The organism is Caballeronia sp. LjRoot29 (assembly GCF_964252755.1).
GTDB lineage: Bacteria > Pseudomonadota > Gammaproteobacteria > Burkholderiales > Burkholderiaceae > Caballeronia.
Window position 1 is genome coordinate 1 of the sequence record NZ_CAXUPU020000039.1, and the last position, 57671, is coordinate 57671.

Genomic DNA, 57671 nt, shown 5'->3' on the forward strand with positions numbered 1-57671 from the left:
AGACCGGCAGCAGCGAATTCCCCCGCAGGACGACGTCACGCCGCCATCATCTCCACAATCATTTACTTCTCATCGGTCGAACTACACGCTCGCGGACTATCAACAACCGTTGACGGACTTCCAATTGACTTAGTGGACAAGAGTCAAAGCGTGGTTCGGCCTTGCGTAGTCCGTCAGGGAAAAGGTCTTGCTGCGTTCGTAGCCTTTCGCGGTGAGGGACGGCACGACCACCTTAGCGGATGAAGAATTTATGAAAGGATGCGACGCGGGCCCTAACTCAGCACTGGAAATTCGATATTCGCCAAGACCTGTATCCGGATCCGGTCTGGTACGCAGCCAAACAAAAAGCCGCTACTTCTTTCGAAGCAGCGGCTTTCTTTACAACTTGGTGGCGAATCAGGGATTCGAACCCCGGACCTGCGGATTATGATTCCGTCGCTCTAACCGGCTGAGCTAATTCGCCAAGAGATCGAGATTATGAAGAGGGTTGCGAAACCTGTCAACCCCTTCCAGGCTCATTCCAAGAGACAAGATAGCTCGGAAAACGACCCCCGAAAATCAATCCGAGTCATAAACCGCCGTCCCCCTTGTCTCCTTCACAAACAGCATCCCGATCACGAACGCCGCCAGCGCGATCACAATCGGATACCACAGCCCCGAGAAAATATTCCCCTTCGCGGCCACGATAGCAAACGCCGTCGCCGGCAAGAACCCGCCGAACCAGCCATTACCAATGTGATAAGGCAGCGACATCGACGTGTACCGGATCCGCGCCGGGAACATCTCGACGAGCATCGCGGCAATCGGCCCATAAACCATCGTCACGTAGATCATCATGATGGTCAGGACGACAATCGCCATCGGCCAGTTGATCAGCGCCGGATCAGCCTTCGCCGGATAACCCGCCGACTTCAGCGTGCCAGCCAGCGTCTTGTCGAACGCAGCGCCCTGGACCTTCGCATCAGCGGCCTTGCCGTCATACGTATTGACCACGGTGTCGCCCACCTTGATCTGCGCGATCGTCCCGGCTGGCGCTGCCACGTTCTCGTAGTTCAAACCGGCCTTCGACAACGCGCCCTTGGCAATATCGCAGGAGGTAGTGAATTTCGATGTCCCCACCGGGTTGAACTGGAACGAACACTCCTCCGGGTTGGCAATCACGCTAATCGGCGCCTTGACCGTCGCGGCTTCCAGCGTCGGATTCGTGTAGTGAGCCAGCGCGTGAAAGAGCGGGAAGTACGTTAGGGCGGCAATCAGGCACCCGGCCATGATGATCGGCTTGCGCCCGATCTTATCGGACAGCGACCCGAAGAACAGGAAGAACGGCGTGCCGATCAGCAACGCCACCGCCACCATGATGTTGGCGCTCGTGCCGTCAACCTTCAGCGTCTGCGTCAGGAAAAACAGCGTGTAGAACTGGCCCGTGTACCAAACCACGGCCTGTCCCATCGTCAGCCCGAACAGCGCGAGCAGCACGATCTTGAGGTTCTTCCATTGGCCGAACGCTTCGGTCAGCGGCGCTTTCGACGTCTTGCCTTCCGCCTTGATGCGCTCGAACACCGGCGATTCGTGCAGCTTCAACCGGATCCAGACAGACACAGCGAGAAGCAGGATCGACACCAGGAACGGAATACGCCAAGCCCACGCACCGAACGTTTCCTCACCAACCGAACTCCGCACCAGCAAGATCACGATCAGCGAGATGAACAGCCCAAGCGTAGCCGTCGTCTGGATCCACGCCGTCCACGCGCCGCGCTTGTTGGAAGGCGCATGTTCCGCGACGTAAGTCGCCGCGCCGCCGTATTCCCCGCCGAGCGCGAGCCCTTGCAGCAGCCGCATCGCGATGAAGAGCACAGGCGCCGCAATCCCGATCGTGCCGTATCCAGGCAACAGCCCGACCACGAACGTCGACAGACCCATGATCACGATGGTCACGAGGAAGGTGTACTTGCGCCCGACCATATCGCCGAGACGCCCGAACACAATCGCGCCGAACGGCCGCACGGCAAAACCCGCCGCAAAGCCGAGCAAGGTGAAGATGAAGGCGGCCGTCGGATTGACGCCGGAGAAGAACGTCCTGCTTATATAGATGGCAAGCGAGCCCGCCAGATAAAAGTCATACCACTCGAACACCGTGCCTAGCGATGACGCGAAAATCACGCGCCGTTCTTCGCTCGTCATCGGTGCGTGGGAAATGCGCCCCTCGACCGTTGCCATGAAGTCGTCTCCTGTATTGATCTTTGAATGGCCTCCGCGGATAGCAGCGCCGTGCAACGATTATTGGAGGGAAAACTTACGGCGTTCTGACGAGGAAGGGGTGGGCGTTGAGACGCTTTCTTGTCTTCCTATTGCTCTAAATTCAGCAAATATGTCATCTTCTACGTCAATAAGTTGGCTAACATCCGTTTAAATCGGTTTCTGACAATATGAGGGGCCAGCCTCGATCAGGGTTTGTCCCGGGCAGGATAAACCCGCTTTAAGCCCACTCGTACAAGCGTTCCTGCTTGTCGCGGTGCTTCGCTGTACACGTGATCGTCTATATCGAGGGTGCCGCCGTGCATCGTCACGATCTCCCGGACGATTGCCAGACCCAGTCCGCTGCCATCGCCTTCGCGACCGAGAATGCGATAGAACCGTTCCACCACGCGCCCCCGTTCCGCTTCAGGAATGCCCAAACCCGTGTCTTCCACTTCGAGAAAGACGTGCCGCGTATCGGACTCGTCGGTGCGAACACGGACCGTGATTCGGCCGCCCGGTGGCGTGTAGCGAATGGCGTTATCGATAAGATTCGACAGCATTTCGCGCAACATCACCGCATTGCCTTCAACCTCGACCGGATTCGGCGGTTCCTCATAGCCAATGTCCATCCGTTTGGCCAACGCGGCCTGCACCCAGTCGCGCACGGCGAGCCGCGCGAGATCGGTCAACTCCACGCGCGAGAAAATCTGCCCCGACATCCGGTTCTCCGCCCGAGCGAGCGCAAGCAGTTGCGTCACCAGCCGCGCCGCGTGCTCGGAACTCGTCGCTATCTGTTCAAGCGAACGCTGCACTTCCGCCGATACATCCTGCCGCAACGCCAGCTCCGCCTGCGTCCTCAAACCCGCGAGCGGCGTCTTCATCTGATGCGCGGCGTCGGCTATGAACCGCTTCTGCAACTGCATGTTCTGCTCGAGCCGGTTGAGCAGATCGTTGAACGACGCCACCAACGGCGCGATTTCCGGCGGCGCGCGGCTTGCTTCTAGCGGTGAAAGATCATCGGGACGACGGGCGCGAATATTCGCTTGCAGAGCATGCAGCGGCGCGAGTCCGCGCGACAACCCGAACCAGACCAGCACGATAGCCAGCGGCAAGATCACGAACTGCGGCAGGATCACGCCCTTGATGATGTCGTTGGCCAACTGGCTACGTTTATCGAGCGTCTCGGCCACCTGGACCAGCACCGGGTGAGAGAGCGTCGGTGCTTCCACCGTCGTATAAGCGACGCGGATATCGTTGCCGCGCAGCACATCGTCACGGAACTCCACGATGCCGGGTTGCGGCCGGTCATCGTCGTGAGGCAAGGGCATATCGGCGTCGCCACCTACGAGTTCGCCGCGCGTACCCAGCACCTGGAAAAACACGCTGTCCACGTTGTCCGCGCGCAGGAAGTCGCGCGTGGCGTTCGGCAGCCGCAACTCCGCGACGCCGTTCACCGGCGCGATCTGCCGCGCGAGCACGTACGCATCCGTCTCCAGCGCGCGGTCGAATGGCCCGTTGGCAATCGACTTGGCGACGAGATACGTGACCGCAATGCTCATGGGCCACAGGAGCAGCAGCGGCGCGAGCATCCAGTCCAGGATCTCGCCGAATAGCGAACGCGGTGCGGGCTCGCCGTCGGGCTCGAGCTCGTCGGGCGGCGCGAACGGATTCGCATAACGCGCGTCGCGGGATGCGTCGGGATCGGCTTCCGGCAAATCCGGCGGAGCACGTGACAGCTCGCGCAACGCCGGAGCGGCGCGCTCGGGGGATGCTGGCGAGCCCATGGCGTGATTACTCGTGGTTACGTGTTACTTGTGCTGCGGGCTGGGCGAGACAGGCTCGTCGGCGTTTACCGGGGAGGGCGGTACAGAGGCGGCCACCGCGGCAACGGCTTTTTCAAGGCTATAGCCTAACCCGCGAACGGTTATGATCCGCGCCCCGCCGGGCTCGATTTTTTTTCTTAGCCGATGGACATAGACTTCGATCGCGTTATTGCTGACTTCCTCGCCCCACTCGCAAAGGTGGTTGACGAGCTGTTCCTTCGAGACCAGCCGGCCAACCCGTTGCAACAGGACTTCAAGCACACCGAGTTCACGTGCCGATAACTCGATGACCTGGTCGTTGATCGACGCAATCCGCCCGACTTGATCGAACGCGAGCGCGCCATGTTTGACAACAGTCGGACCGCCGCCCGCGCCGCGCCGCGTAAGGGCGCGCACGCGGGCTTCGAGCTCGTTCAGCGCGAACGGTTTGGCCATGTAATCGTCGGCGCCGAGATCGAGGCCCTTGACGCGTTCGTCGACACTGTCGGCGGCTGTCAGGATAAGCACGGGCATCTGGGAATTGCGGGCTCTGAGGCGTCGCAGGACCTCCAGGCCGGACATCATCGGCAAGCCTAGATCAAGGATCAAAAGGTCGAAAGTCTGGAGCGAAAGTGCGTTGTCGGCGTCCACGCCGTGCCGCACGTGATCCACGGCATAGCCCGATTGGCGGAGTGATCGAATGAGACCATCCGCGAGTATGCTGTCGTCTTCGGCAATGAGGATTCGCATCGTAGTGTGCGCAAAAAGCATTGCCGGCACCGCAATTCGCCCGGCGCGGCGGTCTCCAGGTGTAGTGGTGTTTCGCATGGGTCGAACGTGGCGCTGAAACTACGCGCTTCGATCGGACTTGCAAAAACACCTGTTTTTTTATACAGTGTCTGCAGCAGTGCGCCCAGCAGGAAAAAACTCCCAAGGGCATGCGCCAGACGCCGTTCATCATAGCAAAGGACGATTCATGGAAGATAGCAAGAAAGGCCCGGGCGGGATGTCTGCAGAGAAGAGCAAGGCGCTTGCCGTCGCGCTCGCGCAGATCGAGAAGCAATTCGGCAAGGGGTCGATCATGCGACTCGGCGCTGGCGAAGCCATTGAAGACATTCAAGTGGTGTCGACCGGTTCGCTCGGACTGGATATTGCATTGGGCGTTGGGGGCTTGCCGCGTGGACGCGTAGTGGAAATCTACGGTCCGGAATCGTCGGGCAAGACCACGCTGGCCCTGCAAGTGATTGCGGAAATGCAGAAGGTCGGTGGCACGGCAGCGTTTATTGACGCGGAACACGCGCTTGACATCGGTTACGCGCAAAAGCTCGGCGTGAGTCCGTCGGACCTGCTGATCTCGCAGCCGGACACGGGCGAACAGGCGCTGGAAATCTGCGATGCACTCGTGCGCTCAGGTTCCATCGACATGATCGTGATCGACTCGGTCGCGGCGCTGGTGCCGAAGGCTGAAATCGAAGGCGAAATGGGCGACTCGTTGCCTGGTTTGCAAGCACGTTTGATGTCGCAGGCGCTGCGCAAGTTGACCGGCACGATCAAGCGCACAAACTGCCTGGTGATCTTCATCAACCAGATCCGCATGAAGATTGGCGTGATGTTCGGCAATCCGGAAACCACCACGGGTGGTAATGCGTTGAAGTTTTATGCATCGGTGCGTCTGGACATTCGCCGTATCGGTTCGATCAAGAAGAACGACGAAGTGATCGGCAACGAAACGCGCGTGAAGGTGGTGAAGAACAAGGTTGCGCCGCCGTTCCGCGAAGCCATCTTCGACATCCTCTACGGTGAAGGTATCTCGCGTCAGGGTGAAATCATCGACTTGGGCGTGCAAGCCAAGCTGGTGGATAAAGCCGGCGCCTGGTACAGCTACAACGGCGAGCGGATTGGCCAAGGTAAGGACAACGCACGTGAATTCCTGCGTGAGAATCCTGAAATGGCGCGCGAAATCGAAAATCGGATTCGCGAGTCTCTGGGCGTCAATGCAATGGCCGACGCACTGGCACCGGGCGTTGCCGAAGTGGCGGATGAAGAAGAATGAGTTTTAGGCGGTAAAGATGATGCGCAGCAAGAGCCGGTTCGGATCAAAAACTGGTCGCGATTCAAATCGTGACGCGGAGCAGGACGTAAAGGAAGATCCGGACGGCTCGAAGTCCATCAGTGACGAAGACGAAAGTCTCGGCGCCGAGGAAGGGGTTGCTCGCTATGAGAGAAGTAGCGATCGATTCCGCGCAGCAGCAAGCGAACGCGCCGGTGCGGAGGGATCTGCGCCGGCGCGTCGTTCGTTTGGAAACAGCTTCTCGAAGAGCGGCGGGGTTTCTGGCGAGAAGAGCGTAAGCACTGGATTTAGTAAGGGCGGTGGGTTTTCAAGCGGCAAGAGTGCTGGCAGCAGCAGTGGTAACAGTAGCTTTGCCAGGAAAAGCAGCTTTGGGCGCGTAGGCGATTCAAGCCTGTCGTCTCGCACTAGCAAAGCTGAGGCAATTGCCGCGAGTTTAAAAGAGGCTGACGGAGCAACGACGGAGGACAGCGAGCCGGTGTATGAACGGTCGAGTGATCGTGCATATCCGAAGCGCGGATCGTTCGGCGGTGGTGGGGCGTCGGCGCGGGCATCTGCGAAGAGTGCATCGGCAGATGCGCCCGCTGAATACGAGCGATCGAGTGACCGAAGCAAATTTGGACGCGGCGGGTTGTCTGGACGCAAAGCGGCTGGTCCGGCCTCCAGTAGCAAATCGTCACCTCAGCCTGCTGACGGTGAAGACGTTTTCGAGCGATCGACCGATCGGAACACCAGCCGTCGCAAAACATCGAAGTCTGCAAAACCCGCGGACGAGCAAATCCCCGAAAGCGCTGAAAGCGTAGCGGCGCCGCGTATTGACGAGCATCGAAGTGAATCCGCGCCGCCTGATTCGGCCGCTGAATTCGAAGTGATCGATGCCGAGGAGCGCCTAAGGCGCGCTCGAGCGGTGCTGGAACAGGCTCTTGTTCAATCACAGGCCCTGCCTGCAAAAGCTGCGCGGAAATCGCAATCGAAAACGCCGGTCATTTCTCCGGGCATCGAGCGAGACATCGGCATCGGTGTGGGCGTAGCTGATCCATTCGAGCCTTTCGAACAATGCGCGCCATTAGCGGCGGACACGGTCAGCGAAAGCCAAAACGCCGAATCGGTCTATTCGCGCGGATCCACCGGACGTGGCAAAGCTTCCGCAACCAGCGATTCCAAGCGCAAGGGGCCGCAATTATCCTTACGTGGCCGAGCGCTGGGTTACTTATCGCGTCGAGAACATAGTCGCGCCGAGCTGTCCCGCAAGCTGACGCCGCATCTCGACGAAGGCGATTCCCTCGATACCTTGCTCGACGCGCTCGAGCAAGAAGGGTGGTTATCGAATGAGCGATTTGTCGAGAGCGTAGTTCATCGGCGGGGCACTCGGCTTGGCACAAACCGGATCGTTCATGAGTTGAAGCGCAACGGTATCGACGAAACGCTGATTCAGGACGCGGGCGCCGAACTGAACAAAACCGAGCTCGCCCGCGCTCGCGACGTCTGGAGCAAGAAGTTCGGCGAACTGCCAACCACGCCGGCCGAACGCGCAAAACAAGCGCGTTTTCTCGCGACGCGTGGATTCAACGGCGGGACGATCGTGAAAGTGCTGAAAGCGGGCGAAGACGAATTTATCGACGAATAGGCGTGGGCGTTATTTTGACCCTACGATGCGAACCCCATTGTTGAGCGGAATTCCCCGCCGCTCGCGGCCATATCGAAACAAACCTTTGCTCAAGCCTCCTCATTGCCCTTCAAGCTTCCCTGCGGCAACCCGGTTCGGCTGAGAATGCTCAGTATGGTAAAATTTCGGCGTTTTCTCATTACGGCCTTCCTCTGCACATGCCGCTTTCTCCGCCCGTTTCCCGACAGTTGCGCCATCGCCGCGCGATTCGAATGGAAGCGTTTGAGCGTGAAGATGGCTTGTGGGATATCGAAGCCTGTCTAACCGATGAAAAGCCGCGCGACGTCAAACTCGCGGCGGGCGTCCGGCCTAAAGGCCTGCCGATCCATGAACTCTGGGTGCGTATCACCATCGACCGCACGTTCACTATCGTCGACGCCGAAGCGGCGTCCGAGTGGGCTCCCTATGCCGGTCTTTGCGCAGCATCGAACCCTGCTTATCGCGCGCTCATCGGCCTCAATCTTGTGCAAAATTTCCGTCGTGAATCCAGCCGTTTGCTCGCTGGAACGACCGGTTGCACGCACATCACCGAACTCTGCGCCGTGTTGCCCACAGCCGCTATCCAGGCGTTCGCCGGCGAAGTGTGGAACACCGAAAAAGGCGGCGCGCCGGGCAAATCAGCGGAAAATTCAGCAAGCAACAACGCAGCAGACAGCGCATCAAACAACGCAGCAGAAACCGACAAACCCCCATTCCAGCTTGGACGTTGCAACGCATTGCGTTTCGACGGCGAAGCTGTTCGGCAATATTATCCGCGCTGGTTTGGCCACGCGCCTCGTGGCGCGGCAGACCGGATAGCGGATCAGGACAACTCCAAAAAGGCCGGAAGCGAAGTGGAGCCGGCTCAGCGAAATTAATCGGGATTAGTCGACCCTAAGCGAATTTAGCGAGAGCAGGTTCCGAGAACTGGCCGACCAGGAAACATCAGCGTGACTTCGGACGTGTGGTCTTTTCACGCGGGAAGCGACGCTGAACGTAATTCAGGTATTCCAAGTAAATCGAGCAAGTAATTCAGGCAACTCATTAATCCACGTAATCGAAGTTCAATCCAACTCTCAGACTGAAGGAATCACGCATGAAGATTCACGAGTACCAGGGAAAGGAAATCCTGCGGAAGTTCGGCGTCGCGGTCCCGCGCGGCAAGCCCGTGTTCTCGGTGGACGATGCGGTCAAGGCCGCAGAAGAGCTGGGCGGCCCGGTATGGGTCGTCAAGGCTCAGATTCACGCTGGCGGTCGCGGTAAGGGCGGCGGCGTGAAGGTTGCAAAGACGCTGGAACAGGTTCGCGAATATTCGAACCAGATCCTCGGTATGCAGCTCGTCACGCACCAGACCGGCCCTGAAGGCCAAAAGGTGAACCGCCTGCTGATCGAAGAAGGCGCGGACATCAAGAAGGAACTGTACATCGGCCTCGTGCTCGACCGTATCACGCAGAAAGTCGTGGTGATGGCATCGAGCGAAGGCGGCATGGACATCGAAGAAGTCGCGGAAAAGACGCCGGAACTGCTGCACAAGTTCGCCGTCGAGCCGTCGACGGGTCTGCTCGACAAAGATGCCGACGACCTCTCGCGCAAGATCGGTATTCCGGAAGGCTCGATCCCGCAAGCGCGCGCGATCCTGCAAGGCCTGTACAAGGCATTCTGGGAAACGGACGCATCGCTGGCCGAAATCAACCCGCTGATCGTCACCGGCGACGGCAAGGTGATCGCACTCGACGCCAAGTTCAACTTCGACGCTAACGCGCTGTTCCGTCACCCGGACATCGTCGCGTATCGCGATATCGACGAAGAAGATCCGGCTGAAGTGGAAGCGTCGAAGTTCGATCTGGCCTACATCTCGCTCGATGGCAACATCGGCTGCCTGGTGAACGGCGCGGGTCTGGCAATGGCCACCATGGACACGATCAAGCTGTTCGGCGGCGAGCCGGCCAACTTCCTTGACGTGGGCGGCGGTGCGACGACCGAGAAGGTTACGGAAGCCTTCAAGATCATGTTGAAGAACCCGAACCTCAAGGCAATCCTCGTGAACATCTTCGGCGGCATCATGCGCTGCGATGTGATCGCGGAAGGCGTGATCGAAGCGTCGAAGGCTGTGTCGCTGAAGGTGCCTCTGGTCGTGCGCATGAAGGGCACGAACGAAGATCTCGGCAAGAAGATGCTGGCGGATTCAGGCTTGCCGATCATCGCGGCCGACAGCATGGAAGAAGCTGCGCAGAAGGTTGTCGCGGCAGCCGAGGGCAAGTAAGCGCCAGGTTTAATCCGGCAATTACGAGCGTTCCACCAGACACGAAAGGCGGCGTGCGTGCCTGAGTGCTCCATGAGCATTCGAGGCGCGGGCGGCGTCGACGAACAGAGGTCACAACTATGTCGATTCTGATCAACAAAGACACCAAGGTCATCACCCAGGGTATTACCGGCAAGACCGGTCAGTTCCACACCCGCGCTTGCCGCGAGTATGCGAACGGCCGTGAAGCGTACGTGGCGGGCGTGAACCCGAAGCGGGCCGGCGAAGATTTCGAAGGCATCCCAATCTACGCAAGCGTCGCGGAAGCGAAGGCTGAAACGGGTGCAACCGTTTCGGTGATCTACGTGCCGCCGGCTGGCGCGGCTGCTGCAATCTGGGAAGCGGTCGAAGCCGACCTGGATCTCGCCATCTGCATCACGGAAGGCATTCCCGTGCGCGACATGCTCGAGATCAAGGACCGTATGCGTCGCGAAAATCGCAAGACGCTGCTGCTCGGACCGAATTGCCCGGGCACGATCACGCCGGACGAACTGAAGATCGGCATCATGCCGGGTCATATCCACCGTAAAGGCCGCATTGGCGTGGTGTCGCGTTCGGGCACGCTCACGTACGAAGCGGTTGGCCAGTTGACGGCTATTGGCCTTGGCCAGTCGTCGGCAGTCGGTATTGGCGGCGATCCGATCAACGGTCTGAAGCACATCGACGTCATGAAGATGTTCAACGACGATCCCGACACGGACGCCGTGATCATGATCGGCGAGATCGGCGGCCCGGACGAAGCGAACGCGGCTTACTGGATCAAGGACAACATGAAGAAGCCGGTGGTTGGCTTCATCGCGGGCGTCACGGCTCCGGCCGGCAAGCGCATGGGTCACGCAGGCGCGCTGATTTCGGGCGGTGCGGATACGGCCGATGCCAAGCTGGAAATCATGGAAGCATGCGGTATCACCGTTACGAAGAACCCGTCGGAAATGGCGCGTCTGTTGAAGGCGATGCTGTAAGGGTTTCAGGAACGGCTGATCGACAGAAAACGCGGGGCTGCGCTATGCTTGCGTAAGCCTTTCGTAAAACGTCGGTTCTAAAAGCGGGGGAGCTAAGGCTTCCCCGCTTTTTTTATCGCGCGTTTTTTCTGTCGTTATCGTTTATTGGTTTTTCATGCTCGAATTTTTCGCCACGCTCCATTGGGGCGCTGTTCTACAGATTATCGTTATCGATATCCTCCTCGGCGGCGATAACGCCGTTGTCATCGCGCTCGCCTGCAGGAACTTGCCGGCAGAGCAACGCACGCGCGGCGTGCTGCTCGGTACGCTCGGCGCCATCGTGCTGCGGGTCGCGTTGATTGCATTTGCCGTCGTGCTGCTCGATATCCCATTCCTCAAGTTCGTCGGCGGGCTGATGTTGTTGTGGATCGGCGTGAAGCTGATGATGCCGGATCACAGCGACCCGGATATCAAGCCGACCGACCAGCTTTGGGCCGCGGTCAAGACGATCATCGTGGCCGATGCCGTGATGAGCCTCGACAACGTGATCGCCGTCGCCGGTGCTGCAGAAGCGGCCGATCCGCAGCATCGATTGGCGCTGGTTATATTTGGCTTGCTGGTGAGTATTCCGTTGATCGTGTGGGGCAGCACGCTGGTGCTCAAGCTGCTCGATAAATTCCCGATCGTGATTGCACTCGGCGCTGGTTTGCTCGGGTGGATCGCAGGCGGATTGATGATCGATGATCCGTTTCTGGACCGCTGGCCCGCATTGAATGTGCTGGGCGCCGAGTACACGGCGCACGTGGCCGGCGCGGTGCTGGTGCTGGCTTGCGGCTGGTACTTTCGGCGGCGTGTGTTGGCCAGGGAAGCGAAAGTCGCGCACTGATTTTCGGTCAAGCCATAGGCCGTCAGGCTGACTGTTGGGACCGGTTTGTACTCAATAAGATCGAAGCGTCTGGATTGCATTACGCAACCAGGCGCTTCGTCTTTTTGGGGGTTCGCAATGGCAGCAGCAATGACAGCAGCGGTGTGCAGGGTAGATGGAGCGAGTAGCGGTAAGGCGTGGTTTCGAAGGCTGGTTACGCGCGGCAAGAAACGGCGCTTCGGGATGGGTTTCACGTTGATCGAGTTGATGATCGTGCTGGCCATTGTTGGCGTGGTGGCGGCGTATGCCATTCCGGCTTATCAGGATTATCTGGCGCGTAGCCGGGTGGGCGAGGGTTTGTCGCTGGCGTCGTCGGCACGGTTGGCGGTGGCAGAAAATGCCGCGAGCGGCTCTGACTTGGGTGGTGGATATTCGTCGCCGCCGGGAACGCGGAACGTGGAGTCAATTCACGTCGACGATACCAACGGGCAGGTCACTATCGCGTTTTCCACGCGTGTGGCGCCGGCTGGATCGAATACGCTGGTGCTTGTGCCGTCAACGCCGGACAACGCCGAGACGCCGACGGCACGTACCGTTCTGACGAAGGGTTCGGTTCAGGCTGGATCGATCACGTGGGAATGTTTCGCCGCCACGAAAACGGCGTCTTCCTTGCCGGCGCCGGGCGCGGGTCCTTCACCTTCGGAAGCACCCACATTACCGCCTAATCTCGCTCCGCCGGAATGCCGGACTTAGCGAGTCGAGAGGCTTTGAGTAAAGCTGAAAGGCTGTCCGCATGAAACCGTAATCGCGGTGCTTCGTCGTCGTGACGCTTGTGAGCGAGCACGCGGATTGCGGGCAGTCTCGATGTTTTGCCGAAACCACCACGGAATTTTCAGGAATGACGGTGATTTCGGCGCATTTCCTGCCAGGCGCCGCACAGCATGAGTAATTTTTTGTATAGTGCGCCGGTTGCCGACGTTCCCGACCCCACATGCCTTCAAACATCGCGCGCTACCTTTCTCTTGCTGCCCTCTGTCTGGCGCTGACGATCCCGTTCGCGGTCGTCAACCACACCTATCCCATTCCGACCTTCTACGCCGAGTTCAGCGCGCTTGCACTGTTCCTGATGCTTGGCGGGGGAATGGCGCTGATCGTGCGGATGTCCGAGCCGCGCGTGCCATTCGCGACTCCGGTTATCGCGTTGATGCCGCTTGTGCTTGGGCTTCTTCTCGTGGCGCAGACCGTGGTTTTGCCCGTGTCGCAGCCGTCGATGAACTGGCTCGGCGGCGGCTATTTGCTGGCATCGTTTATCGCGGTGCATACGGGTTATGGCTTCGTGCGCGCGGGTCTTGGCGAGAAGGTGTTGCGCTGGGGCGCGGCGGCGTTGATCGTCGGTGGGCTGTTCGCCGTGTTTTGCCAAGTTGTGCAGTTGTTCCACATGGAGTCGAAGTTTTCGCCGTTCGTGGTGGCTTACAACGTCACGATCGAACGTCGGCCGTTCGGCAACATGGCGCAGGCGAATCACTTGGCCACCTACATTGCGTTCGCGACGGCGGGTGCGCTGTATCTGGTGCAGACACGACGGTTGCCGGTGGTCGTCTGGTTCGTCTTGTCCGCGATATTTTCAGCAGGTCTCGCGCTAACCGTATCGCGCGGACCTTGGTTGCAGATGGGCGTGATCGTATTCGGCGGACTCTGGATGGCCTTCATTCAGGGCCGTTCGACCGTGGCCGATGACCCGGATGGACTTGCTAGCCAGGCGGCTCGCAGCAGCAAAATGCGCGCGTGGTTGATTCCGATCGTGTTGCTGGTCTTGTTCTTCGCCGTGAACGCGGTGATTCGCTGGGCGAACTTGCGTTTTCAGCTTGAACTCGGTCAATCGGCGGCCGAGCGGATGCAGGACGCGAACCAGATTGCGCCGCGGCTTGCGCTGTGGAAGTACGGCTGGACCATGTTCCTGACGCATCCGTTGCTGGGTGTCGGCTGGGGTGAGTTTCCGCTGCATCAGTTCGAGTTTGTGCGGGAGCTGGGTGGTGTTGAGATTGCGAATAATTCGCACGATATCTTCATCGACTTGCTTGCGAAAACCGGTCTGCTCGGCATGGCGATCATCGTGTTCAGCGTGGGCTGCTGGCTCGTCCGCGTGCTGCGTGCGCCGCATACACCTGCGCGGATTTTCGCGTTGTCGCTGCTGGGCGTGCTGATGATGCACGCGCTTGTTGAGTATCCCCAGCAGTACATGTTCTACCTGATGCCCGCGATGCTGATTTTTGGCTTGCTCGAAACGCGGCCGTTGCGGTGGGTATCGCGGCCGTTTTCTTATGGTTTGTATGTTGTGCTGGTGGTGCTTGGACTTGCTTCGCTGTACCCTATCTTGCGCGATTACAACCGCTCGGAAGTGCTCTATTACGGTTCGCAGCCGGCTGAGCAATATCGTGCGGATCCGTCGTTTTTGTTCCGAGCGTGGGGTGAATACGGCGCCGCGACATTGCTGCCGATGAACAGCCAGGACCTTGCGACGAAGCTCGCGATGCATCGTCAGGCGCTGGCGTTGTTGCCGGGGGAAACGGTGTTGCGGCGTTATGCGGTGTTGCAGGCGTTGGCGGGACAATCGCAGGACGCGCTCGATACCATCGCCCGGTTGAAGATATTCTCCACCGAGCTTCACGACTGGCCGCAACAGCTGTCGGACGTTTATCAGTTACTGGATGAACAGGGCAAGCCGCTCGCCGGGTTTAAGGCAGAACTGATGAAGATGTATGGCGTGCCGGCACCGACGACTAATGACGATGACAGTGATGACGATGATTGAGGGGCGGCCTGATCGATAACTCGATGAGACCGAAAGTCTTGAGTTCGAAGAGATCGATCAGGGTTAAAGCAAAGGCAGTTCCGACTCGCGTTGGAACTGCCTTTTTCTTGGCTAAAACGGAGGCGTTCCACGCTCAACTCCCCACCACCCAATCCCCCGATTTCCCGCCGTGCTTCTCCAGCACTTTGACATTGGTGATCGTCATTCCGCGATCCACCGCTTTGCACATGTCATAAACCGTCAGCAGTCCCACTTGCACGGCGGTCAGCGCTTCCATCTCCACGCCGGTACGCCCGACCGTTTCCACGCGTACTTCGCAAAACACGCCCGGCAAATTTTCATCGATCGAAAAATCCACCGCCACTCGCGTCAATGCCAGCGGGTGGCATAACGGGATCAGATCTGAGGTGCGTTTCGCGCCCTGGATCGCTGCGATTCGCGCGACGCCGAGCACATCGCCTTTTTTAGCCTTGCCGTCGCGGATCAGCGCGAGCGTGGCGGGTAGCATGACGATCGACCCGCGCGCGATTGCCACGCGACGCGTCTCGCTTTTATCGCCGACATCGACCATGTGGGCTTCGCCAGAAGCATCGAAATGTGTAAGTCCGGACATAAACTCTCCTTGCAACGGGCGCTCATCATAACAGCGGCGCACGGGTGGTCCAGCCGGGCGCACGCTGCTACGATAAGCCTTTCAAGTCGTTTTCGCTTATCCGTTCGCAGCGTTTCGGCCGATGGCCGCGAGCCGCCTCGGTGACCGTATAGCAGAGTTTGCCATGCGTCCAAATCGACTAGTTGCCGCCGTGTTGTGCCTGACCGTGGCCGTGCCGCCGGGCGCGTTCGCGCAAGCGGTTTCGGCCGCGCAAAGTGCGAATACGTCGAACACATCGAACACCCCGCTCACCACCGTCCCCCGCCCGGATCCCGCACCATCTCGGGCGACAAACCCAAGCATCGACGCCAACGTCTTCGGTCTCTACGGCGGCGCCGAAACCCGTTTCGCGAACCGTCCGGGTGAAAAAGCGGGTCTCCAGGCATCGATGAACACGCTCCAGTTGCCCGATCTCGGCGATGGTTCCGGCGGCACGCTGACCCCGCAAGCCGAGCGTCGCATCGGCGAACGGCTGATGCGCGATCTGCGCCGCGATCCCGATTATCTCGACGACTGGCTCATCCGCGACTACCTGAACTCGATTGCGGCGCGGTTATCGGCGGCGGCGACATCGCAATATATCGGCAGCTATCTGCCCGACTTCGATCTCTTCCCCGTCCGCGATCCGCAAATCAACGCGTTTTCGATGCCCGGTGGTTTCATCGGCGTGAACACGGGCCTGATTGCCACGACCGAAACCGAGTCGGAGCTGGCATCGGTGGTCGGACACGAGATGGGGCACGTGCTGCAGCGGCACATCGCTCGCATGATGAGCACGGGCGAGCGCAGCACTTACGCGGCGCTCGCGGCCATGCTGTTCGGTCTGCTGGCGGGCGTGGTGGCGCATAGCGGCGACCTGGGCATGGGCATCGCGATGGGCGGGCAGGCCTTCGCTATCGATAGCCAGTTGCGTTTTTCGCGCGCGGCGGAGCGCGAGGCGGACCGCGTCGGCTTCCAGATGCTGAGCGCGGCCGGCTACGATCCCTACGCAATGGTTGCCTTTTTCGCGCGCCTCGACCGTACGGCCATGGGCGATAACGGCCTGCCGCCGTATCTGCGCACGCATCCGCTGACCGGCGAACGCATGGCCGATATGGAGGACCGGGCACGCCGGGTGTCGTATCGACAACCCCGGCAGGGTCCGGAGTACGGTTTTGTGCGGGCGCGGGCGCGCGTGTTGCAGGGGAAGTCGGCGAGTGAATATCGCGATATCGCCAGCCGCTTGCGCTCTGAAATCAACGATGAAACCGCGCTGAATGTATCGGCGAACTGGTACGGAATCGCGCTCGCGCAGACGCTGGTCGGCGATTACGGCGCGGCCACTGAAGCGCTGGGTGAAGCGCGGCGGGCGTTTGAGAGTCGCGACGTGGCGGGGAATTCGGACGCGAGTGCGGCAAAACGCGAGCCGGGCATGCGGTCTATATCGGCGGAATCACGCCGGATGAGGTCGAGCGCCTCAGGGACACGGCCGGTATCGATCACGAGTGAAGCGGGCGACCGGTCGCGTCCGCAACTCCGGCAAAGCGCGGCGGCCACGCCGCCGGCATCGCTGGAATCGTCCGGAAGCGCCACTGCACAACGCGTTGAAAAAAGCGCTGCAAGCGCACCATCGATCGATGTCGCCTCGCTCGCCAGCACGGCTCTCGCATCCCTAAATGCTGCGAGTTCGTCAACCGCCCCAACCGTGAACCTTAGCCCCATCGTCGTAACAAGCCGTGTGCCCCGCAGTTCGCCGAGTCTCGATGTCCTCGCCGCCGAGATCGCGCGCCTCTCAGGTCACGGCGCCGAAGCCGTCCATCTCGCCGAAATCGCTCAAGAGCGCTGGCCCGATTCCCATGCTGCCGTCGAAACGCACTTGCAGGCGTTGTTATCGGCGCATCGATTCACCGATGCCCAGACGCTCGCCCGCCGCGAAACGCGCGACGATCCGACCCAGCCCGACTGGTGGCGATATCTGGCGCAGGCGAGTGTCGGCGCGAATGATCCGATGCAGCAGCATCGCGCCATGGCCGAGAAGCTTGCGCTCAATGGCGCGTGGCCTTCCGCAATCCGGCAATTGGAAGCGGCCCGCGATCTCAAGAGCGCGAGCTTCTACGATTTATCGACGATTTCGGCGCGCCTGCGCGACTTCCAGGCACGCTACAAGGAAGAGCGCGAGTTGGAGAAGGACGATAGTTAGGAAGCTTTACGACGCCGCCGCCCTCGCCGCCGGACTGGTGACGAAGCCAAACTTGCCCGGTACATCCACTCGTTCGATATGCCCCAGCGTCAGGTCCAGGCCAGCGGCGAAATGGAATACGCCGTTGTCATCGTCGAGATCGGCGTGCGTGGAAAACAGATCGAGATCGTGATCGTGCAATGCGGCGATACGGAGCGAACGGGCTCCTTCCGACACATCGGTGCCGTCCGAAAACAGCACACCGCCTTCATCGTCGAGCCAAACTGCCGTCGGCTCAAACTGCCCGCCTGCGTGATCGGTTAACCGCAGCGCGCCTTCCAGTTCACTCAGCCGCACGATCCACGGCGTGTATCCCAGTTCTACATACACGCGCTGCGGGCCGTTTTGGAAGAACCACTGGCCGTCGGCATCGGCGGCGTAATTGCGGTTGATGAAACCCAGCAACGCGTCGTGCCGGATGATATCGCCGGGAAGGCCTGCTGCCTGCGTGGCGTCGTCACGCATGCGCCACTGGCCGCGCCGGTCGAGCAGCAGCCAGCCGGTGCAATGCGGAACGTTCGGCCATTTGGCCAGCGCCTGTTTGACAATCTCATCCATGCTCGGAATCCGTTTGGTGTGGAGCGTGATGCGGGTGATCCACGTGATACACATGGGTCTGCAAATAGCCGAAAACCCGCTGCGACAACCAGTCGATTCGCCCAGGAAACGGCCCAGTCATGAAACCGACGTGGCCGCCATGCTCGGGTTGATCGAGGGTGACCGCCGCCGAAACTTCCGCCGCCGACGGCAACACGCGCCCAGGCAGGAACGGATCGTTGCGGGCGTTCAAAACCAGCGTTGGAATGGCGATGCGCGGCAGATAGGGCCGCGTGGTCGCTCGGGTCCAGTAGTCCTCGGTATCGCGGAAACCGTGAACGGGCGCGGTCACGGCGTTATCGAAGGCGTGCATGGTGCGGGCCGCGAGCATGGCGTCGCGGTCGAACAGGCCGGGATACTGGTCGAGTTTCGCCAGCGCCTTGCGCTTGAGCGTCTTGAGGAAGTTACGCGTATAGACCATGCCGAAACCCTGCGATATTGCGTGGCCGCCGGCGTGGACATCGAGCGGAGCGGAAATCGCGGCGGCTGCATCCAGGATGGCGGTCGCGTCCTGTTCCTGCTCACAGAGCCATCGCAACAGCACATTGCCGCCCAGCGATACCCCCGCCGCGATCACCGGCCCGGCATGTTGCGCCTTCAATCGACGCAAGACCCAGTCGACTTCGGCGCTATCGGCGAGATGGTAGAAGCGCGGAAGGAGATTCATCGAACCGCCGCAACTGCGGAAATGCGGCACGACGCCAAACCAGCCGCGCGCCTTCGCTTCGGCCATCAGCACGCGTGCGTAATGCGAGTCGGAGCTGCCTTCGAGGCCGTGGAAGAGTACGAATAGCGGAGCTGTCGGGTTGGGAGCTGGCGCCGCGCCCGAGCCGCGGTTTGCGGCTTCATCGAACGATTTCGCGACGGAGTCGGCGTCGCGGAGTTCGCCCGGAGCAGGATGCGAAGGTTGCGAGCCGTTAGCGGTGGCGGCATCGGAATGACCCCGCTCATTGCCTTCACCTTCAACGTCATAAGCCAGCCAGTCGAGATCGATGAAATCGCCGTCCGGGGTGTTCCACCTTTCCCGTCGATATTTCACCGCCGGCCGCGGCGCGAATAACGCCGGAACAATAGTCTGCGCGTGCGCGGTAGGTAGCCATCGAGGCGCCCGGTACAGCCATTCGGCCAGTGGTTCAAGCGTTGCCTGGCTTACCGCGTCGAGAGCGGCCGAGGCGTTTTGCTCAAGCGCGGAGGGAGGCTCCAGCGCCGGAGCGTCAGGGATGAGATGAGCGTGCTCGCGTTTCATGGCGCGTCTTCAAACAGGATGCAGGATGCGAACGGATGCCGACGGTCTGCAGATCAAACTATGACAGCAATCGTCGAGCCGCGGACGCCGGCCACCTCGCCGAGCCGATCCGCACAAACGATGTCAATGCAGTGGACCTTGTCCATGTCGCATTTTCGCCGCAACTTGGCCTGCGGCTTCGTCTGGCATCGCACTAGCGTGGATATGTGCAATGCGCCATTCACCACGTTCGTGGACCATTACATACGTGCTGAACACCATGACGGGCGTGCTGCCCGGTTCGGAGGGCTGATGTGCTTCGGCGATGGCGTACACCACGGTGCCGAGACTGTCGTATACACGGATATCGAGCGGCTCGACCGTGACCGGCTGGTTCCCCAGTTGCGTCGCCAGGCCCGCGCGAATACTGTCCAGGCCGCTCAGATGCGAGCCGTCCGCACAAATAAACGTGGCGAATTCCTCGTCGATCCAGAGCGCCATGATGCTGTCGATATTGCCCTCCGCGACAGCCTGGTAATAGGCGTTGAGGGTATCGGCGGCGGCTTCGAAGAGGCGGGCAAAACGTGGCATGGCTAGTGGGTCTCTAACGGTCGATGCACGGCGCCGATGTTCTCTGACAGCAAGGCGCGACGGTTCGGTCAAGTTTCAAAAGCATGCCCCGGCTTAGGGACATTGGCATGTCAGGACTTGCCAGGAGCCGCAAACACGCCGCCGATAGGAACTCGGGAGGACGCGGACACGGCGCCGGGAAAGCTGGCGTGGCGGATGTTGCCCTGACGAAGTCATGAAGCAACCTTCGAAGCGGCCGGGCCAAACCCGCTCGGTCAGACTCGCTCGATCTTCTTGAGCTGCGTCGCCGAAGCCGCTCCAGCACAACCCGCTTTAATGATGCTGCATCATCAGCATGCCGCGTAAATCGCCGAAAACCTGCTCGGCGCCGAGTTCACGCAAACAGTTCAAATGACCCAGCGGACACTCGCGGGCAAAGCAAGGACTGCATTCGAGGTGCAGCCATTGTACCTTTGCGAGATCGGACAGGGGCGGCGTGTGGCGCGGGTCGGTCGAGCCGAACACGGCCACCAGCGGGCGGCGCAGCGCGGCGGCAACATGCATCAGGCCGGAATCGTTGGTGACGACCGCGCTCGCGCGCGAGATCAGCGCGCAGGCTTCGCCGAGAGACGTCTGGCCGCACAGGTTGCGCACGTTCGGCGCGCGATCGGCAATGGCCTGTGCGATGGGCGAATCTTTCGGCGACCCAAGCGCGACGATCCGCGCATACGGGAACGACTGCGCGATGAACTGCGCAAGCGTCGCGAAATGCTCCGGCGGCCAGCGTTTTGCGGGACCGTATTCCGCGCCCGGGCAAAACACGACGAGCGGCGCGCGGGTATCGAGATTAAAGCGGGCGGAAACGCGCGCCGCTTCGTTCAGGTCGGTATCGAGTCGCGGCACCGGCATGGGAACCGTAGCGTTTTCCTGCATCCACGGCAGCTTCGCGCCCGGCGCGTAGGCGAGGGCGGCGTACTGGCCCACCATGGGCGGACGTTGCCCCTTGGCCGGATTCGCGTGCCGCACGTTGAGCAGGCCATAACGGCTCTCACCCGTATAGCCCACCCGCAGGTTGATCCCCGCCATCCACGGAATCAGCGCCGACTTGAACGAGTTCGGCAGCACGTACGCGGCGTCGTAACCCACGTCGCGCAGATCGCTCGCGAGTTGCCATCGACGCAGCATTTGCAGCTTGCCGTGGGCGAGATCGGTGGCGTAGACGTCGTGGATCTCGGGCATGCGTTCCAGCACGGGCGCGACCCAGGCGGGTGCGACAGCATCGATGACCATGCGCGGATGCAGCTTTTTCAGCAGCGAAAACAGCGGCTGCGCCATCAATGCGTCACCAATCCAGTTCGGGGCGATAACCAACGCGCGACGCATCTATGTAAGTTCCAGTCTCAAAAATAACGCAGCTCACACCTTGGCAGGCGGACGCGTTGTTGCAATTTTGGGAGAAGGCGCCCGGCATCCAGTGTCCGATGTCGAAGCGCGAGGTGTTGTGCTCTCAGTGATTTCAGCGCATTCAGGATACGGAGCGCGGCCGGAGCGTGAGGTTCAACGGGATCGGCGGCAGCATAGGCTGATTGCAGCACAACATGACGAGTGACCGCGAGAAATAGCGGGCGGCGTGATTCAAGCCGCAAACCGCTTGTCCCCGCGAAGTCGAAAATTCGCGAAGATTCAATGACCCTTGATGTGTTCGCCGTCTTTCAGCTTATAGCGCGTGCCGCAATACGGACAACGTGCTTCGCCGTGGGAAATATCGAGGAAAACGCGCGGATGCGTGCTCCAGCGCGGCATGTTCGGGTTCGGGCAAAACGCCGGCACATCTTTCGCCGACAACTGGACCAGCGGCATTTCCTTCAGTTCGCTCATGAGGAATCTCGTTCGTTCTAGTCTGGGGACGCGGTGAGCCTTGTTTTCGAGTCCGGTATTCCTCAAGACTCGAAAAACCCGGCTCACCGCCGTACTTCATGCGTCGGGTAGCGCGTTAAGTTACTTAACCTGCGCAAGCCAACTGGCGTACTTTTCGTTCTTGCCGCTCACGATATCGAAGAAAGCGCTTTGCAGCTTCTCCGTGATCGGACCACGCTTGCCTTCGCCAATGGTGCGATTGTCCAACTCGCGGATCGGCGTGACTTCAGCGGCCGTGCCGGTGAAGAAGGCTTCGTCGCAGGTGTAGACCTCGTCGCGCGTGATGCGCTTTTCGATCACCTGAATGCCGAAGTCGCGTGCGAGCGTGATGACCGTGTCGCGCGTGATGCCGTCCAGGCAAGACGCCAGGTCCGGCGTGTACAGCTTGCCGTTGTTCACCAGGAAGAAGTTTTCGCCGGAGCCTTCGGACACGTAGCCGTCGACGTCGAGCAGCAGCGCTTCGTCGTAACCGTCGGTGATGGCTTCCTGATTGGCCAGGATCGAGTTCACGTACCAACCCGACGCCTTCGCGCGAACCATGGACACATTCACATGATGGCGCGTGAATGATGACGTCTTGACGCGGATGCCCTTCGCAATGCCGTCGTCGCCGAGATAGGCGCCCCACGGCCACGCGGCAATTGCGACGTGAATGGTGTTGCCTTTCGCCGATACCCCCAGTTTCTCCGAGCCCACCCAGATGATCGGCCGGATGTAGCACGATTCCAGCTTGTTCACGCCGACCACTTCGAGTTGCGCGGCTTCGAGCGTTGCATGGTCGAACGGCACTTCCATCTGGAAGATCTTGGCGGAGTTGAGCAGGCGCTTGGTGTGGTCTTTCAGGCGAAAGATCGACGTGCCGTTGCCGGTCTTGTAGGCGCGCACGCCTTCAAAAACGCCCATGCCATAGTGCAGCGTGTGGGTGAGCACGTGGATGTTGGCGTCGCGCCAGTCGATCAGCTTGCCATCCATCCAGATCTTGCCGTCGCGGTCGGCCATTGACATACGATTTCTCCTGGCGAGTAGTGTGCAGATATTGAGTGGGCTGCCCGGTTTGCATCAGCGCGTTTCAGCGGCTGATCGTCCGTGTCTTTCGCTGTTCCGAGCCGGGGCGCCTGTCCGGAGACGGCACTAGGGGCAGGGGATTCCAGCGTAAAACCGGCAAACAGCCGGGCGGCCAAAGACCGTCATTTTAGCGTCTTTTCGATCAAAAAATGGGCGTCGTCGGCCATTTGGCGCCTTTCACGACGCTATAATTTGCCTTTCGCCGCCGCGCGATGTGCTCAAGGTGCAGTCAGCGTCGTGGTTCGAAAGCAAACCGTGAGGAACGTCCGGAGGCCGGCCTCTGGGTCGGTCAGCCTGACGGGACGTAAGACTCGGCGTGATTCAAGGCTCGGCATAGCGGCTTCGAGTCGGGTTTCAGTCATCCTGGACAGTGATTCAGTCTCGATCCGCAACGGGTCGGCGCTGGTCGTCGGGCCTTCGCCGTTCTTCGCCCGTTCTTCGCCGAATCCGCTGGATTCGCCGCTCCACCGCACAAGCACACCGCGACTCGCACCAATCCATGTTCGACCAGCTGTCAGACCTTAACCGACGCGCGTTTCTCGATGGCGTCAAAACCCTCTCCCCGGCGGTTCCGGCCACGTTCTCGTGGGGTCTTGTCACAGGCATCGCGATGGCGAAGTCGGTGCTGACCGTGCCGCAGGCGCTCGGCATGTCGCTCGCGGTCTACGCGGGATCATCGCAACTGGCTGTGCTGCCGTTGTTCGCCGCCAAGCTTCCGCTCTGGACCATCCTGCTGACAGCCGCCATGGTCAACTTGCGGTTCGTCATTTTTAGTGCCGGGCTTGCGCCCCATTTCGCCTATCTGCCGTTGCGCCGCCGGCTGGTGCTCGGCTATTTCAATGGCGACATCATTTACCTGATGTTCCAGAAGCGTAATTTCCCGATCGGATATCAGCCGGGCAAGGAGGCGTTTTTCTGGGGCATGGCCGCGACGAGCTGGTCGTCCTGGCAGATTTCGTCCATAGCGGGAATCCTGCTCGCGAGCCTTTTCCCCGATAACTGGGGCCTCGAGCTTGCCGGCACGCTTGCGCTGATCCCGCTGATTGTCTCGGCGATTGCCACGCGCTCCACGCTCGCGGCCGTTGGCGTGGCGAGCGTGATCGCCTTGGTGGCGCTGGACTTGCCGTATCGGCTTTCGTTACCGCTGGCCGTGGCGGCGGCCCTGCTTGCAGGAACATTCGCCGATGTCATGGCCGAGAAGCTCGGAGCACGACGCAAGACCAGCGGCGGGACAAGGCGTGTAGACGTTGCGGAAAATCCCGCACCCCGTCACATCGAAACTGAGCCACTGAACCCCTCGTTCGATCCTTCATCCGGTCTCGACAAAGCGCCGGTCAGCCCCAAGGCCACCCGGAGCGCGCGGTGAGCGCCGCGCAAGTCTGGCTGGCTATAGGAGGAATGGGGCTGATCACGAGCATTACGCGCGCCTTGTTCCTGATCGGCGGTGAACGCATGATCCTGCCCGAACGTGTCCAGCGCGCGTTGCGTTACGCACCGGCTGCCGCTCTGGTCGCGGTCGTCTTGCCGGATATTCTGACAACATCGACCGGCCTGTCAGTCGCTTTCTCGAATCACGCGCTCTACGCGTCCCTCTGCGGTCTCGCCTGGTTTCTTTGGCGCCGCGGCATGCTGGGGACAATCGTCGTCGGCATGATCGTCTTTACGCTATTGCGGCTGTTCGCCTGACGCTGGTTTTGCTGCGGCGCGTCATGCAGCAAGTCATGCAAGCCATCGCAAACTCACCAATCCCGAATCCTGGGGATTTGCGTTTCCTGCGTCGGACGGGCATGGGTATCGGTTAAAATGGCGCTCTCGCTGTCGTATCGAATGAGGTCGAAACGTGTATCCGGCAGTCACCGCACACCAGCTTCACTCGCTCCATGCTTCGCTGCAACGCCTCGTTGGCCGGGCCTTCAGGGCACCGGCGAAAGGCGCGGCACGCCTCGTTTCGTCATCTTCGCATTACCTTGTTTGTCCAGATCGTTGTTCGACCCGTGCGACGTTGAGTACACGCCGGCTTGGCACCGGAATGGTTTTGAGCACTTCAATTTCCCCGTAGCGACCTTGTGAGCCCGCTGGCCTAAAGCCACGGCGCGCAGATTCAATTCGCCCGAACCGCTTTCCAATTACTCGCTCACCCGCTGACTCCCATGACGAAAGTATTGCGTTTCACCGATCTGATCGCCGAAGGCAAAGTGTCCGGCAAACGTGTTTTCATCCGCGCCGACCTGAACGTCCCGCAGGATGACCAAGGCAACATTACCGAAGACACGCGCGTGCGCGCCTCGGTGCCGGCCATTCAACAAGCGCTGGCAGCAGGCGCCGCCGTGATGGTCACGTCCCATCTCGGGCGCCCGACGGAAGGGCAGTTCAAGCCGGAAGATTCGCTCGCGCCGGTGGCGAAGCGTCTGGGCGAATTGCTTGGCCGCGATGTCCCGCTGATCGCCGATTGGGTCGACGGCGTGCAGGTTCAGCCGGGTCAGGTCGTGCTGCTTGAAAACTGCCGCTGCAACAAGGGTGAGAAAAAGAACGACGACGCGCTGTCACAGAAGCTCGCCAAACTCTGCGATATCTACGTGAACGACGCGTTCGGCACGGCGCATCGGGCCGAAGCGACCACGCACGGCATCGCGAAATATGCGCCTGTCGCGTGCGCCGGCCCGCTGCTCGCCGCTGAACTCGATGCATTGGGTAAGGCGCTCGGCGAGCCGAAGCGCCCGCTGGTCGCGATTGTCGCGGGTTCGAAGGTATCGACGAAACTCACGATCTTGAAGTCGCTGGCGGAGAAGGTGGACCAGCTGATCGTGGGCGGCGGCATTGCCAATACGTTCATGCTCGCGTCGGGGTTGAAGATCGGCAAGTCGCTGGCGGAGAAGGATCTCATCGACGAAGCCAAGACCATCATCAGCGAAGCGCGGGCGCGTGGGGCATCGGTACCCATTCCCAGCGATGTCGTGACCGCGAAGGAATTCGCCGCGACCGCCAAGGCTGAAACGAAAGCGGTAGACCAGGTTCAGGACGACGACCTGATTCTCGATATTGGTCCGGACACCGCCAAGGCGCTCGCCGCGCAGTTGGAGAAGGCAGGCACGATCGTGTGGAACGGGCCGGTCGGCGTGTTCGAATTCGACCAGTTCGGCAATGGCACGAAGACGTTGGCGGACGCAATTGCGAACTCATCGGCGTTCTCGATTGCAGGCGGCGGCGACACGCTCGCGGCCATCCAGAAGTACGGCATTCACGACAAGATTTCCTACATCTCGACGGGCGGCGGCGCGTTCCTCGAGTTCCTGGAAGGCAAGACGCTGCCGGCAGTAGAAGTGCTCGAATCGCGGGCCTGAGCCCATGAAACGAGCCACTCAGAAGAGCAATCGTCCCGAGTCCGTCGTTGCTGAAGTCGCTGAAGATAAAGAAAAGTTGGTTGCCGACGCTGGTTTGTCCGTGGCGGCAGAGATTGGATCGAGGGTGGCGGTCGGGAGCAACTCCATTCCCGGCCCCGCTCGCGCAGCGGTAAAGTCAAAGCGTTCCGCTGCATCGCCGGCCGGGCGTGGTTCGGATTCAAAGCAGGAAACAAGGAAAGAAATCAGAAAGGAAACGGCGGTCATGATTGGTGGCGCGAGTGCGTCGCTGATTCCGGTCGCCGGGCAGATATCGAATAGCCATCACAAAGCGACGCCGGCTCGAGCTGGCGCGCGTTCGCAGGCGGAGACAGCTTCATCCCCGTCGGCACACCGTACTCGCAGCGCTGTTTCAGGCGATACCACCCAGACGAGGAATTCCATGCATCGCGCTACAAAGATTGTCGCCACTATCGGCCCCGCTTCCAGCACCCCTGAGGTCTTGCTGCAAATGATGCAGGCAGGTCTCGACGTGGTTCGCTTCAACTTCTCGCACGGCACGGCCGACGATCATCGCCAGCGCGCGCAATACGTTCGCGATGCCGCCAAGCAATGCGGCCGCGAAGTTGCGTTGATGGCGGATCTGCAAGGCCCGAAGATTCGCGTCGGCAAGTTCGAAAACGGCAAGGTCACGTTGATCGCGGGCAATTCGTTTATCCTCGATGCTCGTTGTGAATTGGGCAATGACGAACGGGTTGGCCTGGATTACCCGGATCTGCCGCGCGACCTGCGCAACGGCGACGTGCTGTTGCTGAACGACGGGCTGATCGTGCTCGACGTGGTCCGCGTGATTGGCGAAGAGATCCACACCACGGTGAAAGTGGGCGGTGACCTGTCGAACAACAAGGGCATCAACCGGCAGGGCGGCGGCCTGACGGCGCCGGCGTTGACCGAGAAGGACATGGAGGACATCAAGACGGCGATGTCGCTGGGTGCGGACTTCGTGGCGGTATCGTTTCCGAAGAACGCCACTGACATGGAGATGGCGCGGCAACTGGCGAATATCGCGGGCGCGCCTTACGGCATCAAGCCGAAGATGATCGCGAAGATCGAGCGCGCGGAAGCCATTCCGGCGTTGCAGGGCATTCTTGATGCGTCCGACGGCATCATGGTCGCGCGTGGCGATCTGGCCGTGGAAGTGGGCAATGCGGCTGTGCCGGCGCTGCAAAAACGCATGATCCGGATGGCGCGCGAGTCGAACAAGTTCGTGATTACGGCGACCCAGATGATGGAGTCGATGATCCACGCGCCCGTGCCTACGCGTGCTGAAGTATCCGACGTGGCGAATGCCGTGCTCGACGGTACGGATGCAGTGATGTTGTCGGCGGAAACGGCGGCGGGTAAGTATCCGGTGACGACCATCGAGACAATGGCGGCCATTTGCCTGGAAGCCGAGAAGTCCGAACAGAGCGAACTGGACAAGGATTTCCTCGACCGCACGTTCACGCGGATCGATCAATCCATCGCGATGGGCGCGTTGTTCACCGCTTACCACCTGGGCGCGAAGGCAATTGTGGCTTTGACCGAGTCCGGCGCAACGGCGTTGTGGATGTCGCGGCATTGGTCGCACGTGCCAATTTTCGCGCTGACGCCGCGCATTGGCAGCGAGCGGACGATGGCGCTTTATCGGAACGTGACGTCGCTGCACCTCGATACGAACACCGATCGCGATGTTGCGCTTCAGCAGGCGCTGGAAGTGGTGGTATCGAAGGGATATGCCGCTCGTGGCGATATGGTCGTGTTGACGGTTGGCGAACCAATGGGCCAGGCCGGCGGAACGAACGCGATGAAGATCGTGCGCGTGGGCGATCCGTTTTAAGGTTTATCGCGCAGGCGGAGCGTTTACACGGCCCGCTAGACGATTTTTTTTGAGATGGCCATCCTCGACGGCGTGGCGAGCAGGTTTTCACTGCAGCCTCACCGTCGATGAACCAAAACCGGGCCGTCCGCCCGACGCGTTTACAATAGCGATGAGTCGCGCTTGTCGCCCGGTTTGTCGCCCGGTTTGCGCCGGGTATCAAACCGCAGAATGAATGCAAAGGCTGGCCCAGGGCGTATCCCAAGGCCAGCCGACACGAACCGCCGTTCCCGCAATTCCGGGGAACGGCGTGTTGGTTTTTTCTCTCAGCCTGATTTGCGGCACTTTTCCGGTAGATGACGATGTCCACCTCACATTCCCCGCTGTACGAATCCACGCTGAAATCGTTGCCCCTGCTTGGGCGCGGCAAGGTCCGCGACAACTACGCAGTCGGCCGAGATCAACTCCTGATCGTTACCACCGACCGCCTCTCCGCGTTCGACGTGATCATGGGCGAGCCCATTCCGAACAAGGGCCGCGTCCTGAACCAGATGGCCGATTTCTGGTTCGCGAAGCTCTCGCACATCGTGCCGAATCACAATACGGGCATTGATCCGGCAACGGTTGTCGCAGCCGATGAAGCCGATCAGGTCAAGGGCCGTGCCGTCGTGGTGAAGCGCCTCGAGCCGATCCTAGTGGAAGCGGTCGTGCGGGGTTATCTGGCCGGCAGCGGCTGGAAGGACTATCAGGCAACGGGTTCGGTGTGCGGCGTGGAATTGCCGCCGGGCCTGAAGAACGCCGAAAAGCTGCCCGAGCCGATCTTCACGCCGGCAGCGAAGGCGGAAATGGGCCATCACGACGAAAACATCACCTACGATGAGATGGAACGCCGGATTGGCACGGAACTCTCGGCGACCATCCGCGAGATTTCGATCAAGTTGTACAAGGAAGCGGCCGAGTATGCGGCGACGCGCGGCATCATCATCGCGGATACGAAGTTCGAATTCGGCCTCGATAACCGCGGCGAACTATTCCTGATGGACGAAGTGCTGACGGCGGATTCGTCGCGCTTCTGGCCGGCGGACGGGTATCAGGTGGGCACGAACCCGCCTTCCTTCGATAAACAATTCGTGCGCGACTGGCTCGAAACGCAATCGTGGGGAAAAACGCCCCCGGCGCCGAAGTTGCCGGATGATGTGATCGCGAAAACAGCCGAAAAGTACGAAGAAGCGCTGCAACGGTTGACCGGGCAGTCGCTGGCGTAAAGTTTCACGCGGCCGGGCCGGCGCGCGACGCCGCTTCGCTTATGCGGGCGGTTCCGGCGGCTTGGCCGCGCTTTAGATGACAGCAAAAACTGCCGGCAGTCAGCGTACGAAGGCAACAGACCCTGCACCGCCCGCAAGCTACCAACCAATCCAGATCACTCGAAAAAGGCCGCCGAAGGCCTGTTCACCCCAAAGGAATGCAGCACGATGAGCGAAGTCCAGACCGCCACCGCCCACACGCATGACACACCGTTGATCGGCGTGTTGATGGGTTCCAGTTCCGACTGGGACGTGATGAAAAACGCGGTCGCGATCCTGCAGGAATTCGGCGTGCCTTACGAGGCAAAGGTGATATCGGCGCACCGCATGCCCGACGAAATGTTTGCCTACGCCGAAAGCGCGCGTGAGCGCGGCCTCGTGGCGATCATCGCCGGCGCGGGCGGCGCGGCGCATCTGCCGGGCATGCTCGCTGCCAAAACTACGTTGCCGGTGCTGGGCGTGCCGGTATCGAGTAAGTATCTGAAGGGCGTGGACTCGTTGCATTCGATCGTGCAGATGCCCAAGGGCGTGCCGGTCGCGACGTTTGCTATCGGCGAGGCGGGCGCGGCGAACGCGGCGTTGTTCGCCGTCTCCGTGCTCGCTGTCACTCAAGCGGCCTACGCTGACAAACTCGCGGCATTCCGCGCGCGCCAGAACAGTGCGGCGCACGCGATGGTCCTCCCGCCGCTCTAAATGCAACGCAGCAGTTTCACGTAACACCTCCGGCACTTTTCCCGGCCCGAGACCGACTGACCGACCCCACAAGATGAACGCACATACCCAACCCAGTTCTCCCATCCAGCCGGGCGCATGGCTCGGCATGGTCGGCGGCGGCCAGCTCGGCCGCATGTTCTGTTTCGCCGCGCAATCGATGGGCTATCGCGTGGCGGTCCTCGATCCGGACGAGACGAGCCCGGCGGGTTCCGTCGCCGATAAACATATCCGCGCCACGTACGACGACCCCGCCGCGCTCACCGAACTCGCACGCTTGTGCGCGGCGGTATCGACGGAATTCGAGAACGTGCCGTCCGCCAGTCTCGATTTCCTCGCGAAAACCACCTTCGTGAGTCCCGCCGGCCGATGTGTCGCGATCGCGCAGGATCGCGTGGCGGAGAAGCGGTTTATCGCGAGTGCGGGCGTGCCGGTGGCGCCGCATGTGGTGATCGAGTCGCCGGAAGCGCTGGCCGCTTTGAGCGATGAACAGATCGCCGCCGTGTTGCCGGGCATCCTGAAGACGGCGCGGCTGGGCTACGACGGCAAGGGCCAGACGAGCGTGCGCAATGTCGATGAAGTGCGCACCGCGTATGGATCGCTCGCAGGCGTACCTTGCGTGCTCGAAAAGCGCATGCAGTTGAAGTTCGAGGTGTCGGTGCTGATCGCGCGTGCCGGCGACGGGAAGTCGGCTGTTTTTCCGCTCGCGCAGAACCAGCACGTCAACGGCATTCTGGCCAAGACCGTGGTGCCCGCGCCGGACGCGTCGCCTGCGCTTGTTGCCCAGGCTCAGGACGCCGCGCTGACGATTGCCGCGAAGCTCGATTACGTCGGCGTGCTGTGCGTGGAATTTTTCATCCTGGAAGACGGCACGCTGATCGCCAATGAAATGGCGCCGCGTCCCCACAATTCCGGTCATTACACCGTCGATGCCTGCGCCACCAGTCAATTCGAGCAGCAAGTCCGCGCGATGACCGGCATGCCGCTGGGCGACACGCGCCAGCATTCGCCGGCCGCGATGCTGAATATCCTCGGCGATATCTGGTTCGAAGGCACGAAAGCGCGCACGCCGCCGTGGCACGACGTGATCGCGTTGCCGACCGCGCGGTTGCATCTGTACGGCAAGGAAGAGGCGCGGGCCGGCCGCAAGATGGGTCACGTGAATTTCACCGGCGCGACGCTGGAAGAAGTGCGCACGGCGGCGCGTGATTGCGCGCGCATGCTGCACATTGCGCTGGATTGACCTCGATGACTTTTGAAGGTCCCACGGTCGCGCGGATCCAAGAGGCGGCGGCGCTACTCGACGCCGGGCAACTCGTCGCGTTTCCGACTGAAACCGTCTACGGACTGGGTGGCGATGCCGGGAATCCCGAGGCTATCGCCCGGATCTATGCGGCAAAAGGGCGGCCGTCGAATCATCCGGTGATCGTGCATCTCGCACCCGGCAGCGATCCGGCGTACTGGGTCGAATCCCTTGTCCCCGATGCGCAAACACTGATCGATGCCTTCTGGCCTGGCCCTCTCACGCTGATCCTCAAGCGCGCCGCGCACGTGCCGGCGGCGGTCAGCGGCGGGCAGGATTCAGTGGCGATCCGCTGCCCGTCGCATCCGGTCGCGCAGGCGCTGCTCACCGCCTTCAGCGCGTTGCGCGATGGTCATGGCGGCGTGGCGGGGCCATCGGCGAACCGGTTTGGGCACGTCAGTCCGACCACGGCGCAGCACGTCCGCGATGAATTCGGCACTAGCGTGCATGTGCTCGATGGCGGGGCGGCGAAGGTGGGTATCGAATCGACGATTATTGATTTATCGCGGGGCTTTCCCGCGTTGCTGCGGCCGGGTCATGTGAGTCCGCTGGAAATTGCGGATGTGCTGGGTGTGATGCCGCGTTTGCCGGATGGCACCGACGCCAGCGCGCCACGCGCTTCCGGCACGCTGAAAGCGCATTACGCGCCGCGCACACCGCTTAGCTTGTTGCCGTTCCCGGCGCTGGAACCGTTGCTCGCGGCGCATCCGTCGAGTGGCGGCAAGAAGCTGGCGCTGGTTGCGCGCGCCTCGAGTGCTGGTCGATGGGCGGACTCGCCCAACGTGCATTTTGTTGCCGCGCCCGATGATCCGCGGAGCTATGCACGCGAGTTGTACGGTCTGCTGCGCGCGCTCGATTGCGCTGATGTCGAAAGGATTTTGATCGAGACGCTGCCCGTATCGGCGGAATGGAGCGCGGTGAACGACCGGTTAGGGCGCGCGGCGGCGGCGTTTGAAGAGCAGGAGTAGGGGCGCGGCTGGCTAGCGTTGCTTCAGGCACGATCAGCTAAAGCCTTGCGATCATGGGTCAAGGCAGTGCTCGTTGCCTGACAGTGACGAATCGCAATATTTTCCGTGGTCTTCTAAAGCTTGAGGTCGCGGTAGAAGTTTTCGTGAGAACCCAAGCTCAAAAGCACCAACTCTGTCGACGACAACTGATACGACAGCAAAACCTCTTGTTTGTTGAGCTTGAATTTGTGGACGAAAACGCCCGCTAAGTCGCCCTTTTTTGCGACGCCGATATCGGGCGCCCCCAAGACTTCACGAATTGCATCTTCCACAATCTTCTTGTCGCGAACATGCAGTTTCTTTGCGGCTCTACCGAAGGTTGGGGTCGCGAGAATTTTCCGCGTCATCACGAAGAGAACTGATATTCCGCAAGCTGACCTGCCTTGGCTTCTTCGACAGCGAGGAGCGTGTCCTGGATGAACTGGACGGGAAGCTCAGGGTTCTCTTCAACCGCTTTTCCGAGTCGTGCCCAATGCTCAATTTGTTTTGGAACCGAGCGATGTTTTGCTGCCGCATGCGGCTTCGCAATCTCGACCAGTTCGTCCGATAGTTTGAGTGCCACAGCCATGATGAATGCCTCCCGAAGACGAAGGTGCATTTTGGCTCATAATGCAACCTTTTGCAACCCTGCATGTATCCTTGGAAGCCCCAAAATGCAAAACGCCCGGTCTTCATCGACCGGGCGTTTTGACTTCATCAGCTTATCCCGCTATCCAGCCGCGTTTATTTCCCCAGTCCGCTCGCAGCAATCTGCTGCTCCACGAACGTGGAGAACAGTGCGTGCAGATGCGTCGTCGGGTGGACCGTATCCGCGTACATGTACGTCTGGTCCGCGCCGGCCACCGTGTAGGTTTGCGGTGAGCAGAACAGCGACGTAGCGAATGCCGACGGGTCCGGCTCGCCGAGCTTGGTCGCAGCGGCGGTCATCGCGGCGAGATTACAGGCCGTGTCCGTATTCGATACCGTGAAGCCGTTCGCCTGGAAGTTCGCCTGGATGCCGTCGACCCAGGTGTAGGCATCGACGTAAATCACCTTCGACAACAAGCCCGACTGCTGCAGCGCGCCCTTCAGCGTGCCGTTGAACAACTGCGTCACTTGCGAGAAGGTCACCCCTTTATCGGCGCTCGCCAACCCTTCAGGCGCTCCGCCAATATCAGGAACCGCCGACACCACCACGTGCGTCGCACCGGATTGCAGCACCCGGCCAACCAACGTCGCCAGGTCGATTGCCGCCTGGCTGATGGCGGTCGTCGCGGCGGTCGTTGCCGCCGTGCCCGCTGCCTGCGCTTGCGCCGGCGTGATGGCGCCCGCGGCGAGCTGGGCCTGGATGCCCGCGGCTGTGGCTTGCGCCACGGCGAGGTTGTAGAAGATGTCGTTGGCGCCACCGTTCACCAGCACGAGCTGGTTGGCGTTGAACGAGCCATGCGAGCCGATGTACTGCGTGACCTGATCGTTGATCGGGATCGTCGTGGCTTGCGAGAAGTCGGCGTTCGCCGTGCCCGGCGTGGCATGGCCAACGCCAGGCTGCAGCGTCACGCGTGAGCCGCCTTGCGCGTAACCCAAACCGCTGGCCGGCGAAAGCGGGATACCGAAGCCGCCGGTGTTCGCCGGTGTCAGCGTGTCGCCGTAATACTGCGCCACGTTCTGGGTCCAGATCTGGCCGGGATTCGTCGTGAAACGCCCGCCGCCGAAGTTTGCCGCTGCGACCGGCGCATAAGTGCCGACGTCGGAGAGACTGTCGCCAAACGACACTACTTGCAGTTTCAGACCGCCCGCAGGCGTGTTGTTATTGTTGTTGTCGCTGCCGCCGCATGCAGCCAGCAGGGCAAACGCGGCGCATGCAGTGGCTGTTTGCACGGCGAGCAGCCAGCGCGGTTGACGCGCGGCGGGTTTCGTCAGGGCGGGTTTCATTGACTTCATCTCCTCGTTCCTCGTTTATCTGGTCATGTGGTCTGCACGCCGCGTCGAGGTTGCTTTCGGCTGGCTTTCCGCTTGGGCGTTGGCTTCGAACCTTCAAACGACAAGCACTGCGGACAATGCGTGTCGTCGGCCAATCGTGGCGATAGCTTACCGAATCTTTAAGAGGATTTGAGACTCTTTCCTACGAGGGTTTGCCTGTGCTTGCAGAGCGCGCATCCTCGGGTTCTAAGTCGCTACGGAACCGCTTCAGTCCGTCGCGCCCGTGCGACGCGCGCCTTCATACACCCACTCGAGCAACGCGTCATGCGCTGCCCGCGCCGCTTCGGAACGCGGATCGTTGATAAAGCTCACCACGACATAGCTTTCGCCGTTCTCCGCGCCCACGTAGCCGGCGATAGCCCGCACGTCGCGCAACGTACCCGTCTTGATGTGGGCATTCCCGCCCGCGCCCGCGTTCGTGAGCCGGTTGCGCATGGTGCCGTCCACGCCTGCAATCGGCAGCGACTCGATGAACACCTGCGCCACCGGGCTCGAATTCGCCGCCACCAGCAGGTCGGCGAGCGATTGCGCCGTGATGTGTTCTTCACGTGACAGGCCCGAGCCGTTATCGAGGTAAAGGCCGGTCATGGGCAGGGCGCTGCGATGGAGGAACGCTTCAATTGCCGCCGCTGATTTCTGGGTCGTCGCGGGCGGTTTGCCCATCGCGGCGCCGATGGTCAGGAACAAGTTGCGTGCCATCACGTTGTTGCTGAACTTGTTGATGTCGCGAACAATGTCCGACAGCACCGGGCTGCGATGCGTGCCGACCAGCCGCGCGCTGACCGGCGTCGGGCCTTCGCGCGTGGTGCCGTTGAACGTGCCGCCCGCCTGTTTCCACAGCGCGAGGAAGCCGCCGGCGAAGAAGGTGGAGTGATCGAGCGCGGCGACGTTGATGGTGCGCGGGCCGCATCGAAGCGGATAGTCGCCGATAAACGACGCCTGCACAAAACCGCCCGTGGTTTGCGCCACGCTCGGCGACGCCGCCGGCAGCGAGCCCGCGCAAGCGCCGCGCGTGACCTTCAATTCGTTGTCGATTTGCAACTGCGCGAGTTGCGGCAGGACATCGATAGAAACTTGTCCGTCCGAGTTCGGCGTCAGCGTGAACGACAGCGACTTGAACGCGTACAGCAGCGGGTCCGGGCCGACGTTGTACGGCGCGGTTTCGTCGGCGTCGAAGGCGGGGAGGTTGCGCGTGGAGGTGTCGAAGTAGCGTTTGTCCAGCACCAGCGCGCCGTCGATACCCGTGATGCCGTTGCGGCGAATCTGGTCCACCAGGTCGATGAGTTCTTCCGGCACGAGCTTCGGATCGCCCGTGCCCTGGATATACAGGTTGCCGTGAAGGACGCCGTTTGCATCGACTTCGCCGTCGGCGTAGGCCGTGGTTTTCCAGCGGTAATCCGGACCCAATAACGACAAACCCGAGTAGGTCGTCACCAGCTTCATGGTGGACGCGGGCATCATCGGCTCGGTGGCGTTGATCGCGACGAGGGGCACGCCGCCGCCGCCGATCCGTTCGACCACTACGCTCATCGATGAAAGCGGCACGTGGGCACGTGCAAGCGCCGCCATGACGGTAGCTGGCAGCGGGCCGGCCGGCACCTTTGGAACGGCGACGCGCTGTACCCCCTTCGACTTCTTCGCCGCTGCGCGCTTCGGCGTGGGTTTCTGTGCTTCCGTCCTTGAACCGCCGCCGTTACCGCCGCGCGCTTCGACGGGCGCGTTCACCGCGAAGGTGAAAGTTGCTGCGGCCAGGACCAGGGTCGCGGCTGCGCGCCAACGTTTGGAGAGTGGATTTTTCCTGTTCAGAAAGGCTGCTGTATACATGTGATCGGATCGTGATGAGGTGATGTCGTGATTTTTGCGGATTGCAGGGCGAGGGCCCCAAGCGGTGCGCGTATTGTATGGGGGTTCTGCTTACGGTTTGACGTTTGCGGGATTTCAGGCGGCGGCGGGTGCGAAGTCCTGCGTTCGAGGCTCAGCGTTTGAGGCTCATCGCGGCGCTAGTCGTTCGGGCAACGAATAACGCTGCATCGTGCGCTCCATGCCATCGAGAAACGCCTGCTCCGCAGCGTTCATCTTGCGCCCGCGATGCCACAGCAGGTCGACGTCGACATCTGCCAGACCCTCTTCCGGCGGCAATCGCCACAGGCGCTGTTGCGTGAGGTCGTCGCGGACAATGTGTTCAGGCAGGCAGCCAATGCCGTATCCCGCGAAGATCAGCCGCCGTACTTCGTCCAGACTCGGCGATGCCGCCACGATCCGGCCCGTGAAGCCGCGCTGGTCGCGAAAGACGGTGAGCGGCGACAGGCTGTCGCCAATCTGATCGCTCGTGAACGACACGAAGTTCTCCGCGAGCAAGTCGTCCATGGTCAGCCCGTGCCGTCCAAACAAGCGATGGTGCCGGCCACAAAAAATGGCATATCGCTGGCGCAGGAAACATCGCTGCTCGAGTTTATCGATGGGCGTGCGGCACAAACTGAGCCCTGCGGTCGCGGTTTTTTGCAGCAGCGACGAAATGATGTCCGACGAACGCATCACCTCGATATGCAAGTCGATACGCGGATACGTCCGGTGGAATTCAGCGAGAAACTCGTCGTACACGCCTGAATCGATGCGGCTCACGGTCAGCAGCCGGATCGAACCGGTGATGTCTTCGCTGCGGTCATCGAGCTCGGTTTCGAGCCGCGACATGTGGCCGTAGATATCGCTCGCGATCCGATAGACCTCTTCGCCTGCATGCGTGGGCTCGAAGTGCGGGCCGCGCCGCTGGATCAGATTGCGCCCAAGCGTGTCCTCCAGGCGCTTGAGCGCCTGGCTCACCGCCGGTTGCGTGAGGTGCAGGCGCGCGGCGGCGCGGCTCACGCTGCGCTCCTGCATGATTACCAGGAAGGTCCGCAGCAGGTTCCAGTCGAGCCGGTCGTTCAGGAACCGCGCGATGTCGACACGCCGTTGAGCCATAGTGGAAAGTCCTAGGTATTAGCCAAATTTATACGGCGAATAATAATTCGAAATTGGACTAATGTTTTATGGCTGGCGATAAAACACGCTGACCAGTGCAATAAAACAAGCAAACAAGCGAATCAGGAGCCAACGTGACCCCAGCATCCAGTTCGACTCGCCAGCCCGTACGCGCGGCGACCGCTGCTTTCATCGGCACGATGATCGAGTGGTACGACTTCTACATCTACGCCACCGCCGCCGCGCTTGTCTTCGGCGAGCTGTATTTCCCGTCGCACGATCCGTTCATCAGCACGATGGCGTCATTTGCCACGTTCGCCGTCGGATTCTTCGCGCGGCCGCTGGGCGGATTGATCTTCGGGCATCTCGGTGACAAGATCGGCCGCAAGAAAGCGCTGATGACCACGCTGATGATGATGGGCGTGGCCACCGTCTGCGTCGGCTTGCTGCCCGCTTATTCGAAGGTCGGACTGCTCGCGCCGGTGTTGCTCGTGTTGCTGCGCGTGGTGCAAGGCATTGCGGTCGGCGGCGAATGGGGCGGCGCGGTGTTGATGGCGGCCGAACATGCGCCGAAAGGACGCCGGACGTTTTTCGCATCGTTCGCACAACTCGGCAGTCCGGCCGGGCTGATCCTGTCGCTGATAGCGTTCCGCGCGGTGACATCCATGCCGCATGACGAATTCATCGCGTGGGGCTGGCGCCTGCCGTTCCTGATCAGCGCGGTGTTGCTCGTGGTCGGCATCCTGATTCGGATGGGCGTGAACGAGTCGCCGGAATTCGAGCGCGAGAAGTTGTCCAAGCGCACGGTTGAATTGCCGATTGCCGAAGTGTTCCGCACGTCGGGCGCGCTGGTCGCGTTTTGCATCGGCGCGAATACGATTGGTATTGCCGGCGTGTATTTCACCAACACGTTCATGATTTCCTACACCACGCAGTATGTCGGCGTGACGAAATCGCTGATCCTCGATTGCCTGTTTGCGGTTGCGATCATCCAGTTCCTCACGCAGCCGCTGGCCGCGTGGATCGCGGAAAAGATTGGCGGCGCGCGCTTCCTGAAGCTCACGGCGCTGTGCGCGATGATCTCGCCGTATCCCATGTTTATCCTCGTGCAAAGCGGCAACATGGTGTCGATGATTATCGGCATCGCGATTGCCGTCGTCTGCATGGCGAGCTTCTATTCGGTCATCGCGGGATTTGTCAGCGGCGTGTTCCCGGTCCGTGTGCGGTACTCGGCGATCTCGATTTCGTATCAGGTCTGCGGCGCGATCGCGGGCGGTTTGACGCCGCTCGTGGGCACCTGGCTTGCACACAAATTCATTGGGCAATGGTGGCCGCTGGCGGTGTTTTATACGTGCCTCGCCGGGATCTCGCTGCTGTCGATCGTCGCGCTTGACGCACTGAAACATCGTCGCGCCGATGCTCCGGAAGCGCTGGCTACTCGCTGAATCAAAGGATAACGAAGCATGTTGAAAATCGATGGCCCGCGCTTGTGGGCAAGCTTGATGACCATGGCGAAAATCGGCGCGACGCCCAAAGGCGGCGTACGTCGCCTTGCGTTGTCGGAGGAAGACCGGCGCGCTCGCGAGCTCTTCGCCACGTGGTGCCGTGAAGCGGCAATGTCCGTGCGTACCGATGAAGTCGGCAATCTGTTTGCGCGTCGTGAAGGCTCCGATGCGAAGGCGAAGCCCGTGCTGATCGGCAGTCATCTGGATACGCAGCCGGAAGGCGGTCGCTTCGATGGCGTCTATGGTGTTCTTGCCGCGCTCGAAGTGGTGCGTACGTTGAACGATCATGGCGTGGCGACGGAGAAGCCCATCGAGATCGTTTCGTGGACGAACGAAGAGGGCGCGCGTTTTACACCGGCCATGCTCGGGTCGGCGGTGTTTGTCGGCGCAACGCCGCTGGACACTGCGCTGAAAACGAAGGACGCGGAAGGCGTGACGTTGAAGGAAGCCTTGAAGCAGATCGATTGCGCGGGAACACGCGGGCTCGGCGTGCAACACGTCGATTCGTATTTCGAAGCGCATATCGAACAGGGGCCGATTCTGGAGAGCCATGGCAATCCGATTGGCGTTGTCACCGGTGGTCAGGCGATCCGCTGGCTTGATGTCGAAGTCACCGGCGTTGCCGCGCACGCCGGTACGACGCCGATGCCGTATCGGAAAGATGCGTTGTTTGCGAGCGCGGCAATGGCGCTTGAACTTGAAGCTATCGCGCAACGTTTCGCGCCGCTCGGTCTGGTCACGATCGGTCAGATGGACGTGCCGAATTCATCGCGTAACACCATTGCGGGGCGCGTTGCGTTCACCGTCGACCTGCGTCATCCCGACGATACAAAAATTGACGCGATGGAACACGAAGCGCGCGCGGCCTTTAGCAAGATCGCCGCGCAAAGAGGACTCGAAGCCGGCATCTCAACCTACTGGAAAAGCCCGGCGACGCCGTTTGATTCCGGTTGCGTCCATCTCGTTGAAGTAGCTACGAAATGCCTGGGCTATGCCTGCGAGCGCATTGTGAGCGGCGCGGGCCACGACGCCATCCACCTCGCGCGGCACGTGCCCACGGCCATGGTTTTCATCCCGTGCGTGGACGGCCTGTCGCACAACGAAGCCGAGGACGTGCTCCCGGAAGACGTGACGTGCGGCGCGAATGTCTTGATCAATGCAGTACTGGCGCGCGCGATGATTGGCGCGACGGTTGACGCATAAAAAGGAACGGTCAATGCTGACTTACTTTCACCCCTCGCAACTCAAGCATCATCCAAGGACCTATCTTTCTCGCGGTCAGATGCGCACGCCTCAGGAGATTCCTGAACGCGCATTGCGTCTGGTCGAGGCGTCGAAGGCAATGGGTTTCGATGTCCGCGAACCCGCCGACTTCGGCGCCGCGCCGCTTGCCGCCGTGCATGGCATGAACTACTTGCGCTTCCTTGAGGAAGCGCATCGCGAGTGGAAAAAGATGCCCGCTGAATGGGGCGACGAAGTGATGTCGAATGTGTATGTCCGCGAGAACAATCCGCTGCGTGGCGTGCTTGGGCAGGCAGCCCGTTATCTCGCCGATGGCAGTTGCCCGGTCGGCCCCGATACCTACGAATCTGCTTACTGGTCGGCGCAAAGCGCGCTTGGCGGGGCGAACGCGATCCTGGACGGCGCACGCGAGGCGTACGCGTTATGCCGGCCGCCGGGGCATCATGCGCGCGCCGAAGCGGCGGGTGGTTTCTGCTACCTGAACAACGCGGCTATCGCGGCGCAGGCGTTGCGTGCTAAGTTCGGCCGCGTCGCCATCCTGGACACCGACATGCATCACGGTCAGGGCATACAGGAAATTTTCTATGATCGCAGCGACGTGCTGTATGTCTCCATTCACGGCGATCCGACGAACTTCTATCCGGCTGTAGCAGGCTTTGACGACGAGCGCGGCGAGGCGGCGGGCGAGGGTTACAACGTGAATCTGCCGATGCCACATGGTTCGCCGGAGGAGGTGTTTTTCGATTCCCTCGATACCGCCGCACGCGTGCTTGCGCGTTTCCAGCCTGACGTTTTAGTGCTGGCGCTCGGCTTCGACATCTATAAGGAAGATCCTCAATCGATGGTCGCAGTCAGTACCGAGGGTTTCGGCAAGCTGGGCCGTCAAGTTGGCGCACTGAAATTGCCGACGCTGATCGTGCAGGAAGGCGGATATCACATCGATACGCTGGAGGTGAATGCGCGGGCGTTCTTCGACGGGTTTAGCGCGGGGCGTTGAACATTGATGGCGTCCCCTTGCGGCGCCCCCTTGTCTTAAGGCCCTTTTAAGCCCGCGTTAACTCGTCCCGGCTAGAATGATCGTCCGGGCTGCAAAGCCAAGACTAGCCGTGACCCAAAGCGATGCGAATCCTACTGGTAGAAGACGACAGAATGATTGCGGAAGGCGTCCGCAAGGCGCTGCGCAGCGATGGATTCGCGGTGGACTGGGTACAGGACGGCGAAGCTGCGCTGACCGCGGTCGGCGGCGAACCTTACGATCTCATGCTGCTGGACCTGGGACTGCCGAAACGCGACGGCCTCGACGTACTTAAAAGCCTGCGAGCAAAAGGCAACGCACTGCCTGTACTGATCGTCACCGCCCGCGACTCCATCGCCGACCGTGTTAAAGGACTGGACGCCGGGGCCGACGACTACCTCGTCAAACCCTTCGACCTCGACGAACTGGGCGCGCGCATGCGCGCCCTGATTCGCCGCCACGCCGGCCGCGGTGATTCGCTGATCCGCCACGGCACATTAACGCTCGACCCGGTGGGCCACCAAGTCACGCTGGAGGGCAACGCCGTTGCTCTGTCGGCGCGCGAATTCGCGCTGCTCGAAGCGTTGATGGCACGCCCGGGCGCGGTGTTATCGAAGAGTCAGCTTGAGGAAAAGATCTACGGCTGGGGCGAGGAAATCGGCAGCAACACGGTCGAGGTCTATATCCATTCGCTGCGCAAAAAGCTTGGCCCCGACCTTATCCGCAATGTCCGTGGACTCGGTTACATGGTGTCGAAGGAAGCCTGATGCATTCCATTCGACGCCAATTGCTGGTCTGGCTGCTGGCACTGGTGATCGTCGGCGTGGGGTTTGCGGGCTGGCTGATCTACCGTCAGGCATTGGCCGAAGCGAACGAACTGTTTGACTATCAACTGGAACAGATCGCGGCCGCGTTGCCGTCGGAGCCGTTTTCGTCCGTGCTGCAATCGCGCAGCGATAGCGATGAAGGCGTCGTGATCCAGATCTGGAACCGCAACGGCGTGCTCATGTATTACTCGCACCCGCGCGTACCGCTGGCGCCGCACGCAGAACTGGGCTTTTCCACCGAATCCACGCCGCGCGGTGTATGGCGCGTGTACAGCGCCATTGTTGGCGATAACGTCGTCCAGCTTGCGCAGCCGTTATCCATCCGTAACCGTCTGGCAGCGGGCGTTGCGTGGCGAACCTTGTGGCCGCTTGTGGTGCTGTTGCCGCTGCTCGGTCTCGCCATATGGATCATCGTCGGACGAGGGCTGACGCCGTTGCAACGCGTGACGCGCGCGCTCGACACGCGTCATCCTGAGGCGCTGGAACCTCTTCCCGATAACCGCTTGCCCGAAGAAGTCGTCCCCGTCGTGCGCGCGTTGAACGCGCTGCTCGCGCGTCTCGCGACTGCGCTCGATACGCAAAAGGCTTTCGTCGCCGACGCGGCCCACGAACTTCGCACGCCGCTTGCCGCCGTGCAGATCCAGTCGCAACTGGTGGCGCGCGCGAAGGACGACGAGTCGCGCAAGGAAGCGCTCGACGACTTGCAAGCGGGTATCACCCGTGCCACGCGTCTGGCTGAGCAACTGCTGGCGCTCGCGCGTTCGGAGCCTGACGGCAAGAGCGAGACCAAGCCGGTAGATCTGCACGCGTTGCTGGACGAATGCGTGGGCGCATCCGTGCTGGTGGCGCAACAGCGCGGTGTTGACCTCGGCATTGAAGCGAGCGAACCCGCGACTATCTCCGGCGACGCCAATGCGTTGCGCGTGATGTTCAACAATCTCATCGATAACGCCACCAAATACACGCCGAGCGGCGGCCGCGTGGACGTCTGCCTGCAGGTGGAAGGCGGCGATCCTACAGTGGAAATAGCGGATACGGGCCCCGGAATTCCCGCCGATGAACGCGAGCGTGTGTTTGACCGGTTTTATCGGGTAGGACCGGGTTCCAGCCGGGCGCGCACCGACGTCGCGGGCAGCGGTCTTGGCCTTGCAATCGTGCGCCGGATCGCCATGCAGCATGACGCGAAAGTGTCGCTTGCCGAATCGAAAAGCGGCGGTTTACTGGTCGCTATTCAATTCAAATCGGCTTTAAAAGGCGCTTTAAGTACCCTTTAAGCGGCGCCCCGTACTCTTCGTTTCATCCTGAAGCGCATCCCCGAGGAGCACACGATGAAAGCGAAGATCATTTCCCGCAGCGCCATTGCGATAGCCGTTGTGGTTGCCCTGTCGGCGGGTTACGTCGCGGGCAACCGCAACGTGCCGGCACCGCAAGTCATTGCGCCGGCCCAAGCCGCGATGATGCCCGCCGAAGCCGCTGCCAAGACCGGTATCCCGGATTTCTCCGGCCTGGTCGAAACTTACGGCCCGGCGGTCGTCAATATCAGCGCGAAACACGTGGTGAAGACCGCGTCGCGCCGTAATGGCATGAACGGCGGGATGAACGGCGGCGCGAACGGTGGCAATCCGCAATTGCCGATCGATCCGAGCGATCCGTTCTATCAGTTCTTCAAGCATTTCTACGGTAATGGCGTGCCCGGCATGGGCGGAAACGACGGCCAGAACGCCGCCGATACCCCCAGCGAAAGCCTGGGTTCAGGTTTCATCGTGAGCAGCGACGGTTACATCCTGACGAACGCACACGTGGTCGATGGTGCGAACGTCGTCACGGTCAAGACCACGGATAAACGCGAATATCGCGCGAAGGTGGTTGGCGCCGACAAGCAATCGGATGTCGCCGTGCTGAAGATCGACGCGAAGAACCTGCCCATCGTCAAGATTGGCGATCCGAACGGCAGCAAGGTCGGGCAGTGGGTGGTCGCCATCGGCTCGCCTTACGGTTTCGATAACACCGTGACCTCCGGCATCATCAGCGCGAAATCGCGCTCGTTGCCGAACGAGAATTACACGCCGTTCATCCAGACCGACGTGCCGGTGAATCCGGGTAACTCGGGCGGCCCGCTCTTCAACCTGCAAGGCGAAGTGATCGGCATCAATTCCATGATCTATTCGCAGACCGGCGGCTTCCAGGGACTTTCGTTCGCAATTCCGATCAATGAAGCCATGAAGGTGAAAGACGCGCTGGTGAAGACCGGTCATGTGGATCGCGGCCGTCTTGGCGTGACCGTGCAGGGCATGGACCAGACGCTCGCGAAGTCATTCGGCTTGCAAAGCCCGAACGGCGCGCTGGTGAGTTCGGTTGAAGCAGGCGGTCCGGCAGCGAAGGCCGGTCTCCAGCCCGGCGACGTGATTCTTTCAGTCGACGGACAGCCAGTTGCGGACTCGAACGCATTGCCGTCGCAGGTGGCGGCGCTCGCGCCGGGAACCACGACTAAAGTGCAGGTCTGGCGCGATAAGGCCACGAAGGACCTGAGCGTGACCGTGGGCACGTTGTCCGACGCCAAGACCGCGAGCACGGGCAAGGGTGCGGATCAGGGCGACTCGGCATCGCAAGATGCACGGCTGGGTGTTGCGGTCCGGCCGCTGACGCCTGAAGAGAAGCAAAGCGCTTCGCTGTCACGCGGTTTGCTCGTGCAACAGGCGGGCGGCGCGGCGGAAAGCGCGGGCATCCAGGCCGGCGATGTGATCCTGGCGGTCAACGGCCAGCCGGTGACGAGCGTGCAGCAATTGAAGACGATGGTGGCTCACGCTGGCGACAGCATCGCGTTACTGATCCAACGTGACGACGCGCAGATCTTCGTGCCAGTGGATTTGGGTTGATTGCCACATGATGTAAACATCGGCCGATGCAAAAAGAAGCAGGGCGGCGCGCGGTATGAAGCACGCACCGGCGCCGTCCGAAAAATAGGGTGGGATGCAGGCACGAACCGTGCTCATAGCTTCTCTCCCAAGCCGCTTGGCCCGACCGCCCAAAACGTTGAGTGCTGGACGGCAGGAAAAGCGGAACGCCGATGAAGGCGTCTGAAGTCCATAAGGAGCTGATCACGATGACCAAGACGACTAAAGCAGCGATTGAAGCAATGACTGAAGCAAACGTAAGTTCGTTAACTAAACATCAGCGGTCAGCCGGCAGGAAGGCGGCCATTGCCGTGCTAGCGGCTGCGATGACGTTCGGCATGGCGGGCGGCGCGTTCGCCCAGACCGCGGGCGGGGGCACGAGCGACATGAGCAGCGCCGGCAATACGAACGGCGGCGGGCTGCCGCAGGTTCAGACGCAGGGCGACGTGTCATTCACGTCCGGCGGCGTGGGACTGGACGAATCGCATGCGCTGATTCGCGAACAGGCGCATTGGCCGCTCTCGTTGCGCTTCACGGGGCCGACATCGGACTATCTCTCTGACGTCCACGTGCGGATTACTGACGCGAAGAACGCGGAGGTGCTCAAGACCGACGCCATGGGACCTTACATGCTGGTGAAGCTGGCGCCGGGCCACTACACGGTTTATGCCAAGTACAAGGATTCAGAAAAGAAGCAAGGGGTGACGGTCGCCGGCAACGGCAAGGCCAAAGCGGATTTCCATTGGTCCATGCAGTAAGCGTTCAAACACATTAAATCGACCACGGGCGCGCTATGAACCACAGTACGCAAAACCGCATATGAAACGAAGGATTGCGGCGCTGATTTAAATGTGGTCCAGAGTGTGGCGCAGGTACCAAAGTCGATAGCGGGGGCTTGCACAAGCACCCCGAAGTTGTCTCATAATGAAAGCCACGGGTCCCGGAAAACCCGTGGTTTTTTTTATGTCGCTGCTCCATACGCGAGGGCGGCGGTTTCGTATTTCCTGGTACCGGGAGCGCGCGATGAGCACCGACACCCATCACATTGAAATTTCGTTGAATACGCGTCGTCATCGCGTCATTCATCAGGGCGTGACGTTCGCCGACACGCATGCGGCCCTGACCCTGATCGAAACAGGCCACGATCCGGTGCACTATTTCCCACGTGCCGATGTCAACATGGCGCGCATGTCGAAATCCACGCACACCTCGCATTGCCCATACAAGGGCGACGCAACGTACTACCATCTGCTGACGGAAGACGGTCCTATCGAAAATGCCGTATGGAGTTACGAGCAGCCTAAAGCAGGCGTCGAGAAAATTAAAAGTTATCTGGCGTTTTATCCGTCGCGAGTGGATCGTATCGACGAAACCGCTGGTGCCTGAATTGTTGAAATGCCAGGTCAAATATTAAAACAATGGGCGCCATGCGAATTGCGTGGGACCAGCATAAGCGCATGGGACCAAAGTAAGCGCTAAAGCGCCAACTCTGTCGACAGCGCCAACGCGGGTCGACATTTTGGGAGGGCCCGATGGAAGTAGCCGATGCCTTACGCATTCCGCTCGAACCCGCTCAGGTGCGCGAGGCGTTGGGCGATCTTGCGCTGGTGCGCGCGAGTATCGATAACTGCGAATCGCTGGTGCGTCTTGCCGGCGGTGAATACACGCTGAGGCTGACGGTGCCGCTCGGCGCGCTGCGGGCGCATTATGCGATCCGCGCACATGTAGCCGATGCCACCCGTTTGCCGCGCCACGACGGCCATTCCGGCGATGTCGACGCGCAAACCCTCAGTTTCAAAGCGCGCGGTGAAGGCGTGGGGTCGTTGCGCGGACAAATAGCGGTGGCGCTGATTCCGGATTCGAACGGCGCATCGACGTGGATTGAATACACCGTCTGGGCAACGCTCACCGGGCCGCTTGCAGGCTTGCCGCCACGCCAGATAGAAAATTCACTTCGTCAAGTCGCCGACGATTTTTTTATCGAATTCTGCGAAGTCGTGCGCGCGAAACATGGCCAGCCGTCCGCGGTTGTGCCCGAACCCGCGGTCTCGCGTCGCCATGTGTTCTTGCGGCCGATCAGCATGTCGGCGGCGTTCGCGCGTCACAGCGCCCCCGCGGCACAAAAATCCCGCGCGGCGGCAACGGCGGACGCAATTGGCGGCGTCCTGCGGCACCGCTTGCCGGGTCACGCGCCTCGTCATCCGCACCCGCACAGCTTGCCCGCCTGGGCGTGGGCCGCAATGGTCTGCTGCGTGGCTATATTCCTGTTCCTCGCGCAGCGATACGGTCTTCGATAACTACGAGGGTTCGCCGGTGCGCAGCAGCATGTGAGGGCTGTAGCGCATGACGTCGAAACAGGAATCGATCAGGCGTTCCGCATCGTTCTTGAGGTCGATGCTCTCCGGCCAGATCAGGGAATCGTAAAGAATGCCGGTGAAGAGCGCGTGCAGGATAGTAGTGGCGTGATGCGTATCGAGCATGGCCGGCAACTGGCCTTTATCGACTGCGTTGCGCAGTCCGCGCTCGATCTTCTCCTTCCCCTCGCGCATGTTCGTCTGATGCCGCTCGCGCACCGGCCCCATGTCTTCCACGAATTCGCATTTCAGGAACAGGATGTCGAACACGCGCCGGCGCTGCTCGTCGAGCGCGATATTGCGCATGCACCAGATGAAGATGTCGCGGATCCGGCCGAGCGGATCGGCCTCCTTGGTGTCGAGTGTAGCTTCGACCAGTTCGTCGAGCGGTAACAGGCTGCGGTCGAACATGGCCGTGAACAGATCGCCCTTGTTCGCAAAATGCCAATAGATTGCGCCGCGCGTGACACCGGCTTCCAGCGCGATGTCCGCCAGCGTGGTGCGCGAAACGCCTTTCTCGAAGAACACCCGCTCGGCTGCATCGAGAATACTATTGCGCGTTTCTGCCGCTTCTTCCTTGGTTCGTCTGACCATTAGTTAGTGGGTTCCAGCTTGCCTGCCAGCGATCGTTTTACCGCCGTCTTACATTGCATTGCAGCGACGTCATGCTTTTGTTCATCGCTCGCCAGCCCTTCGAGACGAATCCCCTCGCACTGCTCTTGTTCACGTACGATCGTCTCTTTTACGTTCGTTCATGAATGTATATACAATACCATCCGTCCAACGATAGCCCAAGTAGCACTGACCGGTTAATATCCGACACAGCTTTCAATCCGCCGTCCGTCCGCGTGGCCCTCCCAAGGCCGTTGTCAGCGGCAGCCGTCCTCAGAGACGGCTCCAGGCGCCGCGGACGAACGAAAAGTCGGGGCACTGGTTTATGCGCCCATTGGCTACTGGTAAGCGTCTCCAGACGCTCGTAGCGGCCCGCCCGTAGAAGGCGGCCGCGCACTTATTTATTTCAATCTCAGTCTTTGACAGAGGTCGCTCCATGCGCGTCGAACGGGTTCCATTCCGCTTAATCAGTGCCGCGACGGCTGCCGTGATTCTTGCAGCCTGCGGACAAAAACCAGCAGCACCGCCGCCCCAGACACCCGAAGTCGGGGTCGTCACCATCCAGCCCACCACCGTTCCTGTCGTGAGCGAACTGCCGGGCCGCACGAGCGCATTCCTCGTCGCCCAGGTTCGTGCACGGGTCGACGGCATCGTGCTGCGTCGTGAATTCACAGAAGGCGCGGAAGTGAAAGCGGGCCAGCGGCTCTACAAGATTGATCCGGCACCGTACATCGCGGCATTGAATACGGCGAAGGCAACGCTCGCCAAGGCGCAGGCCAACGTGGTCACGCAGAACGCTCTGGCGGCGCGCTACAAGATCCTCGTCGCGGCGAATGCAGTCAGCAAGCAGGACTACGACAATGCCGTGGCGACTCAAGGTCAGGCCGTAGCCGACGTCGCGTCGGGCAAGGCTGCTGTCGACACTGCGCAGATCAACCTGGGTTACACGGATGTAGTGTCGCCTATCACGGGCCGCACGGGTTTGTCGCAAGTCACGCCGGGCGCTTACGTGCAGGCTAGCGCCGCCACGTTGCTCACGACGATCCAACAACTCGATCCGGTTTATGTCGACTTGACGCAATCGAGCGTGGACGGCCTGAAGCTTCGCCGTGACATTCAGGAAGGCCGCTTGCAGACCGGCGGCGTTAACGCCGCCAAGGTCACGCTGATCCTGGAAGACGGCCGTACATATACGGAGCCGGGCAAGTTGCAGTTCTCCGATGTAAGCGTGGACCAGGGCACCGGTTCGGTCACGGTGCGCGCGATTTTCCCGAACAAGGACCGCGTGCTGCTGCCGGGCATGTTCGTGCGCGCCCGCATTGACGAAGGCGTGAACGACAAGGCGCTGGTAGTCCCGCAAGTCGGCGTGACGCATGACCAGAAGGGCCAGCCGACGGCGCTGGTGGTCGGTCCGGACAACAAGGTGGCATTGCGCCAGCTCGTGACGTCGGGTACGTACGGCGACAAGTGGGTCGTGGATAGCGGCTTGAACGCGGGCGATCGCGTAATCGTGCAGGGTACGGAAAAAGCGCGGCCCGGTACGACCGTGAAGGCTGTCGACGCACAGCTTCCGGCTCAGGCGGCTCAACCGGCATCCGGTGCTCCGGGTGCGGCTTCCGGCGCGGCTCCGGCGGCAGCGGATGCTGGCGCCAGCGGCGCGGCGGCTTCGAGCAACCCGGCACCCGCATCCGCGGCATCAGGCGCGTAATCAGGCGCAATAAAAGGGAGCCTGTTTCATGGCAAAGTTCTTTATCGATCGCCCGATTTTTGCGTGGGTGATCGCCATTATTCTGATGCTGGCGGGGATCGCTTCGATCTTCACCTTGCCGGTCGCCCAATATCCGACCATTGCTCCGCCGGCCATTCAGATCAGTGCTACGTACCCGGGTGCGTCCGCCAGCACGGTGGAAAACACGGTAACGCAGGTGATCGAGCAGCAGATGAGCGGCCTCGATCACTTGCTGTACCTGTCTTCCACCAGTGATGACTCCGGCACGGCCACCATTACGCTGACCTTCGCGGCCGGAACGAATCCGGACATCGCGCAGGTGCAGGTGCAGAACAAGCTGCAGCTCGCCACGCCGCTCTTGCCGCAAGCCGTTCAGCAGCTTGGCTCCAAGGTGACGAAGTCGAGCAGCAGCTTCTTGATGGTGATGGCGTTCGTCTCCACCGACGGCAGCATGGGTCGTTACGACCTCGCCAACTACGTGGCGTCGAAGGTCGAAGATCCGATCAGCCGTATCGACGGCGTGGGCACGGTGACGTTGTTCGGCTCGCAATTCGCCATGCGGATCTGGCTCGATGCAACCAAGCTGAACAACTACCAGCTGACTCCGCTTGACGTAACGAACGCTGTCGCCGCGCAGAACGTGCAGGTGGCCGGCGGCGGCTTGGGCGGCACGCCGGCAGTGCCGGGCCAGATGCTGCAGGCAACCATTACGGAAGCCACGCTGCTGCAAACGCCCGAGCAGTTCGGCAACATCCTGCTGAAGGTGAATCAGGATGGCTCGCAAGTGCGGCTGAAGGACGTGTCGCGCATCGAGCTGGGCGGTGAGAACTACAACTTCGACACGAAGTACAACGGTCAGCCGACCGCTGGTTTTGGTATTCAGCTCGCCACGGGCGCCAACGCGCTGAACACGGCGAAGGCAGTGCGGGCGAAGATCGATGACTTGTCGAAGTACTTCCCGGCGGGTCTCGTCGTGAAGTATCCGTACGACACCACGCCGTTCGTGAAGCTGTCCATTGAAGAAGTGGTCAAGACGCTGATCGAAGGGATCGTGCTGGTGTTCCTGGTGATGTACCTGTTCTTGCAGAACCTGCGAGCCACGCTGATTCCGACCATTGCCGTGCCGGTCGTGTTGTTGGGTACGTTCGCGGTCATGGGGCTGGTGGGTTTCTCCATCAATACGCTCTCCATGTTCGGGTTGGTGCTCGCCATCGGCTTGCTGGTGGACGATGCAATCGTGGTGGTGGAAAACGTCGAACGGGTGATGGCCGAGGAGGGACTCTCTCCAAGGGATGCCACCCGCAAGGCAATGGACCAGATCACCGGCGCGCTGGTCGGCGTGGCGCTCGTGCTGTCGGCCGTGTTCGTGCCGGTGGCGTTCTCGGGCGGTTCGGTAGGCGCGATTTACCGGCAGTTCTCGCTGACCATCGTCGCGGCCATGATCTTGTCCGTGCTGACCGCGTTGATCTTGACGCCGGCATTGTGCGCGACGCTCCTTAAGCCAATCGAGAAGGGTCACCACGACGAGAAGAAGGGTTTCTTCGGCTGGTTCAACCGGACGTTCGCCAAGAGTCAGGACAAGTATCACAGCGGTGTGGAGCACGTGATCAAGCGCTCGGGCCGCTGGCTGATCATCTATCTCGTGGTGATCGTCGCGGTGGGTTTCCTGTTTGTCCGCCTGCCGAAGTCGTTCTTGCCTGATGAAGACCAGGGCACGATGTTCGTGCTCGTCCAGGCGCCGGCAGGTTCGACGCAAGAGCGCACGGCCAAGGTTCTCGCCGATGTCACCAACTGGCTGCTGACTGACCAGAAGGACATTGTCGAAGCGGTCTTTACCGTGAACGGCTTCAGCTTCGCGGGCCGCGGCCAGAACTCGGGTCTCGTGTTCGTGCGGATGAAGGACTACGGGTTGCGGCAGCGCGCGGACCAGAAGGTCGGCGCGCTCGTCGGACGCATGTTCGGGCACTTCGCCGGCTATAAGGACGCGTTGATCTTCCCGGTCAATCCGCCGTCCATTCCGGAACTGGGTACGGCATCGGGCTTCGACTTCGAGTTGGAAGATCGCTCGGGTCTTGGTCACGCGAAGCTGATGGAAGCACGCAACATGCTGCTCGGCATGGCCGCGAAGGACCCGACGCTTGCACAGGTTCGTCCTAACGGCCTGAACGACACGCCGCAGTTCAAGGTGAACGTGGACCGCGAGAAGGCGAACGCGCTGGGTCTGTCGCCTGCGACCATCGACCAGGTGTTCTCGATTGCCTGGGCATCGTCGTACGTGAACAACTTCCTGGACGTCGATAACCGGATCAAGAAGGTCTACGTACAAGGCGACGCGCAGTTCCGCATGAACCCGGAAGACCTGAACAAGTGGTACGTGCGCAATACGGCCGGCGCGATGGTTCCGTTCGGCGCATTCGGTACAGGCGAATGGATCTACGGTTCGCCGAAGCTCGAGCGCTATAACGGTATTTCCGCGGTGGAAATCCAGGGTGCGGCTGCTCCGGGCAAGTCAACGGGTCAGGCCATGCAGGCAATCGAAGCAATCGCGGCGAAGTTGCCGGCGGGTATTGGCTACGAATGGACGGGCTTGTCGCTGCAGGAACGCCAGTCGGGTTCGCAGGCGCCGATCTTGTACGGCATCTCGATCCTCGTCGTGTTCTTGTGTCTTGCCGCGTTGTATGAAAGCTGGTCGATTCCGTTCTCGGTGATCATGGTCGTGCCGCTCGGTATCTTGGGGGCGCTGTTGGCCGCCACGCTGCGCGGGCTGGAAAACGACGTGTTCTTCCAGGTCGGCTTGTTGACGACGGTGGGGTTGTCGGCGAAGAACGCCATCTTGATTGTGGAATTCGCCCGTGATTTACGCAGTCAGGGCAGGACCACGATTGAAGCGGCAATGGAAGCGGCGCGCCAGCGGTTGCGCCCGATTCTGATGACGTCGCTGGCGTTCATTCTCGGCGTGTTGCCGCTTGCGGTGAGTAACGGCGCGGGTTCAGCCAGCCAGCACGCCATTGGTACGGGCGTGATCGGCGGGATGTTGACGGCGACCTTCCTGGCAATTTTCATGATCCCGATGTTCTTTGTCGTGATCAGCAAGATCAGCCACGACAAGGGTACGCCGCAGCATGAACACGGCGGCGGAAGCAACGGCGGTAACGGTGGCACGGATGGTCATGGCGGCACGGCGACCCCGGCCAAGGAAGGACATTGAGATGCTAAAACACTCCTTAATGGCAGCAGCGGTCGCGCTTTTTGCGGCTGGCTGCACGATGGCGCCGAAGTACGTGCGCCCGGCGGCGCCCGTCGACCAGACGTTCCCGACGGGCGGCGTGTATGATAAGCAACCGGACGCGGCGTCGTCGGTTTCGCCGAGCGCTTCGGCGCAGGCAAAGCCGGCGGTGGATATCGGCTGGCGCGATTTTTTCGTCGATACACGCTTGCAGCAGATCGTCGCAATCGCGCTGAAGAACAACCGCGACCTGCGTGTGTCCATGCTCAACGTGGCAGCGGCGCGCTCGCAGTATCAGATCACGCGTGCGGAGTTGCTGCCCACGCTCGATGCAGTCGGGTCGCAGACGAAGCAGCGCACACCGAAGGATCTGTCGTTCTTCGGGCAGACCATCTCGAACCAGTATTCGGTGGGCGTGAATGCGTCCTGGGAAATTGACTTCTTCGGGCGGATCCAGAGCTTGAAGGATCAAGCGCTCGAGCAGTATTTCGCGCTGGCGGAAACGCGTAAGGCGGCAGAAATCTCGCTGGTGTCGCAAGTCGCCGACCAGTACCTGACCATGCTGTCGGACGACGATCAGCTCGCCGTCACGCGTAACACGTTAAAGACGGCGCAAGAGTCGTATCGGATCACGAAGCTGCAATTCGATAACGGCGTAGGCACCGAGCTCGACGTGACTCAGTCCGAGGGCATCCTGCAGCAGGCGGCTTCTAATCTGCAGTCGCAGTTGCGTCTGCGGGCGCAGGCCGAGAATGCGCTGGTGCTGTTGATTGGTGAGCCGTTGCCGGCAGATCTGGCGCCGGGCATGCCGCTCGACAGCCAGCAACTGCTCGCCGACATCCCCGCCGGTCTGCCTTCGGACCTGCTGACGCGACGTCCGGATATTGTGTCGGCGGAGCATACGTTGCTCGCGGCGAATGCGAACATCGGTGCGGCGCGTGCGGCGTTTTTCCCGAAGATTTCGCTGACGGGTAGCTTCGGAACCTTGGCGCCTTCGCTTGGCACGTTGTTCAAGCCGGGTTCGGCGGCGTGGTCGTTCGCACCGCAAATCTCGATTCCGATTTTTGAGGGCGGCACGAACCTGGCCAACCTGGATCTGGCTCAGATCCAGAAGCGCATCGAGATCGCGAACTACGAGAAGGCGATCCAGACGGCGTTCCGCGAAGTGGCGGACGGGCTGGCCGCGCGCGGTACGTACGACGAGCAGATCAAGGCGCTCGAATCGTATGTGAGGTCGCAGGCTCGCGGGCTGGAGCTGTCGGATATGCGGTATCGAAACGGTGTGGACAACTATCTCGCCGTGCTGACGGCTCAGACGAACCTGTACACGGCGCAGCAGTTGCTGATTACGGCGCGGCTGAACCGGGCGACGAACCTTGTCGATTTGTATCGTGAGCTGGGTGGCGGCTGGGTCGAGCATGCAGGCGATCAGCCACGTCCTTCCGATGCGATGCCGGATTATCGCGATATCGGTACGCCGACGGCGGCTGCTCCTGCGACGGCCGCATCGGGTACGACGGTCAGCTCGGCTTCGGCTTCAACTTCGGCGGGTTCGGCAGGTCCAGCGAAGCTGGTGCCGGTGCAGCATCTGGTGCCGGCGGCGAAACCGCAGGTCGATGCCGGCGGGAAGACAGTGGGTTCGGCGGGATAAAGTTTTACGTGCTTCAGATGTCAAAAAACCGCAGCCTTTCGGGGCTGCGGTTTTTTTATTGCGGCTCTTTTATCTCTCTCAGTCCAGCGCGAACTCCCTCAGTGTTTCACCTTCGCCGTCCCGTCAAAGTCCCTTCCGGCATGGCGGATTGCGCAGGCCGCATCGCGTTCTTTCCGCACGCCGTTGAACACGATATTCAACAGCACCGCCGACACCGACGCCAGCAAGATCCCGCTATGAAGAATGGGTTCCAGCGCATGCGGCAACTGCGAGAAGAACTTCGGCGCGACGACCGGCACGAGTCCCAAGCCAATACTCACCGCGACGATAAACAGGTTGTGGTGGTTCTTCACGAAGTCGACCTTCGACAACACCTTGATTCCGTTTGCCGCGACCATGCCGAACATCACAATGCCCGCGCCGCCAAGCACGAACGGCGGCACCGACGCCACCACCTGCGCCATCTTCGGAAACAGTCCTAGCGCCACGAGGATCACGCCGCCGGTCGCACACACGAAGCGGCTCTTCACGCCAGTGACGCCAATCAGCCCGACGTTCTGCGAGAACGACGTATGCGGAAACGAGTTGAAGATCCCGCCGATCAGCGTGCCCAGTCCATCGACTCTCAGGCCGCGCACCAGCGCATCCTGATCGACGGGACGCTCGACCATGTCGCCGACGGCCAGGAACATGCCCGTTGATTCAATGAAGGTCACGAACATGACGATGATCATGGTTGCGATGGAAAGCGGGTCGAAGTGCGGCAGGCCGAAGTGAAACGGCAGCACGATGCCGACCCACGGCGCGCTTGTCACGCCGTTGAGATCCACGCGTCCGAGCGACATGGCAATCCCGAAACCCGCCACGATGCCGAGCAACACCGAAATATTCGCGATAAACCCGCGTGCAAACTTGTTGATCATCAGGATCAGCGTGAGCACGACAAGCGCCAGCAGCAGGTAAACCGGATTGCCATACTCGGGGTTCCCGACGCCACCGGCCGCCCAGTTGATGCCCACGCCCATTAGCGACAAACCGATCACCGCGATCACCGTGCCGACCACGACGGGCGGAAAGAATCGCAGCAACTTTCCGATCATCGGCGCGATGAAAATCCCCACTATGCCCGCCGCGATGGTCGCACCAAATACGTCGAGGAGGCCGAGCCCCGGATTCGTGCCGATGGCGACCATCGGACCGACGGCGGCGAATGTGCAGCCCATGATCACCGGCAAGCGGATGCCGAAGATCCAGAGGCCCAGCGTCTGGATCAGCGTGGCGACGCCGCACGAGAAAAGGTCGGCGCTGATGAGGAACGCGATCTGGTCTTTCGGCAGCTTGAGCGCGGCGCCCAAAATCAGCGGGACCGCGACGGCGCCTGCGTACATGACGAGTACGTGTTGTATGCCTAGTGTAAGCAACTGGGCGGCGGGTAACCGCTCGTCGCACGGGTGAACTTGGGGGGATGCCATGTCGTCTTTGTCTCCAATGTTGACCGGATTTAGCGCTACGCCGGCCCATGCAAGTTGCTTGCGTTGATCCGAGTGTGTCCCTCGAATTGGTTATTCAAGGTACGTGGCGTAAAAAGCGAGAACAAGTCGACGTTGGCGTATGGCCCCCTTAGCCATGTTGATATGCCGCGCGTGCCTTAATATCGCGTCTGGCGCCGTGAAGCCATGGCTGGCGGGCGAACGACGATTTGCGTCGCGCCCGGCAAGGCGTCCGGATACGACGCGTGGTTATGATGGTTATCTGCCGCGCCGCATAGTCTCTTTTCCGGGGGCGCGGCGCGGGCACCGGGTAAACCCGTCGCAACCCGTTTTTATCGCTTACTTTTTCTGGGCAACGCGAGCGCGTTTTAACGCAGCATTTCGGCCTCCGTTTACACTTACGCTCGCCCTGGCGAGTCCGCGCGAATTCACGAAATAGTAAGACGATCTCATACGAAATATGTCCGACCCAAACACGTCCCCGACTTCACATCCTGACTATCCCGACTTTCGCTCGCGTGAGTTCTTGCTCGATCACGCATTGCGGACCATGACGTTTTATCACCCGCACTGCATGGACCCGGCGGGCGGTTTCTATCATTTCTACAAGGACGACGGCACGATCTACGACCGCAAGTCGCGGCATTTGGTGTCGAGCACGCGCTTCGTTTTTAACTATGCGATGGCGTTCAAGCACTTCGGCCTCAATGAGTATCGCGGCGGCGTGCTGCATGGCATTGAATATTTGCGCGCGTTCCATCGGAATCCGCAGACCGGCGGGTATGCCTGGACGCTCAACGGCCGCGATGTCACCGATGCAACCAACCATTGCTACGGCCTCGCGTTCGTCGTGCTGGCGTACGCGAAGGCGCTGGAAGCAGGCTTTGAAGAAGCGCGCGGGTACCTGGAAGAAACCTGGGACCTGATGGAAACGCACTTCTGGGACGCGGCACACGGCCTCTACAAAGATGAGGCAAGCGCGGACTGGGTGGTGTCGGACTATCGCGGACAAAACGCCAACATGCATGCTTGCGAAGCGATGCTCGCCGCGTTCGAAGCGTCGCAGGATGTGCGTTATCTGGACCGCGCCGCGCTGCTGGCGGACAACATGGTGAATCGTCAGGCGACGCTCGCCGGTGGTCTGGTCTGGGAGCACTACAAGCCGGACTGGTCGGTCGATTGGGACTACAACAAGGGCGACAAGACGAACATCTTCCGGCCGTGGGGATTCCAGCCGGGCCATCAGACGGAATGGGCCAAGCTGCTGCTGATTCTGGACCGGCATCGTCCGGATCCATGGCACGTCGCGCGCGCACGGGAATTGTTCGATCGCGCGATGGATTTGTCGTGGGACCAAGAGCACGGCGGGATGGTTTACGGCTTCGACATCAAGGGCGATTTCTACGACGAGGACAAGTACTTCTGGGTCCAGGCCGAGTCGATGGCCGCCGCCGCGCTGCTCGCCGATCAAGCCGGGAAAGCCGCCGACACGGCCGCGGCAACGCGGTACTGGAACGATTACGAGCGCCTCTGGGCGTATAGCTGGGACCATTTCGTCGATCACAAATGGGGCGCGTGGTACCGCATACTCGCCCGCGACAACACGAAATACAGCAACGAAAAAAGCCCGGCCGGCAAGGTCGACTATCACACCATGGGCGCATGCTACGAAGTACTGAACGTCGTCCCTTAATGTATCGCCTGCCGTCGGTTTGAATCTACGATCTACGATCAACGAAAGGAGCCTCATATGAAAACCAAAGCCGCCATT

At 60.9% G+C, this 57671-nt stretch carries 48 protein-coding genes and 1 tRNA gene (1 of these 49 running past the window's edge); 31 read left to right on the forward strand and 18 right to left on the reverse strand.

All coding sequences use genetic code 11. The annotated features are described in order from the left end of the window. Nucleotides 1-386 precede the first annotated feature (386 nt). From ACSQ83_RS30030 to ACSQ83_RS30045, 4 genes are all read right to left on the reverse strand, one after another. Nucleotides 387-463, reverse strand: a tRNA-Met gene (locus ACSQ83_RS30030). Nucleotides 464-558: 95 nt separating this feature from the next. After that, nucleotides 559-2217 carry an MFS transporter gene (locus ACSQ83_RS30035; protein ID WP_436230642.1) on the reverse strand — a complete coding sequence of 553 codons (1659 nt, stop codon included), beginning with the start codon at nt 2215-2217 and terminating at the stop codon, nt 559-561. A 227-nt stretch (nt 2218-2444) separates the two neighbouring features. Continuing rightward, complete coding sequence (locus ACSQ83_RS30040) at nt 2445-4022, reverse strand: sensor histidine kinase (protein WP_414950244.1); 1578 nt, start codon at nt 4020-4022, stop codon at nt 2445-2447. A 24-nt stretch (nt 4023-4046) separates the two neighbouring features. Next, complete coding sequence (locus tag ACSQ83_RS30045) at nt 4047-4790, reverse strand: response regulator (RefSeq protein ID WP_436230643.1); 744 nt, start codon at nt 4788-4790, stop codon at nt 4047-4049. A 226-nt stretch (nt 4791-5016) separates the two neighbouring features. On the opposite strand from ACSQ83_RS30045, the gene recA reads away from it, so the two are divergent. The 8 genes from recA to ACSQ83_RS30085 all read left to right on the forward strand — a co-directional run bounded on the left by recA (nt 5017) and on the right by ACSQ83_RS30085 (nt 14673). After that, entirely contained in the window at nt 5017-6093 is a 1077-nt protein-coding gene (gene recA, locus ACSQ83_RS30050; RefSeq protein WP_299716559.1) for a recombinase RecA, read from the forward strand. Nucleotides 6094-6586: 493 nt separating this feature from the next. After that, entirely contained in the window at nt 6587-7735 is a 1149-nt protein-coding gene (recX, locus tag ACSQ83_RS30055; RefSeq protein WP_436230644.1) for a recombination regulator RecX, read from the forward strand. A 197-nt stretch (nt 7736-7932) separates the two neighbouring features. Further along, the gene (locus ACSQ83_RS30060; protein WP_436230645.1) at nt 7933-8631 is read left to right on the forward strand and encodes a DUF2889 domain-containing protein; all 699 of its coding nucleotides are present in this window, start codon (nt 7933-7935) and stop codon (nt 8629-8631) included. Between the two features lie 203 nt (nt 8632-8834). Then, complete coding sequence (sucC, locus tag ACSQ83_RS30065; protein WP_414950294.1) at nt 8835-10016, forward strand: ADP-forming succinate--CoA ligase subunit beta; 1182 nt, start codon at nt 8835-8837, stop codon at nt 10014-10016. A 119-nt stretch (nt 10017-10135) separates the two neighbouring features. Then, nucleotides 10136-11017: a succinate--CoA ligase subunit alpha gene (gene sucD, locus ACSQ83_RS30070; protein ID WP_031359567.1), complete on the forward strand. Its 882-nt coding sequence runs from the start codon at nt 10136-10138 to the stop codon at nt 11015-11017. A 154-nt stretch (nt 11018-11171) separates the two neighbouring features. After that, nucleotides 11172-11882, forward strand: a complete 711-nt coding sequence (locus ACSQ83_RS30075; RefSeq protein ID WP_414950248.1) for a TerC family protein — start codon at nt 11172-11174, stop codon at nt 11880-11882. Between the two features lie 117 nt (nt 11883-11999). Then, nucleotides 12000-12614 (forward strand): pilin, encoded by a 615-nt coding sequence (locus ACSQ83_RS30080; RefSeq protein WP_436230646.1) that lies wholly within the window; start codon nt 12000-12002, stop codon nt 12612-12614. A 238-nt stretch (nt 12615-12852) separates the two neighbouring features. After that, entirely contained in the window at nt 12853-14673 is a 1821-nt protein-coding gene (locus tag ACSQ83_RS30085) for a PglL family O-oligosaccharyltransferase (protein ID WP_436230647.1), read from the forward strand. A 133-nt stretch (nt 14674-14806) separates the two neighbouring features. Here ACSQ83_RS30085 and moaC read toward each other — a convergent pair whose 3' ends face one another. Next, entirely contained in the window at nt 14807-15286 is a 480-nt protein-coding gene (gene moaC / locus ACSQ83_RS30090) for a cyclic pyranopterin monophosphate synthase MoaC (RefSeq protein WP_414950251.1), read from the reverse strand. Between the two features lie 163 nt (nt 15287-15449). Between moaC and ACSQ83_RS30095 the strand changes: the two genes are divergently transcribed. Beyond that, a complete protein-coding gene (locus tag ACSQ83_RS30095; protein ID WP_436230648.1) occupies nt 15450-17504 on the forward strand; it encodes a M48 family metalloprotease in 2055 nt (684 codons plus the stop codon). A 6-nt stretch (nt 17505-17510) separates the two neighbouring features. Here ACSQ83_RS30095 and ACSQ83_RS30100 read toward each other — a convergent pair whose 3' ends face one another. From ACSQ83_RS30100 to ACSQ83_RS30125, 6 genes are all read right to left on the reverse strand, one after another. Continuing rightward, nucleotides 17511-18101, reverse strand: coding sequence for a DUF2946 family protein (locus ACSQ83_RS30100; RefSeq protein ID WP_436230649.1), 591 nt, complete (start codon nt 18099-18101; stop codon nt 17511-17513). Then, a complete protein-coding gene (locus ACSQ83_RS30105; protein WP_436230650.1) occupies nt 18094-19386 on the reverse strand; it encodes a YheT family hydrolase in 1293 nt (430 codons plus the stop codon). Before ACSQ83_RS30105 ends, ACSQ83_RS30100 begins: the two co-directional genes overlap by 8 nt. Nucleotides 19387-19509: 123 nt before the next feature. After that, nucleotides 19510-19956, reverse strand: a complete 447-nt coding sequence (locus ACSQ83_RS30110) for a nuclear transport factor 2 family protein (protein WP_414966579.1) — start codon at nt 19954-19956, stop codon at nt 19510-19512. 312 nt (nt 19957-20268) lie between these two features. Beyond that, on the reverse strand, nt 20269-21318 hold the full coding sequence (gene waaF / locus ACSQ83_RS30115) for a lipopolysaccharide heptosyltransferase II (protein ID WP_414950256.1): 1050 nt from the start codon (nt 21316-21318) through the stop codon (nt 20269-20271). Nucleotides 21319-21618: 300 nt separating this feature from the next. After that, nucleotides 21619-21813, reverse strand: a complete 195-nt coding sequence (locus ACSQ83_RS30120) for a zinc-finger domain-containing protein (protein ID WP_031359576.1) — start codon at nt 21811-21813, stop codon at nt 21619-21621. Between the two features lie 120 nt (nt 21814-21933). Beyond that, nucleotides 21934-22857: a branched-chain amino acid transaminase gene (locus ACSQ83_RS30125; RefSeq protein ID WP_414950257.1), complete on the reverse strand. Its 924-nt coding sequence runs from the start codon at nt 22855-22857 to the stop codon at nt 21934-21936. A gap of 559 nt (nt 22858-23416) precedes the next feature. On the opposite strand from ACSQ83_RS30125, the gene ACSQ83_RS30130 reads away from it, so the two are divergent. The 8 genes from ACSQ83_RS30130 (at nt 23417) to ACSQ83_RS30165 (ending at nt 32399) form a co-directional block, all read left to right on the forward strand. Continuing rightward, nucleotides 23417-24283 (forward strand): AzlC family ABC transporter permease, encoded by an 867-nt coding sequence (locus ACSQ83_RS30130; RefSeq protein WP_436230651.1) that lies wholly within the window; start codon nt 23417-23419, stop codon nt 24281-24283. Next, entirely contained in the window at nt 24280-24603 is a 324-nt protein-coding gene (locus tag ACSQ83_RS30135) for an AzlD domain-containing protein (protein ID WP_414966581.1), read from the forward strand. The genes ACSQ83_RS30130 and ACSQ83_RS30135 overlap by 4 nt, the downstream gene beginning before the upstream one ends. Nucleotides 24604-25067: 464 nt before the next feature. After that, nucleotides 25068-26258: a phosphoglycerate kinase gene (locus tag ACSQ83_RS30140; RefSeq protein WP_165086774.1), complete on the forward strand. Its 1191-nt coding sequence runs from the start codon at nt 25068-25070 to the stop codon at nt 26256-26258. Nucleotides 26259-26697: 439 nt separating this feature from the next. Further along, a complete protein-coding gene (pyk, locus tag ACSQ83_RS30145) occupies nt 26698-28134 on the forward strand; it encodes a pyruvate kinase (RefSeq protein WP_414950295.1) in 1437 nt (478 codons plus the stop codon). A 341-nt stretch (nt 28135-28475) separates the two neighbouring features. Then, the gene (locus ACSQ83_RS30150) at nt 28476-29378 is read left to right on the forward strand and encodes a phosphoribosylaminoimidazolesuccinocarboxamide synthase (protein ID WP_414950261.1); all 903 of its coding nucleotides are present in this window, start codon (nt 28476-28478) and stop codon (nt 29376-29378) included. A gap of 207 nt (nt 29379-29585) precedes the next feature. Then, a complete protein-coding gene (gene purE, locus ACSQ83_RS30155) occupies nt 29586-30110 on the forward strand; it encodes a 5-(carboxyamino)imidazole ribonucleotide mutase (RefSeq protein WP_414966585.1) in 525 nt (174 codons plus the stop codon). Between the two features lie 73 nt (nt 30111-30183). Further along, on the forward strand, nt 30184-31371 hold the full coding sequence (locus ACSQ83_RS30160) for a 5-(carboxyamino)imidazole ribonucleotide synthase (protein WP_436230652.1): 1188 nt from the start codon (nt 30184-30186) through the stop codon (nt 31369-31371). Nucleotides 31372-31376: 5 nt separating this feature from the next. Then, nucleotides 31377-32399 (forward strand): L-threonylcarbamoyladenylate synthase, encoded by a 1023-nt coding sequence (locus ACSQ83_RS30165; protein WP_436230653.1) that lies wholly within the window; start codon nt 31377-31379, stop codon nt 32397-32399. A gap of 113 nt (nt 32400-32512) precedes the next feature. Here the strand turns inward: ACSQ83_RS30165 and ACSQ83_RS30170 are convergent, their stop codons facing one another. The 5 genes from ACSQ83_RS30170 to ACSQ83_RS30190 form a co-directional block, all read right to left on the reverse strand. Further along, nucleotides 32513-32785, reverse strand: coding sequence for a type II toxin-antitoxin system RelE/ParE family toxin (locus ACSQ83_RS30170; RefSeq protein ID WP_436230671.1), 273 nt, complete (start codon nt 32783-32785; stop codon nt 32513-32515). Continuing rightward, nucleotides 32785-33006, reverse strand: a complete 222-nt coding sequence (locus ACSQ83_RS30175) for a TA system antitoxin ParD family protein (RefSeq protein WP_414950265.1) — start codon at nt 33004-33006, stop codon at nt 32785-32787. The genes ACSQ83_RS30170 and ACSQ83_RS30175 overlap by 1 nt, the downstream gene beginning before the upstream one ends. A 155-nt stretch (nt 33007-33161) precedes the next feature. After that, on the reverse strand, nt 33162-34358 hold the full coding sequence (locus ACSQ83_RS30180; protein WP_436230654.1) for an SGNH/GDSL hydrolase family protein: 1197 nt from the start codon (nt 34356-34358) through the stop codon (nt 33162-33164). Nucleotides 34359-34604: 246 nt separating this feature from the next. Beyond that, nucleotides 34605-36221, reverse strand: a complete 1617-nt coding sequence (gene dacB / locus ACSQ83_RS30185) for a D-alanyl-D-alanine carboxypeptidase/D-alanyl-D-alanine endopeptidase (RefSeq protein WP_436230655.1) — start codon at nt 36219-36221, stop codon at nt 34605-34607. 165 nt (nt 36222-36386) lie between these two features. Next, complete coding sequence (locus tag ACSQ83_RS30190; RefSeq protein ID WP_436230656.1) at nt 36387-37355, reverse strand: LysR family transcriptional regulator; 969 nt, start codon at nt 37353-37355, stop codon at nt 36387-36389. Nucleotides 37356-37489: 134 nt separating this feature from the next. Here ACSQ83_RS30190 and ACSQ83_RS30195 point away from each other — a divergent pair, with 134 nt between their 5' ends. From ACSQ83_RS30195 to ACSQ83_RS30235, 9 genes are all read left to right on the forward strand, one after another. Further along, a complete protein-coding gene (locus ACSQ83_RS30195; protein WP_436230657.1) occupies nt 37490-38800 on the forward strand; it encodes an MFS transporter in 1311 nt (436 codons plus the stop codon). 18 nt (nt 38801-38818) lie between these two features. Continuing rightward, nucleotides 38819-40063: a Zn-dependent hydrolase gene (locus tag ACSQ83_RS30200; RefSeq protein WP_436230658.1), complete on the forward strand. Its 1245-nt coding sequence runs from the start codon at nt 38819-38821 to the stop codon at nt 40061-40063. A 13-nt stretch (nt 40064-40076) separates the two neighbouring features. Continuing rightward, on the forward strand, nt 40077-41099 hold the full coding sequence (locus ACSQ83_RS30205; RefSeq protein ID WP_436230659.1) for a histone deacetylase family protein: 1023 nt from the start codon (nt 40077-40079) through the stop codon (nt 41097-41099). A 122-nt stretch (nt 41100-41221) separates the two neighbouring features. Continuing rightward, nucleotides 41222-41884: a response regulator gene (locus ACSQ83_RS30210; RefSeq protein ID WP_299708575.1), complete on the forward strand. Its 663-nt coding sequence runs from the start codon at nt 41222-41224 to the stop codon at nt 41882-41884. After that, on the forward strand, nt 41884-43218 hold the full coding sequence (locus ACSQ83_RS30215) for a sensor histidine kinase (protein WP_414966591.1): 1335 nt from the start codon (nt 41884-41886) through the stop codon (nt 43216-43218). Before ACSQ83_RS30210 ends, ACSQ83_RS30215 begins: the two co-directional genes overlap by 1 nt. Nucleotides 43219-43272: 54 nt before the next feature. Further along, on the forward strand, nt 43273-44820 hold the full coding sequence (locus tag ACSQ83_RS30220) for a DegQ family serine endoprotease (RefSeq protein ID WP_414950273.1): 1548 nt from the start codon (nt 43273-43275) through the stop codon (nt 44818-44820). A 260-nt stretch (nt 44821-45080) separates the two neighbouring features. Continuing rightward, a complete protein-coding gene (locus ACSQ83_RS30225; protein ID WP_414950297.1) occupies nt 45081-45596 on the forward strand; it encodes a carboxypeptidase regulatory-like domain-containing protein in 516 nt (171 codons plus the stop codon). A 265-nt stretch (nt 45597-45861) separates the two neighbouring features. After that, on the forward strand, nt 45862-46224 hold the full coding sequence (locus ACSQ83_RS30230) for a DUF427 domain-containing protein (RefSeq protein WP_414950274.1): 363 nt from the start codon (nt 45862-45864) through the stop codon (nt 46222-46224). Nucleotides 46225-46370: 146 nt separating this feature from the next. Beyond that, nucleotides 46371-47135 carry a CoxG family protein gene (locus ACSQ83_RS30235; protein WP_436230660.1) on the forward strand — a complete coding sequence of 255 codons (765 nt, stop codon included), beginning with the start codon at nt 46371-46373 and terminating at the stop codon, nt 47133-47135. On the opposite strand, the gene ACSQ83_RS30240 is transcribed toward ACSQ83_RS30235, so the two are convergent. Then, entirely contained in the window at nt 47136-47786 is a 651-nt protein-coding gene (locus ACSQ83_RS30240; protein WP_414950276.1) for a TetR family transcriptional regulator, read from the reverse strand. Between the two features lie 454 nt (nt 47787-48240). Here ACSQ83_RS30240 and ACSQ83_RS30245 point away from each other — a divergent pair, with 454 nt between their 5' ends. Genes ACSQ83_RS30245 through ACSQ83_RS30255 form a run of 3 tightly spaced genes read left to right on the forward strand, consistent with a single transcriptional unit; the run spans nt 48241 to nt 54410 of the window. Beyond that, nucleotides 48241-49512, forward strand: coding sequence for an efflux RND transporter periplasmic adaptor subunit (locus tag ACSQ83_RS30245; RefSeq protein WP_436230661.1), 1272 nt, complete (start codon nt 48241-48243; stop codon nt 49510-49512). 28 nt (nt 49513-49540) lie between these two features. Continuing rightward, complete coding sequence (locus tag ACSQ83_RS30250) at nt 49541-52741, forward strand: efflux RND transporter permease subunit (RefSeq protein WP_436230662.1); 3201 nt, start codon at nt 49541-49543, stop codon at nt 52739-52741. Nucleotide 52742: 1 nt separating this feature from the next. Beyond that, nucleotides 52743-54410: an efflux transporter outer membrane subunit gene (locus ACSQ83_RS30255; RefSeq protein WP_436230663.1), complete on the forward strand. Its 1668-nt coding sequence runs from the start codon at nt 52743-52745 to the stop codon at nt 54408-54410. Between the two features lie 98 nt (nt 54411-54508). Here ACSQ83_RS30255 and ACSQ83_RS30260 read toward each other — a convergent pair whose 3' ends face one another. Further along, complete coding sequence (locus ACSQ83_RS30260; RefSeq protein WP_436230664.1) at nt 54509-55882, reverse strand: nucleobase:cation symporter-2 family protein; 1374 nt, start codon at nt 55880-55882, stop codon at nt 54509-54511. Nucleotides 55883-56360: 478 nt separating this feature from the next. Here ACSQ83_RS30260 and ACSQ83_RS30265 point away from each other — a divergent pair, with 478 nt between their 5' ends. Then, a complete protein-coding gene (locus ACSQ83_RS30265; protein ID WP_436230665.1) occupies nt 56361-57593 on the forward strand; it encodes an AGE family epimerase/isomerase in 1233 nt (410 codons plus the stop codon). Between the two features lie 57 nt (nt 57594-57650). Further along, nucleotides 57651-57671, forward strand: the 5' end (the start) of a protein-coding gene (locus ACSQ83_RS30270) for an S-(hydroxymethyl)glutathione dehydrogenase/class III alcohol dehydrogenase (protein ID WP_436230666.1). Its footprint extends 1086 nt past the window's final position; the window shows 21 of its 1107 coding nt (coding positions 1-21); it begins with the start codon at nt 57651-57653; the stop codon falls past the right edge of the window.

Bases quoted from the DNA above. Each gene is read 5' to 3' on its own strand.
- ACSQ83_RS30175 (WP_414950265.1), bottom strand. From the start codon at position 33,006: ATGGCTGTGGCACTCAAACTATCGGACGAACTGGTCGAGATTGCGAAG.
- recA (WP_299716559.1), top strand. From the start codon at position 5,017: ATGGAAGATAGCAAGAAAGGCCCGGGCGGGATGTCTGCAGAGAAGAGC.
- ACSQ83_RS30255 (WP_436230663.1), top strand. From the start codon at position 52,743: ATGCTAAAACACTCCTTAATGGCAGCAGCGGTCGCGCTTTTTGCGGCT.
- sucD (WP_031359567.1), top strand. From the start codon at position 10,136: ATGTCGATTCTGATCAACAAAGACACCAAGGTCATCACCCAGGGTATT.
- ACSQ83_RS30240 (WP_414950276.1), bottom strand. From the start codon at position 47,786: ATGGTCAGACGAACCAAGGAAGAAGCGGCAGAAACGCGCAATAGTATT.
- ACSQ83_RS30035 (WP_436230642.1), bottom strand. From the start codon at position 2,217: ATGGCAACGGTCGAGGGGCGCATTTCCCACGCACCGATGACGAGCGAA.
- ACSQ83_RS30215 (WP_414966591.1), top strand. From the start codon at position 41,884: ATGCATTCCATTCGACGCCAATTGCTGGTCTGGCTGCTGGCACTGGTG.
- ACSQ83_RS30265 (WP_436230665.1), top strand. From the start codon at position 56,361: ATGTCCGACCCAAACACGTCCCCGACTTCACATCCTGACTATCCCGAC.
- purE (WP_414966585.1), top strand. From the start codon at position 29,586: ATGAGCGAAGTCCAGACCGCCACCGCCCACACGCATGACACACCGTTG.
- ACSQ83_RS30045 (WP_436230643.1), bottom strand. From the start codon at position 4,790: ATGCGAATCCTCATTGCCGAAGACGACAGCATACTCGCGGATGGTCTC.
- ACSQ83_RS30075 (WP_414950248.1), top strand. From the start codon at position 11,172: ATGCTCGAATTTTTCGCCACGCTCCATTGGGGCGCTGTTCTACAGATT.
- ACSQ83_RS30040 (WP_414950244.1), bottom strand. From the start codon at position 4,022: ATGGGCTCGCCAGCATCCCCCGAGCGCGCCGCTCCGGCGTTGCGCGAG.
- ACSQ83_RS30140 (WP_165086774.1), top strand. From the start codon at position 25,068: ATGACGAAAGTATTGCGTTTCACCGATCTGATCGCCGAAGGCAAAGTG.
- ACSQ83_RS30245 (WP_436230661.1), top strand. From the start codon at position 48,241: ATGCGCGTCGAACGGGTTCCATTCCGCTTAATCAGTGCCGCGACGGCT.
- ACSQ83_RS30225 (WP_414950297.1), top strand. From the start codon at position 45,081: ATGACTGAAGCAAACGTAAGTTCGTTAACTAAACATCAGCGGTCAGCC.
- ACSQ83_RS30105 (WP_436230650.1), bottom strand. From the start codon at position 19,386: ATGAAACGCGAGCACGCTCATCTCATCCCTGACGCTCCGGCGCTGGAG.
- ACSQ83_RS30250 (WP_436230662.1), top strand. From the start codon at position 49,541: ATGGCAAAGTTCTTTATCGATCGCCCGATTTTTGCGTGGGTGATCGCC.
- dacB (WP_436230655.1), bottom strand. From the start codon at position 36,221: ATGTATACAGCAGCCTTTCTGAACAGGAAAAATCCACTCTCCAAACGT.
- ACSQ83_RS30260 (WP_436230664.1), bottom strand. From the start codon at position 55,882: ATGGCATCCCCCCAAGTTCACCCGTGCGACGAGCGGTTACCCGCCGCC.
- ACSQ83_RS30205 (WP_436230659.1), top strand. From the start codon at position 40,077: ATGCTGACTTACTTTCACCCCTCGCAACTCAAGCATCATCCAAGGACC.
- ACSQ83_RS30165 (WP_436230653.1), top strand. From the start codon at position 31,377: ATGACTTTTGAAGGTCCCACGGTCGCGCGGATCCAAGAGGCGGCGGCG.
- ACSQ83_RS30100 (WP_436230649.1), bottom strand. From the start codon at position 18,101: ATGGATGAGATTGTCAAACAGGCGCTGGCCAAATGGCCGAACGTTCCG.
- ACSQ83_RS30210 (WP_299708575.1), top strand. From the start codon at position 41,222: ATGCGAATCCTACTGGTAGAAGACGACAGAATGATTGCGGAAGGCGTC.
- ACSQ83_RS30120 (WP_031359576.1), bottom strand. From the start codon at position 21,813: ATGAGCGAACTGAAGGAAATGCCGCTGGTCCAGTTGTCGGCGAAAGAT.
- ACSQ83_RS30060 (WP_436230645.1), top strand. From the start codon at position 7,933: ATGCCGCTTTCTCCGCCCGTTTCCCGACAGTTGCGCCATCGCCGCGCG.
- ACSQ83_RS30220 (WP_414950273.1), top strand. From the start codon at position 43,273: ATGAAAGCGAAGATCATTTCCCGCAGCGCCATTGCGATAGCCGTTGTG.
- ACSQ83_RS30170 (WP_436230671.1), bottom strand. From the start codon at position 32,785: ATGACGCGGAAAATTCTCGCGACCCCAACCTTCGGTAGAGCCGCAAAG.
- ACSQ83_RS30150 (WP_414950261.1), top strand. From the start codon at position 28,476: ATGTCCACCTCACATTCCCCGCTGTACGAATCCACGCTGAAATCGTTG.
- ACSQ83_RS30200 (WP_436230658.1), top strand. From the start codon at position 38,819: ATGTTGAAAATCGATGGCCCGCGCTTGTGGGCAAGCTTGATGACCATG.
- waaF (WP_414950256.1), bottom strand. From the start codon at position 21,318: ATGCGTCGCGCGTTGGTTATCGCCCCGAACTGGATTGGTGACGCATTG.
- ACSQ83_RS30110 (WP_414966579.1), bottom strand. From the start codon at position 19,956: ATGCCACGTTTTGCCCGCCTCTTCGAAGCCGCCGCCGATACCCTCAAC.
- pyk (WP_414950295.1), top strand. From the start codon at position 26,698: ATGCATCGCGCTACAAAGATTGTCGCCACTATCGGCCCCGCTTCCAGC.
- ACSQ83_RS30190 (WP_436230656.1), bottom strand. From the start codon at position 37,355: ATGGCTCAACGGCGTGTCGACATCGCGCGGTTCCTGAACGACCGGCTC.
- ACSQ83_RS30160 (WP_436230652.1), top strand. From the start codon at position 30,184: ATGAACGCACATACCCAACCCAGTTCTCCCATCCAGCCGGGCGCATGG.
- ACSQ83_RS30125 (WP_414950257.1), bottom strand. From the start codon at position 22,857: ATGTCAATGGCCGACCGCGACGGCAAGATCTGGATGGATGGCAAGCTG.
- ACSQ83_RS30180 (WP_436230654.1), bottom strand. From the start codon at position 34,358: ATGAAGTCAATGAAACCCGCCCTGACGAAACCCGCCGCGCGTCAACCG.
- ACSQ83_RS30085 (WP_436230647.1), top strand. From the start codon at position 12,853: ATGCCTTCAAACATCGCGCGCTACCTTTCTCTTGCTGCCCTCTGTCTG.
- ACSQ83_RS30235 (WP_436230660.1), top strand. From the start codon at position 46,371: ATGGAAGTAGCCGATGCCTTACGCATTCCGCTCGAACCCGCTCAGGTG.
- ACSQ83_RS30130 (WP_436230651.1), top strand. From the start codon at position 23,417: ATGTTCGACCAGCTGTCAGACCTTAACCGACGCGCGTTTCTCGATGGC.
- ACSQ83_RS30230 (WP_414950274.1), top strand. From the start codon at position 45,862: ATGAGCACCGACACCCATCACATTGAAATTTCGTTGAATACGCGTCGT.
- ACSQ83_RS30080 (WP_436230646.1), top strand. From the start codon at position 12,000: ATGGCAGCAGCAATGACAGCAGCGGTGTGCAGGGTAGATGGAGCGAGT.
- moaC (WP_414950251.1), bottom strand. From the start codon at position 15,286: ATGTCCGGACTTACACATTTCGATGCTTCTGGCGAAGCCCACATGGTC.
- ACSQ83_RS30095 (WP_436230648.1), top strand. From the start codon at position 15,450: ATGCGTCCAAATCGACTAGTTGCCGCCGTGTTGTGCCTGACCGTGGCC.